General features: G+C 47.8%; 46 protein-coding genes and 1 tRNA gene (1 of these 47 cut by a window edge). 23 read left to right on the top strand and 24 right to left on the bottom strand.

Annotated elements, in window-relative coordinates:
• Positions 1 to 334 precede the first annotated feature (334 nt).
• On the top strand, positions 335 to 1,114 hold the full coding sequence (locus ACFQRK_RS17675; protein ID WP_379009083.1) for an acyl-CoA desaturase: 780 nt from the start codon (positions 335 to 337) through the stop codon (positions 1,112 to 1,114).
• Between the two features lie 363 nt (positions 1,115 to 1,477).
• Here ACFQRK_RS17675 and ACFQRK_RS17670 read toward each other — a convergent pair.
• A tRNA-Met gene (locus tag ACFQRK_RS17670) sits at positions 1,478 to 1,550 on the bottom strand.
• Positions 1,551 to 1,665: 115 nt separating this feature from the next.
• On the opposite strand from ACFQRK_RS17670, the gene era reads away from it, so the two are divergent.
• From era to metF, 4 genes are all read left to right on the top strand, one after another.
• Positions 1,666 to 2,541 (top strand): GTPase Era, encoded by an 876-nt coding sequence (gene era / locus ACFQRK_RS17665; protein ID WP_379009081.1) that lies wholly within the window; start codon positions 1,666 to 1,668, stop codon positions 2,539 to 2,541.
• Between the two features lie 74 nt (positions 2,542 to 2,615).
• Complete coding sequence (locus ACFQRK_RS17660; RefSeq protein WP_379009079.1) at positions 2,616 to 3,173, top strand: 30S ribosomal protein S16; 558 nt, start codon at positions 2,616 to 2,618, stop codon at positions 3,171 to 3,173.
• 95 nt (positions 3,174 to 3,268) lie between these two features.
• Positions 3,269 to 3,790 carry a ribosome maturation factor RimM gene (rimM, locus tag ACFQRK_RS17655; protein ID WP_379009075.1) on the top strand — a complete coding sequence of 174 codons (522 nt, stop codon included), beginning with the start codon at positions 3,269 to 3,271 and terminating at the stop codon, positions 3,788 to 3,790.
• A gap of 95 nt (positions 3,791 to 3,885) precedes the next feature.
• Positions 3,886 to 4,842: a methylenetetrahydrofolate reductase [NAD(P)H] gene (gene metF, locus ACFQRK_RS17650; protein WP_379009073.1), complete on the top strand. Its 957-nt coding sequence runs from the start codon at positions 3,886 to 3,888 to the stop codon at positions 4,840 to 4,842.
• A gap of 60 nt (positions 4,843 to 4,902) precedes the next feature.
• On the opposite strand, the gene ACFQRK_RS17645 is transcribed toward metF, so the two are convergent.
• Positions 4,903 to 6,573, bottom strand: a complete 1,671-nt coding sequence (locus ACFQRK_RS17645; protein ID WP_379009070.1) for a glutamine--tRNA ligase/YqeY domain fusion protein — start codon at positions 6,571 to 6,573, stop codon at positions 4,903 to 4,905.
• A 189-nt stretch (positions 6,574 to 6,762) separates the two neighbouring features.
• Between ACFQRK_RS17645 and ACFQRK_RS17640 the strand changes: the two genes are divergently transcribed.
• Positions 6,763 to 8,067, top strand: coding sequence for an FAD-dependent oxidoreductase (locus ACFQRK_RS17640; protein ID WP_379009068.1), 1,305 nt, complete (start codon positions 6,763 to 6,765; stop codon positions 8,065 to 8,067).
• A gap of 2 nt (positions 8,068 to 8,069) precedes the next feature.
• Here the strand turns inward: ACFQRK_RS17640 and ACFQRK_RS17635 are convergent, their stop codons facing one another.
• On the bottom strand, positions 8,070 to 8,543 hold the full coding sequence (locus ACFQRK_RS17635) for an Lrp/AsnC ligand binding domain-containing protein (protein WP_379009066.1): 474 nt from the start codon (positions 8,541 to 8,543) through the stop codon (positions 8,070 to 8,072).
• A 388-nt stretch (positions 8,544 to 8,931) separates the two neighbouring features.
• Between ACFQRK_RS17635 and ACFQRK_RS17630 the strand changes: the two genes are divergently transcribed.
• Positions 8,932 to 9,975, top strand: coding sequence for a hypothetical protein (locus ACFQRK_RS17630; RefSeq protein ID WP_379009089.1), 1,044 nt, complete (start codon positions 8,932 to 8,934; stop codon positions 9,973 to 9,975).
• 3 nt (positions 9,976 to 9,978) lie between these two features.
• Here ACFQRK_RS17630 and ruvC read toward each other — a convergent pair whose 3' ends face one another.
• Both ruvC and ACFQRK_RS17620 read right to left on the bottom strand, forming a co-directional pair.
• Positions 9,979 to 10,545, bottom strand: coding sequence for a crossover junction endodeoxyribonuclease RuvC (gene ruvC, locus ACFQRK_RS17625; protein ID WP_379009064.1), 567 nt, complete (start codon positions 10,543 to 10,545; stop codon positions 9,979 to 9,981).
• 86 nt (positions 10,546 to 10,631) lie between these two features.
• Positions 10,632 to 11,462: an energy transducer TonB gene (locus ACFQRK_RS17620; RefSeq protein ID WP_379009062.1), complete on the bottom strand. Its 831-nt coding sequence runs from the start codon at positions 11,460 to 11,462 to the stop codon at positions 10,632 to 10,634.
• Positions 11,463 to 11,638: 176 nt separating this feature from the next.
• On the opposite strand from ACFQRK_RS17620, the gene ACFQRK_RS17615 reads away from it, so the two are divergent.
• Together ACFQRK_RS17615 and ACFQRK_RS17610 are read left to right on the top strand one after the other, a co-directional pair.
• Positions 11,639 to 12,613, top strand: a complete 975-nt coding sequence (locus ACFQRK_RS17615; protein WP_379009060.1) for a lysylphosphatidylglycerol synthase domain-containing protein — start codon at positions 11,639 to 11,641, stop codon at positions 12,611 to 12,613.
• Entirely contained in the window at positions 12,594 to 13,730 is a 1,137-nt protein-coding gene (locus ACFQRK_RS17610) for a glycosyltransferase (protein ID WP_379009058.1), read from the top strand. Before ACFQRK_RS17615 ends, ACFQRK_RS17610 begins: the two co-directional genes overlap by 20 nt.
• Here the strand turns inward: ACFQRK_RS17610 and ACFQRK_RS17605 are convergent.
• The 5 genes from ACFQRK_RS17605 to ACFQRK_RS17585 all read right to left on the bottom strand — a co-directional run bounded on the left by ACFQRK_RS17605 (position 13,727) and on the right by ACFQRK_RS17585 (position 17,119).
• Complete coding sequence (locus ACFQRK_RS17605) at positions 13,727 to 14,458, bottom strand: lysophospholipid acyltransferase family protein (protein WP_379009055.1); 732 nt, start codon at positions 14,456 to 14,458, stop codon at positions 13,727 to 13,729. The genes ACFQRK_RS17610 and ACFQRK_RS17605 overlap by 4 nt on opposite strands.
• Before the next feature lie 93 nt (positions 14,459 to 14,551).
• A complete protein-coding gene (locus tag ACFQRK_RS17600; protein WP_379009052.1) occupies positions 14,552 to 15,067 on the bottom strand; it encodes a hypothetical protein in 516 nt (171 codons plus the stop codon).
• A gap of 26 nt (positions 15,068 to 15,093) precedes the next feature.
• Positions 15,094 to 15,798 (bottom strand): SDR family NAD(P)-dependent oxidoreductase, encoded by a 705-nt coding sequence (locus ACFQRK_RS17595; RefSeq protein ID WP_379009050.1) that lies wholly within the window; start codon positions 15,796 to 15,798, stop codon positions 15,094 to 15,096.
• 10 nt (positions 15,799 to 15,808) lie between these two features.
• Positions 15,809 to 16,732 (bottom strand): lysylphosphatidylglycerol synthase transmembrane domain-containing protein, encoded by a 924-nt coding sequence (locus ACFQRK_RS17590; RefSeq protein ID WP_379009047.1) that lies wholly within the window; start codon positions 16,730 to 16,732, stop codon positions 15,809 to 15,811.
• A gap of 51 nt (positions 16,733 to 16,783) precedes the next feature.
• Positions 16,784 to 17,119, bottom strand: coding sequence for a hypothetical protein (locus tag ACFQRK_RS17585; protein ID WP_379009045.1), 336 nt, complete (start codon positions 17,117 to 17,119; stop codon positions 16,784 to 16,786).
• An 83-nt stretch (positions 17,120 to 17,202) separates the two neighbouring features.
• Here ACFQRK_RS17585 and ACFQRK_RS17580 point away from each other — a divergent pair, with 83 nt between their 5' ends.
• The 5 genes from ACFQRK_RS17580 (at position 17,203) to ACFQRK_RS17560 (ending at position 21,746) form a co-directional block, all read left to right on the top strand.
• On the top strand, positions 17,203 to 17,727 hold the full coding sequence (locus ACFQRK_RS17580; protein WP_379009044.1) for a hypothetical protein: 525 nt from the start codon (positions 17,203 to 17,205) through the stop codon (positions 17,725 to 17,727).
• A gap of 27 nt (positions 17,728 to 17,754) precedes the next feature.
• Positions 17,755 to 18,276, top strand: a complete 522-nt coding sequence (locus tag ACFQRK_RS17575; protein WP_379009041.1) for a DUF2911 domain-containing protein — start codon at positions 17,755 to 17,757, stop codon at positions 18,274 to 18,276.
• A 250-nt stretch (positions 18,277 to 18,526) separates the two neighbouring features.
• Positions 18,527 to 19,405: a glucose-1-phosphate thymidylyltransferase RfbA gene (gene rfbA / locus ACFQRK_RS17570; RefSeq protein ID WP_379009039.1), complete on the top strand. Its 879-nt coding sequence runs from the start codon at positions 18,527 to 18,529 to the stop codon at positions 19,403 to 19,405.
• A gap of 165 nt (positions 19,406 to 19,570) precedes the next feature.
• The gene (gene gmd, locus ACFQRK_RS17565; RefSeq protein ID WP_379009037.1) at positions 19,571 to 20,710 is read left to right on the top strand and encodes a GDP-mannose 4,6-dehydratase; all 1,140 of its coding nucleotides are present in this window, start codon (positions 19,571 to 19,573) and stop codon (positions 20,708 to 20,710) included.
• Positions 20,711 to 20,807: 97 nt separating this feature from the next.
• The gene (locus ACFQRK_RS17560) at positions 20,808 to 21,746 is read left to right on the top strand and encodes a hypothetical protein (RefSeq protein ID WP_379009036.1); all 939 of its coding nucleotides are present in this window, start codon (positions 20,808 to 20,810) and stop codon (positions 21,744 to 21,746) included.
• Between the two features lie 36 nt (positions 21,747 to 21,782).
• Here the strand turns inward: ACFQRK_RS17560 and ACFQRK_RS17555 are convergent, their stop codons facing one another.
• The 5 genes from ACFQRK_RS17555 to ACFQRK_RS17535 form a co-directional block, all read right to left on the bottom strand.
• Positions 21,783 to 25,547 carry an ATP-binding protein gene (locus tag ACFQRK_RS17555; protein WP_379009034.1) on the bottom strand — a complete coding sequence of 1,255 codons (3,765 nt, stop codon included), beginning with the start codon at positions 25,545 to 25,547 and terminating at the stop codon, positions 21,783 to 21,785.
• Between the two features lie 58 nt (positions 25,548 to 25,605).
• Positions 25,606 to 26,376: a succinate dehydrogenase/fumarate reductase iron-sulfur subunit gene (locus ACFQRK_RS17550; protein ID WP_379009032.1), complete on the bottom strand. Its 771-nt coding sequence runs from the start codon at positions 26,374 to 26,376 to the stop codon at positions 25,606 to 25,608.
• A gap of 80 nt (positions 26,377 to 26,456) precedes the next feature.
• Positions 26,457 to 28,388 (bottom strand): fumarate reductase/succinate dehydrogenase flavoprotein subunit, encoded by a 1,932-nt coding sequence (locus tag ACFQRK_RS17545; RefSeq protein ID WP_379009031.1) that lies wholly within the window; start codon positions 28,386 to 28,388, stop codon positions 26,457 to 26,459.
• A gap of 12 nt (positions 28,389 to 28,400) precedes the next feature.
• Positions 28,401 to 29,174, bottom strand: a complete 774-nt coding sequence (locus ACFQRK_RS17540; RefSeq protein ID WP_379009029.1) for a succinate dehydrogenase cytochrome b subunit — start codon at positions 29,172 to 29,174, stop codon at positions 28,401 to 28,403.
• A 169-nt stretch (positions 29,175 to 29,343) separates the two neighbouring features.
• A complete protein-coding gene (locus ACFQRK_RS17535) occupies positions 29,344 to 29,940 on the bottom strand; it encodes a porin family protein (RefSeq protein WP_379009027.1) in 597 nt (198 codons plus the stop codon).
• Positions 29,941 to 30,115: 175 nt separating this feature from the next.
• On the opposite strand from ACFQRK_RS17535, the gene ACFQRK_RS17530 reads away from it, so the two are divergent.
• The 6 genes from ACFQRK_RS17530 (at position 30,116) to msrA (ending at position 33,859) form a co-directional block, all read left to right on the top strand.
• Positions 30,116 to 30,331 (top strand): hypothetical protein, encoded by a 216-nt coding sequence (locus ACFQRK_RS17530; protein ID WP_379009026.1) that lies wholly within the window; start codon positions 30,116 to 30,118, stop codon positions 30,329 to 30,331.
• Between the two features lie 12 nt (positions 30,332 to 30,343).
• Positions 30,344 to 30,682 (top strand): tRNA-binding protein, encoded by a 339-nt coding sequence (locus ACFQRK_RS17525; protein WP_379009023.1) that lies wholly within the window; start codon positions 30,344 to 30,346, stop codon positions 30,680 to 30,682.
• A gap of 33 nt (positions 30,683 to 30,715) precedes the next feature.
• The gene (locus ACFQRK_RS17520) at positions 30,716 to 31,192 is read left to right on the top strand and encodes a nucleoside deaminase (RefSeq protein ID WP_379009021.1); all 477 of its coding nucleotides are present in this window, start codon (positions 30,716 to 30,718) and stop codon (positions 31,190 to 31,192) included.
• Positions 31,193 to 31,361: 169 nt separating this feature from the next.
• Entirely contained in the window at positions 31,362 to 31,973 is a 612-nt protein-coding gene (locus ACFQRK_RS17515; protein ID WP_379009019.1) for a superoxide dismutase, read from the top strand.
• 133 nt (positions 31,974 to 32,106) lie between these two features.
• Positions 32,107 to 33,135: a zinc-binding dehydrogenase gene (locus tag ACFQRK_RS17510; protein WP_379009018.1), complete on the top strand. Its 1,029-nt coding sequence runs from the start codon at positions 32,107 to 32,109 to the stop codon at positions 33,133 to 33,135.
• 163 nt (positions 33,136 to 33,298) lie between these two features.
• On the top strand, positions 33,299 to 33,859 hold the full coding sequence (msrA, locus tag ACFQRK_RS17505) for a peptide-methionine (S)-S-oxide reductase MsrA (protein WP_379009017.1): 561 nt from the start codon (positions 33,299 to 33,301) through the stop codon (positions 33,857 to 33,859).
• Between the two features lie 12 nt (positions 33,860 to 33,871).
• Here msrA and ACFQRK_RS17500 read toward each other — a convergent pair whose 3' ends face one another.
• Together ACFQRK_RS17500 and ACFQRK_RS17495 are read right to left on the bottom strand one after the other, a co-directional pair.
• Entirely contained in the window at positions 33,872 to 34,330 is a 459-nt protein-coding gene (locus tag ACFQRK_RS17500; RefSeq protein WP_379009016.1) for a DinB family protein, read from the bottom strand.
• Positions 34,327 to 35,073 carry an SDR family oxidoreductase gene (locus tag ACFQRK_RS17495; protein WP_379009013.1) on the bottom strand — a complete coding sequence of 249 codons (747 nt, stop codon included), beginning with the start codon at positions 35,071 to 35,073 and terminating at the stop codon, positions 34,327 to 34,329. The genes ACFQRK_RS17500 and ACFQRK_RS17495 overlap by 4 nt, the downstream gene beginning before the upstream one ends.
• A gap of 169 nt (positions 35,074 to 35,242) precedes the next feature.
• Between ACFQRK_RS17495 and ACFQRK_RS17490 the strand changes: the two genes are divergently transcribed.
• On the top strand, positions 35,243 to 36,667 hold the full coding sequence (locus ACFQRK_RS17490; protein WP_379009011.1) for a PLP-dependent aminotransferase family protein: 1,425 nt from the start codon (positions 35,243 to 35,245) through the stop codon (positions 36,665 to 36,667).
• Between the two features lie 39 nt (positions 36,668 to 36,706).
• Here the strand turns inward: ACFQRK_RS17490 and ACFQRK_RS17485 are convergent, their stop codons facing one another.
• From ACFQRK_RS17485 to ACFQRK_RS17460, 6 genes are all read right to left on the bottom strand, one after another.
• The gene (locus tag ACFQRK_RS17485; protein WP_379009009.1) at positions 36,707 to 38,122 is read right to left on the bottom strand and encodes a glycoside hydrolase family 140 protein; all 1,416 of its coding nucleotides are present in this window, start codon (positions 38,120 to 38,122) and stop codon (positions 36,707 to 36,709) included.
• A 76-nt stretch (positions 38,123 to 38,198) separates the two neighbouring features.
• Positions 38,199 to 39,176, bottom strand: a complete 978-nt coding sequence (locus tag ACFQRK_RS17480) for an AAA family ATPase (RefSeq protein WP_379009007.1) — start codon at positions 39,174 to 39,176, stop codon at positions 38,199 to 38,201.
• Entirely contained in the window at positions 39,140 to 40,351 is a 1,212-nt protein-coding gene (locus ACFQRK_RS17475; RefSeq protein WP_379009005.1) for a DUF4350 domain-containing protein, read from the bottom strand. The genes ACFQRK_RS17480 and ACFQRK_RS17475 overlap by 37 nt, the downstream gene beginning before the upstream one ends.
• Entirely contained in the window at positions 40,348 to 41,037 is a 690-nt protein-coding gene (locus tag ACFQRK_RS17470; protein WP_379009003.1) for a DUF4129 domain-containing protein, read from the bottom strand. Before ACFQRK_RS17470 ends, ACFQRK_RS17475 begins: the two co-directional genes overlap by 4 nt.
• Before the next feature lie 3 nt (positions 41,038 to 41,040).
• Positions 41,041 to 41,934, bottom strand: coding sequence for a hypothetical protein (locus ACFQRK_RS17465; RefSeq protein WP_379009001.1), 894 nt, complete (start codon positions 41,932 to 41,934; stop codon positions 41,041 to 41,043).
• The gene (locus tag ACFQRK_RS17460; RefSeq protein ID WP_379008999.1) at positions 41,912 to 42,892 is read right to left on the bottom strand and encodes a stage II sporulation protein M; all 981 of its coding nucleotides are present in this window, start codon (positions 42,890 to 42,892) and stop codon (positions 41,912 to 41,914) included. The genes ACFQRK_RS17465 and ACFQRK_RS17460 overlap by 23 nt, the downstream gene beginning before the upstream one ends.
• A gap of 84 nt (positions 42,893 to 42,976) precedes the next feature.
• Between ACFQRK_RS17460 and ACFQRK_RS17455 the strand changes: the two genes are divergently transcribed.
• Together ACFQRK_RS17455 and pruA are read left to right on the top strand one after the other, a co-directional pair.
• On the top strand, positions 42,977 to 43,714 hold the full coding sequence (locus ACFQRK_RS17455) for an RDD family protein (protein ID WP_379008998.1): 738 nt from the start codon (positions 42,977 to 42,979) through the stop codon (positions 43,712 to 43,714).
• Between the two features lie 56 nt (positions 43,715 to 43,770).
• On the top strand, positions 43,771 to 45,405 hold the full coding sequence (pruA, locus tag ACFQRK_RS17450; protein ID WP_379008995.1) for an L-glutamate gamma-semialdehyde dehydrogenase: 1,635 nt from the start codon (positions 43,771 to 43,773) through the stop codon (positions 45,403 to 45,405).
• Between the two features lie 119 nt (positions 45,406 to 45,524).
• On the opposite strand, the gene ACFQRK_RS17445 is transcribed toward pruA, so the two are convergent.
• On the bottom strand, positions 45,525 to 45,649 hold the end of the coding sequence (locus tag ACFQRK_RS17445; RefSeq protein ID WP_379008992.1) for a carbonic anhydrase. It continues 538 nt past the right edge of the window; 125 of the gene's 663 nt are visible here — the last part of the coding sequence; the start codon falls outside the window, past its right edge; its stop codon occupies positions 45,525 to 45,527.

The raw sequence follows: 45,649 nt of genomic DNA, 5'->3' as shown, positions 1-45,649 counted from the left end.
ATTTCGATACCCACGGTTGCTGCGATGGGTTGCAACACGACGGCATAAACCGCAACCAGGGAGCGGAAAGCACCTTAGCCTATCTCATTTCGTACCTGGCGCTGCAACATACCTTTGAAAAGCCCTACGGCAGCATCGTATCATGACTGGGCGCGATCAGAAAATAAATACAGGCATTAGTTTGGTGTTTTTCCAACTAAATAACCTACCTTTATGAATAATTAATAAGATACAGATACGCGTCTCCGGGTTACCGCTTTCCTCTTACCGCAGCCAAAGTGGGCTTTACTATTCGATCTCTGCATCCATCGTTTACATTTTAAAGCCCATTATCATGGTCATTTTGTTTTTTTTCATAGGGATATGGTATCTCTCGTTGTTTTCGCAGACCTTTTTCCAGCATCGGTATGCAGCGCACGGCTCATTTACGATGAGCCGGTTCTGGGAACGTTTTTTCTTCGTGTTTTCATATATTACACAGGGCTCTTCCTACATGAGCCCACGGGCCTACGCCATCATGCACCGCATGCATCACGCGTATACCGATACCGAGCGTGATCCCCATTCGCCTAACTTCTCATCAAATATCTTTGCCATGATGTGGCGTACACGGAACATCTACCTCGACATTGACAGGAGGCGTATGCAGGTGGAGGAGCGATTTACCAAAAACCTGCCTAATTGGGAGCGGCTTGACCGGTGGGGCAATGCCCCGCTTTCGAGGGTGCTGTGGGTAGTCGCCTACATTGCCTTTTTTCTGCTGTTTGCCAGCAGCTTGTGGTGGTTCCTGCTGCTTCCCGTCGTCATTACCATGGGTGCCTTCCACGGGGCTGTGATCAATTGGTTTGCGCATAAATACGGTTACATCAATTTCAGGCTTAAAAACACTTCACGCAACCTGCTGGTGGTTGACGTACTGATGCTCGGCGAGTCTTATCACAACAACCATCATAAACACCCTTCTTCGGTTAACTTCGGTAGGCGCTGGCACGAAATCGATCCGGTATACCCTATTGTTCTGTTACTGAAGTGGCTGCGGATTATCAACTTCCCGAAAGCAAGCATGTCGGCCCTCGAAGTTCGTCAGGAAAAACCATCAAATCACGTTGAATAATAAAGAAAGGGTACCGTCATCCAGTCCTCGAATGAAATGCGGGATCCCCCTTGAAACCGCAACCGAGTGGCTCAGCCGATAGAAAAGATAAGCCGGCGTCATCTTGGATTTTCTCTATCTAGTAGCAAAGAATTACGGAAAGAGAGAGGCTGTACAAGAAACCTATATCCCAAAGGAGATGTCGAGCTCCCTAAAAACATCATCAGGTCATTGATAATATTATTTTTTAGACTGATAGGGATAAAAGTATAAGAAGCGTTGTAGTGATTGTCGAACTGGCTTTGGCCGACTTGTAATAGTTTGGGCAACAGGATTTTATTGGCATAAAAAAGGGAAACTACCATGGTATGGTGTTTCCCTATGTAGCGGGGACTGGACTCGAACCAGTGACCTTCGGGTTATGAGCCCGACGAGCTACCAACTGCTCCACCCCGCAATGTATCTTTTTATAAAGTATCCAGCACTCGCCGCTGGATTTTTTTAATTCCTTTTCCGAATTGGACTGCAAAGATATAATTTGTTTCTTTGCAAAACAAATCAAATTTAAAAAAATGTCTCATAAAGCCGGATTCGTTAGTATCATTGGAAAGCCCAATGCAGGTAAATCCACGTTAATGAATGCGTTGGTGGGGGAGAAGATGTCTATTGTTACCCCGAAAGCGCAAACCACGCGGCACCGCATTATCGGGATCGTAAATGAACCGGACTACCAAATTGTCTTTTCGGATACGCCCGGTGTGATTAAGCCGGCTTATACCTTACAGGAGTCAATGATGAGTTCTGTGCAGGGGTCACTGATCGATGCGGATGTCATTTTGTTGGTTACCGATATCAATGAAAAATACGATGAAAGCGATGTGATCGAAAAACTTCGGAAAACGGAGTCGCCGGTAGCCGTGCTTATCAATAAGATTGATAAGTCAACCGAAGAGGAAGTAAAAAGCAAGATCGCTCACTGGCAACAGACCCTTAACCCAAGTGCCATTTTTGCGATATCGGCGCTACATGGACATAACATCACCGCCGTGATGCAATTCATCCTGGAAAATCTTCCGGAGCACCCGCCCTACTACGAAAAAGATGCCCTTACAGACAGGAACGAGCGTTTTTTTGTTTCAGAAATTATTCGGGAAAAGGTATTTAAGTTGTATGAAAAGGAAATTCCTTATAGTACGGAAGTCATCGTTACAGCATTTAAGGAAGAAGCGACCATCACCCGGATCAGTGCGGAGATTATCGTTGAACGGGATTCACAAAAGAATATCCTTATTGGTAAAGCAGGGAGCATGATCAAAAAGGTGGGGACCTATGCGAGGGAGGATATTGAGGATTTTCTGCAAACAAAAGTGTTTTTGGAGCTGTTTGTCAAGGTCATACCGGATTGGCGAAAGAAAGATAGCTACCTGAAAAGATTTGGTTATGAATAATAGTTTTTCTACCTTTGCAGCCCCGCAGCAATTGCGCTCCGGGGTTATGTTGAATACATATTTAAAAAAACAGAATGGCAGTTAAAATCAGATTGCAAAGACACGGTAAAAAGGGAAAGCCTTTCTATCACGTAGTAGTAGCCGATTCACGTGCGCCGCGTGACGGTAAATTCATTGAGCGCATTGGCTCATATAACCCTAATACCAATCCGGCAACGATCGATTTGAATTTCGAGAAAGCCTTGGATTGGTTGAATAAAGGTGCGCAACCCACAGACACCACGCGTGCGATTTTATCGTACAAAGGAGTGCTTTACAAGAAGCACTTGCTGGGCGGCGTAAAGAAAGGTGCTTTTGATGAGGCTGCTGCCGACGCGAAATTTGAGGAATGGCTTGGCGCGAAAGAGGCTAAAATTCAGGGCAAAGTAGACGGGTTAACGCAATCCAAAGAGGAAGCAAGAAAGGCGGCTTTGGCTGCTGAAGCGAAGAAAAAGGCTGAAATAGCTGCGGCTATCGAAGCGAAAAATACGCCTCCTGCGGAAGAAGCAGCGGAAGAAGCTCCTGTGGATGAAGCAGCCGCAGAGGGATCTGAAACGCCTTCGGACAGCGAAGAAACCAAAACGGAAGAGTAAGTAATTACGCTTCAGGGAAATAAAAACCGCTCCAGGGTAGGTCCTTCGGAGCGGTTTTTCATTGGTTGATTAAACTACCATCATCGATCAAAGTAATGGAATTGACGGATAGCTTCTATATCGGTTATATCAGCAAAACCCGCGGACTTAAAGGGGAGGTGCAGTTATTTTTTGAGTTTGACGACTACGAAGCGTTGGAGTTGGATGTATTGTTTTTGGAGGTTGACCGTAAGTTGGTGCCTTTCTTTGTAGAAAGCCTGAAGTTGCAGCCTAATCGTACGGCTTATTTATTCCTAGAAGATATTGATCATATTGACAAGGCTCAGCCGCTCGTACGAAAAAAGGTGTTCTTGCCCATTGGTAAAATGCCCAAGCGTCAACCCGGCGATTTCCGGATCACCGATTTGAAAGGATTTGTGGTGCACGACCTGACCTACGGCCCGTTGGGCGAGATCTTCGAGATCCGCGAATATCCACAACAATATGTGGCCTCGGTAACGTATAAAGGAAGCGAGCTGTTATTCCCGTTGAATGACGAACTCATTGTATCCATTGATCCGGACAACCGTCGATTGGAGGTAGATTTGCCGGAAGGTTTGGTGGATGTTTATCAATGAACGCCGGTCTATGCTGTTTGACGAGCAGGTTGTAAATCCATGAACTATTTCAGATATTTGGCTGCCTTCTGAACAAGGAGGATTTCATTTTTGGCATGAAAGTAACGGAACACATCAAGAAAGCGCAGGGAAAAACCTTGTATTCATTTGAAATATTGCCTCCTGTAAAAGGGCAGAGCATCCAGTCTATCTTCGATGCGATCGATCCGCTGATGGAATTCAGTCCGCCTTTTATCGATGTAACCTACCTACGCGAAGATTATATTTACAAGCAACATCCTACCGGACTGCTGGAAAAGGTTGCTTACCGGAAGCGGCCCAGCACCGTGGCTACCTGTGCGGCCATCATTAACAAATATAAGGTGGATGCGGTGCCTCACCTAATTTGCGGAGGGTTTACCAAAGAGGAGACTGAAAATGCACTTATTGACCTTCAATTTCTGGGGATTGATAACGTGCTGGTGTTGCGTGGCGATGCCCGAAAAAGTGACAGTTCCTTTATCCCGACACCGGGAGGCCACGCTTATGCCTCAGAATTGCTCCAGCATGTCGTTAACATGAATAACGGCCGTTATCTGCATGAAGATATGGAAAATTCGGAAAAGACCGATTTTTGTATCGGAGTAGCCGGATATCCCGAAAAGCATTTTGAAGCACCAAACTTGAGTACCGATTTCAAATACCTGAAAATGAAGGTCGACTTGGGGGCGGATTTTATCGTGACGCAGATGTTTTTTGATAATTCCAAATACAAGGCGTTCGTGGATAAATGCCGGGAAAATGGCATTCACATTCCCATTATCCCCGGGCTGAAGCCGTTGACTAGCAGCAAGCAATTGGTTAGTCTGCCTAAGACTTTCCACCTGGATATTCCCCTGGAGCTTAGCGAAGCGGTCCAGGCATGTAAGTCAGAACAGGAGGTGCGCGAAGTGGGGATTGAATGGATGATCCAGCAATGCAAGGAATTGAAAGAAATGGGTGTGCCGGTGTTGCATTTTTATACCATGGGCAATCCCAAGCCTACAAAGCGGATTATCAAGGCTGTCTTTTAGGTAACGTTTTGGAGCTGGATAAACCGCTTCAAAACCGCTAATTTCTTAATCCTGTCAATTTTAATCTTTCTGTAGTTCTTTCGCCCACGTATCCCGGAGTGTTACCGTGCGATTGAATACCAGTTTGTCGGGAGTGGATTTCGTGTCCAGCGTAAAATAACCTTTGCGTATGAATTGATAGCCCTTGCCTGGTACGGCACCGAGCAAGTCGGGCTCGACATAGGCATTTTCGATGATTTGCAGGCTATCCGGATTGATGGTCGCTTTGAAATTTTCTTCAGCGGCAGGATTTTCTACATTGAACAGCCGGTCGTATAATCTTACTTCTACCGTTTTTGCGTGCGGAACGCTTACCCAATGGATGGTGCCTTTTACTTTAATTCCGCTGGTATCATCCCCGCTCCTGGATTCGGGTAAGTAAGTACAATGGATTTCTGTAACATTCCCCTCGGTGTCTTTCACTACATCCTCGCACTTGATAATATAGGCGTGCTTGAGCCGTACCATCAGGCCCGGAGCTAGTCTGAAGAATTTTTTCGGGGGATTTTCCATGAAATCCTCCCGCTCGATCCACAGTTCCCTGCTGAACGGTATGTCGCGTGCGCCTTCACCTCCCTCAACCTCCGGATTGTTTTCGCCTGTCAACGTCTCTGTCTTTTCGGCCGGATAATTGGTAATGACCAGTTTTACCGGGTCGAGCACCGCCATGCGTCGCCACGCGGTTTGGTTGAGGTCTTCCCGGATGCAAAACTCCAATAGTCCCACATCGATAATATTTTCGCGTTTGGCTACGCCAATACGCTCACAAAAATTACGGATACTGGCGGGAGTATATCCGCGCCGGCGCAGTCCGCTTAACGTGGGCATGCGCGGGTCATCCCAGCCATCCACATACTTTTCGTTAACCAATTGGAGCAATTTCCGCTTGCTCATCACGGTGTAATTGAGGTTGAGCCGTGCGAATTCGTATTGTTTAGACGGGAAAATTTCCAGTTGGTTGATCAACCAGTCGTATAACGGACGGTGCGGTACGAATTCCAATGTGCAGATCGAATGCGTAATTTTTTCGATCGAGTCGCTTTGTCCGTGTGCAAAGTCATACATCGGATAGATGCACCATTTGTTGCCGGTACGATGGTGATGTGCATGTTTGATGCGGTACAGCAGCGGATCGCGAAGGTGCATGTTGGGATTGCCCAGATCAATTTTGGCTCTGAGGACCTTTTCTCCATCGGCATACTTGCCGTCACGCATTTCTGCAAACAGGCGGAGGTTTTCCGCTATGCTGCGGTCGCGATAAGGAGTGGGTTTGCCGGGTTCCGTCGGTGTGCCCTTGGACGCAGCGATTTCTTCAGAAGAGCTATCGTCCACATAAGCAAGCCCCTTTTCAATAAGTTTAACGGCAAAATTATACAGGGTTTCGAAATAATCGGAGGTATATAATTCTTCAGTCCATTGGAAACCCAGCCATTTGATATCATTTTTGATGCTTTCCACGTATTCCGTCTCTTCGGTGACCGGATTGGTGTCATCAAATCGCAGGTTGGTCTGGCCCCGGTATTTTTGGGCTAACCCGAAGTTAAGCACGATGGATTTTGCATGTCCGATATGCAGGTATCCATTGGGTTCGGGCGGAAAGCGTGTGAGCACCCTTCCGCCGTGCTTTTCGTTGCGGATGTCTTCCTCGATGATTTCCTCGATAAAATTAAGTGATTTTTCGTCGTTTAACATGCTACAAAGGTAATTATTAGTTTTGATCAAAAAATAAACCTTACTGAAGCATTTATGTCTAATTTTACGTCTTCACAAATCGAAAGTGATGGAACCAGCGAAGGGAGAACTGGGGGTAGATGAAGCGTAAAGAGCGAAGTGCCGACGAAATGGCGTTACATTGGAGGCGTTAAGAATAAATGATTGCTAATGAATAAAAAATTACGGTTGCCTTTTTATCTGGTTCTGATCGTGCCGGTAATATGCCTTGCTCAGAGCAAACGCCCGCAAGTTTTGGTGTACGGGTACGGAGTGGATGCCTATGCAGCGGCATTACAATCCTCATGGTCGAATTTAAACACCGTCTGGGTGATTAACGGAGATAAAAGGGTCCCCGAACTGACATCGGAGATGATTTCCATTTCTTCCAATGCGGGACTGGACGCGGGAATTTGGGCCGGTCTTTTAGCCAGAACATTGCGTCAGGATAAGCCCAGCGATTCGCTCTCGGCCGCCGCCAAGCGGCGGATAAATCCAAGGATCGTGCAGAATGTGATAGACAGCATCGTGAAAGCTACACCGAACCTGACGGTGATTGAACAAGGGCAGGTCCGTTCGATTAAGAAATCTGGGAAAGATTGGCAGATCGAACTGGCCGACAAGAGCCGTTTAAAAGTAAAGGCCGTTGTAGATGCCTCGAAAGATGCGTATTTATATCAAATGGCGGGAGGAGCTATTGATAGCATCTCGACGCGAGAAAAGGTATCTGATGCCTATTTCCAATCGGTGTTTTCTGGTGAATTGTTCCGTACCGGGGTGGCGGTGGGCGACCGGAATGGCCGTGCATTTACGCTGCCGTTGCCCGGACTGATACCCGCTGATGATAGTAACCTGTTTTTGACGCAACGGACGCCGGTCGTCCAGCATTTGCTCGCGAACAATGAGGAGGATATCCCGTTGTTGATGCATGTAGGGCAAGCAGTGGGGGCTGCGGCGGCCTATGCCGCGTTTTTTAAAACAACGTCTGATAAGTTGGATGTGCGGGACGTGCAGGGCGAGCTGCTGAAATATGGCGCCCGTCTGATGCCGTTTAGCGATGTTGCGATAGAAGATCCCTCGTTTTCGGCCATTCAGCGGGTCGGAGCCACGGGCATACTGGTTGGCAGGACCGACGAGGTGGGGCGCGTGTATTTTGACAGTGATAAGGCCGTGACGGCAGCAGAGATCAAGCCGATACTGAATCAGCTTTTTTCAAGAAGCCAGATATGGTTTGTAGACCATGCGGATGTCGATACGCTAACGTTGTCCGACGTATTCAGTTATATTAAGTTTGTCGGCCAGCGGGGCAACGAACTGGAAGGCCATGTACAAAAGAACTGGAAGAGGCGCTTTCATTTTGAAGATGAATACGATGAAAAGCGCATCGCAACCCGGAAGTACGTAGCGGTGTTGTTGGATGCGTACTGTGGCCCCTTTTCGGTAAAAGTAGGACTGAATGGAACCATTCAGCGCTAAAGTCAGGTCAAACTAATCTGACGCTTGATGCTTTCTTCCAGTGAAATAATGGTTTCCGTTCGCTGTATACCTTTTACGGCTTGAATATCCTCGTTCAGGACTTTGCGCAAATGAGTGGTGTCCCGGCAGACGATTTTAGCAAACATGCTGTACGTGCCCGTACAATAATGTAATTCGACCACTTCCTTCACTTGTTTTAGCTGCTCGACCGCATTATTATATTGAGATCCTTTCTCTAAATAGATTCCGAGGAAGGCGGTAATGTCAAATCCGACTTTTTGGGGGTTAATTGTTAGGTTTGACCCCTTAATTATTCCGAGTTCTTCCATTTTTTTCATTCTTACATGGATTGTTCCTCCGGAAACGATTAACTTTTTTGCTATTTCTGTGTAAGGTACCGATGCATCGTTCATTAAAATGGATAAAATTTGTATATCCAAGTTGTCAAGATCTAAATTATCGAACTTTTTTTCCATAAAAAATGATATTTATTTCAATTTACCTCAAAAATAATTGTAAAAAACGTAAAAATTCAATTTTTTTCATAAAAAAACTTCAATGTTTCAATATTATTATTACTTTTGTATCAATCGATCAGCAAAAAATATGAAAAACTGATCAAAATAAGTTGCCCTCCCTCAATTTAATATAGGTTTATAATTGGTTAGCGTAGAAGCTCCTCTCCCAAAGGAGCTTCTTCCTTTTATGGCGTAGCCAATTATTGAACAACCCTCGCAAATCATCCGCTTTATTGAGAGTTTCTCAAAAATATGGACTAAAAACGGTTCATTTATGAAAATATTTCAATTTTTCGAGAGCGCAACGAAATACGTATCTTTACCTAAGAAAGAAATAGTGTACAGAATGGAAACGGATGACGTAAAGATTTCCCGAAAAAAGCCCATCTATCCGGTAACGCCAGCATTGCAAAAGTATCTTCGCGCATACCAGCGTGATGCGCGGATGCCTATCGGATATCGAAACCTGATGGATTTTTACGAAACGGTGCCGGTAATTGACAAAAACGGGAAAGATACATTGTGGGAGACGCCGCTGTATCCACCTCACGTACAAGAAAGCTTATACAACGGACTGAAGATTATTTACGCAGAACTCAAAGCATCGGGAAATATCCGGGTGGTGGAGCACAAATACATCGATCGGATAGAATATTGCCGATTCGGTAATACACATCCCTTTCGTGTACGCATTGTCAACCGGCTGAACGATGTATACGACTATTTTTATGTAAAGCAGGCCGATGCTTCGCGCATATACGGATTGGAATTGGAGCAAATTATTTCACCGAATCCGGTAAATTACTTAGTGGACGATCAGACACTTGTCGAAGAACACATTGTAGGCATTCCGGGTGATGTATTTGCTCAGTCGTTGATGTATAACCCCGATTATAACCCCAAGCGCATTGCTAAAGAGTTCGTCAAATTCAATGAGCGGTGCATCATTACGCTGCTGGGTGATATGCGGTCTTACAACTTTGTGATGCAGATTACACCGGATTTTGACGACTTTCAATTTCGGATACGGGCCATCGACTTTGATCAGCAATTCTATGAGGGAAACCCCAAGATATACATGCCGCAGTTTTTTAAGGATAACCTGCCTTATGTGCGGTTATGTATGGAACACCTGACTGATCGGACGGTATCGCAATATCAGCAGGAGGAGCGTTCATCCATTGTCCACCGCATACGGAGTGAGCGCCACCGGATCGCTGCGTTGCGCGACGTATCGAATACCGAAGAACTGTCAACCCCGGCCAACGTAAAACAGCTTAGGGAAGGATATACAGCCTATTACCGTAACGATCAATACCTGAAATGCCGTACCATGACGGATATTATCGAACTGAATGTCAAGAATGTAATCAGGCAGGTAAAATTATAAGGATTAGCCTAAGCGATCTGCGTGGTCCCTGATAAAATCTTTCCAGCCGGAGTAATTTCGCTTCGATCCTCCTTGGGCATGGTTTTGGAACGCATGGCACACCGCTACGGCCAGTCCGTCGGTAGCATCCAGAAATTGCGGGGTCTCGTGAAATTTAAGAAGCGTTTTTAGCATGGCTGCCACCTGCTCTTTGCCTGCATTGCCGTTGCCGGTTACGGATTGCTTGATTTTCCGTGGGGCGTATTCGAAAATAGGAATATCCCGGTTGAGCGCTGCAGCCATGGCGACACCTTGAGCCCGGCCTAACTTGAGCATTACCTGGATGTTTTTACCATAAAAAGGTGCTTCCAGGGCCATGCAATCGGGTTGATATTGTTCGATAAGTGCCGTTGTTTTTTGGAAAATGTGCTGTAGTTTAAGGCCGTGGTCGGACAGATGATCCAGTTTGACGATACCCAGACTAATCAAGGACAGTTGTTTGCCTACTTCCCTGACAATGCCATAACCTAATATAGCGGTGCCGGGATCAATTCCTAAAATAATCCGTTCCGGATCCGTGGACTTTCCCATGCTGCGAAATTAGGGTTTTCCGGGGACATTGCAGATCCGTGGAATCGCAAAGTTGTAATTCCACGGATCGTTTGTGCTGTTTTCTTTTATTGACGGATGTTCAGTCCGATCGGGAGTGTATAGGCAACGCGTACCGTACGCCCATTTTGAATGCCGGGGCTCCACTTCGGTGAAGCCCTAAGTAACCGCACAGCTTCGTCGCCGGTGCCGAATTTCAGGTCGCGCACAATTTTGATATCGGTAAGCGAGCCGTCGCGTTCAACGATGAAAGTTAAGATCACCTTCCCTTTTACGCCCTGTTCTATCGCTTGAGGCGGGTATCGGTAGTTTTTCTGTACATACATCAAAAAAGCTTCCATACCTCCGGGGAATGAAGGCGCTATCTCGACCTGTCGGAACGGTTTGTCGGCATCGGCACTTTCGGTAATGCCCGCATCGATCTGACCCAGCCCGGCCGGAACATCGATATGGATAACCGCATCCGGATTGCCCTCGATTGTTTCGGGGCCCGGGTTAACTAGTTTTAGCGCGGCTGCTGAAGGCGGCTCTTCGGTTACTTGATCTGCACTGACCACCTTGGGCGGCGGCATCCGTACCTGACTGACCCGTGGAACGGGGGGAGCCGGAGCAAGCGGTTTCGGGGCGGATTTATCGATTGGTGGAGGCGGCATCAATTCAACGATGCGTTCTTTTTCGAATGGGTTAACTGATTCCGGAAGAGGCTTCGGAAACCATCGGTTTTTAACGACGGGTGCAAGCAGTGAAATGACGAATACGCTCGAGGCGACAAATAGAGCCAGGGTAGCCTGCTTGGATGCGTTTTTGCGCAGCACATAGGCGCCGTATTGTTTATTGCGTCCTTCGAAAATGACATCCAGCCAATCTTGGCTGAAAATATCTGATTTTGGATAAAACATAACGATAAGAATTAGATAATGAACAAAAGTTGAACAAAACGGCCGTTATGCTTACCCATGGGAAAATCCGATCCCGGAGTTTCTATTAAGATGAATCTTAGGGGTCGATTCCATAAATGATCTTGTTAGGTTTGCCTTGTAAAAATTTGTAACATTGCACGGCTAAATCATCGGGTTTGAGCAATAAGACAAAGAAAATACTGGGTATCGTACTCAAAGTGGCTATTCTACTGTTGGTAGCGTGGGTACTATACCGTAAGCTCAACAACCATCAGAATTTGCTGGAATTTGAGCGCTTGATGCAAGGATTGGGTACGGATACGGTGGCGATTACCCTGTCGGTGGTTATTGTTCTGATGTTTGCCAATTGGTTTCTGGAAGCGATAAAATGGCGATACCTATGCCGTTATATCGAACGGATCAGCCTGTGGAAGGCGATTCAATCCGTGTTTTGCGGATTGACGTGGGCCGTGTTTACGCCCAACCGCATCGGCGAGTTTGGGGGACGGGTACTGTTTCTGCAGCCACGCAAACGTATTTTTGGTGTAGTGGCCATGGGAGTGGGGGCATTGGCGCAGTTGGTGTTAACAAGTGTAGCGGGATCACTTAGCATTGCTTGGTTTGTTAATCGGTTCTTTGATGTCGGTACCCTCGGAGGTGGTGCGGTGTGGCTATTATCGGTGGTCTATGCAGGTTTTTTCTTAGCGCTCTATTTCAATGTGAAGTGGATTGATAGTTGGATGCGGCGGATTGGATTTATGCGAAAGTTTCATCGTTTTTTCGAGATACTCACTCGCTATAGCCGCCGTGAGCTGTTGTTGATTTTTCTGAATTCGCTGGCAAGGTTTGTTATTTTTACTTCCCAGTATTGCATATTGATGTTGGTCCTGATTCCTGATATCGACTTTATGCCGATGCTGCTATTGATATTCATCCTATTTTTTGTTCAGGCGGCTTTACCCACACTTGATCTTTTTGACTTTGGCGTCCGAAGTGTTACGGCGAGTTATTTATACGGGCACATTACCGATCAGGACATCGCTGTAATGGCAATTGCATCCTGTATTTGGTTTATAAACCTTATATTGCCGGCCATTTTGGGTTCGGTGTTTGTCTTAAAAATTAATTTCTTTGGCGATTCAGTTGATTAGCATAACCGTGGTGATTTTCACCGGTGTTTATCTATTGCTTGTAGGGTATATGCGTGGCGGCTGGAAGGCCTTGCGTTACTTTTCAAAAGGAGGACAAACGCCCCGGACCAAGGTCAGTGTGCTGATCGCCGCACGTAATGAAGAAGCCAATATAGGCCGTACGCTTTCGGATATTTTGGCTCAGAACTATCCACAGGAACTTCTCGAAATCATTGTGGTTGATGATCATTCCACGGATCGCACGCCGGCAATTGTCCGGTCGTTCGTTGCGCGGGGTGTTAAACTTTTAACCCTCAATGAATCGGAACCCCTGAATTCCTATAAAAAGAAAGCGATCACCTTGGCAATTGCCGAGGCTACCGGTCAGCTGATTGTTACCACGGATGCCGACTGCCGGATGGAGAACGAATGGTTGGCCACGGTGGTCACATGCATGGAACGATACGATTATTTTCTGTTGTCCGCACCCGTGGTGTATTCGCAGCAGCGTAGTTTTTTCGAAGAGTTGCAGACACTGGAGTTCCTCTATCTGATCGGTTTGGGGGCTGCTGGCATCGGAAATCGGTATCCATCCACGTGCAATGGGGCCAACTTAGCGTATCGCCGGGACGTATTCTACGAGATGGGAGGGTTCAATGGTATCGATCACCTCGCCTCCGGCGACGATGAGTTGTTTCTTCATAAAGTGGCCGCTAAATACCCGGATAAAATCGGATTTTGCAAGTCGACCGATGCCATTGTCTATACGGATGCCAAAAGAGACCTGCGCGGTTTCATCAACCAGCGGAGACGCTGGGCGTCTAAAAGCACGCATTATAAAAACCGGGGGATCGTCGCACTAGGCGTTTCCATCTGGTTTTTTAACGTTCTACTCGTTGTGAGCGGAGTGGCTGCATTCACCGGTTATCCGGAACTTCAGCCCATATTCGCTGCGGCAATTTCATTGAAGTTCCTTATTGAATTTATTTTTCTGTATCCGCTTTGCGGGTTTGCCAAACGGAAAGATCTATTGGTTTATCTTCCCGTACTGACCGTGGTACACACCATTTATATGGTATACATCGGCATCGCAGGCAATATGGGGAAATATCAATGGAAAGGCCGACGGGTCAATTAATTGATTTTTTCCCGGATCCGGGCTTCCGCTTGAGCCACAACTTCGTCAGGGGTGAGTCCAGATGGTTCAATCGGGGGGAGGACTTCCCACGTCATTCTGGTAAAGGTATTCAGCGGAAAAAAGCCATAGCGAACCATCTGCCACGAATTGTTGATCGCAATGGGTACAATCAGTACGTTCGATACTTTTTTTAAGATGGTCGCTATTCCCCCCACATTAAATGGTTTTATTTTGCCATTCCTTGCACGCGTGCCCTCCGGAAAAATGAAGGCCGACCAGTTTTTGGATTTCATATGATTTGCGAGCCTGAGAATCTCGGCGATCGATTGCTTGGGGTCTTTGCGGTCGATATTGGCTGCACCGCCGTGGCGTAAATTAAACGAAATGCTCGGGATGCCTTTGGCGAGTTCAATTTTGGAGATAAACTTGCCGTGGTGCTTGCGCAAAAAAAAGATTAAGGGAGGAATGTCATACATACTTTGGTGGTTTGCCACAAACAAAATGGGCCGGTCGGTTGGCAAATCCTGTTTATTGATAAATCTGACCGTATTTCCCAGCGAATAATAGGTGCAGAGTAAAAACCAATTGAGCACATCCACACATCTTTTGTGACCTTTGTATCCCCCAAGTTTTAGACACAGCCATTGTATGGGGTGAAATACCGTGATAATGATTCCGAAAAGTAAGTAAAAAATTGGCGAAAGAATATAACCGAAAAGTTTCCTCATGTATCGTTGTCCACTAAACGTGTGCGTTGAAAAACTGCAAAGATATGATTAATAAACAGTTTAGCAAACGTCATTTCGGGTACGAAGCAGCGATCATTGGAGCCGTTGGTTAAAGCTGTCTCGCGTATAACTACCGGGTAGGGCGTGGTCTCCCTCTTCAAAGGTGAAATCCACGACCCGGATGCTGGGCAACTCGGTATAGGCATACGTGGCTTCCATGATGTACATCTGGGCTCCCGATGATCCCATCTGTTGGGTTAAATACCGGGCGTCGGCAATATGGAGATAGAGTGTATCATTTGAAATCCGATTGATTTCCGGTTTGATTTCAGGATAGTTGGCGACCAGTGCTTGGGTGAGGGCATCGACGTTTAATGCCGAGGAATCGAAATCTGCGTTTTTCTCCGCTTTTAACTGTTCGGTTTGCTCATCAAAAACCGCGAGATAGGGTAAGGTAGGAAGGGGAGCTCCTGAATCTTCAGCAATATGCTCGGCCGCATCACCCTGGATTTCCGGCTCTTTATTTTTTTCTGTTTCATTCCGGCACGAAATGGCGATGGTCAAGATGAGCAGAGACCGGACTATTGTTCGAAAGTGTGACGTGTTCATGGTTCTGTATGTGTTTGACTGATCCGCTATGGCGTCGTAACCGCAACGGGCAATATTTTTCCATTGAAGAACCGCTGACCCGTCAGGGCAAAATGGGCAATGTACTCACCCATTTCCGAAGCGGTTACCGGCGATGTGTAGCCAGGGAATGCTTTTTCCAGCATTTCGGTTTGCGCCGAACCCAAAGCTAAGCAATTTATTTTGATATTCCTATCTGTAAATTCCAATGCTAAGCATTCGGTAAGTGCATGCAACGCAGCCTTGCTGGCTGAATAGGCGGCTAACCCCGGAAACTTGACGCTGCCTTGGAAACCACCCATGCTTCCAATGTTGACAATATGGCCGCCGGTTGCCATGTACGGTAAAAGTTGTTGAATAATTTGCACGTGACCCACCAGGTTACTCTGCATCATGGCCAGAAAATCAGCTGCCGACGTTTCCGTGAACGGTTTGTTGATTAATGCCCCCGCATTATTGATAAGGGCATGTATCGGGCGGTGTTTTTCGTTGACTACAGGAATAAGTGCCTGATTGTAGTCTCCTTGTAGGATGTCAAAGGGAAGAATACGGATTCCATCCGCGTGCTTTGTGTTGGCTACGGCAGATCGGAGTTTAGCAAGCCCATCCTGAGATCGGGCAATCGCTAGCACGTTGTTCCCTTGCTTCGCTAGGGCCAAAGCCGCTTCAAAACCAATACCGGTACTTGCTCCTGTAATCACAATATTTGCCATGGCATCTTTTTTATTCATTTTCGTCGTCTTCCTCATTCAGCGTGGCTTCTGCAGTGGTGGGCAGCCGGTCTTCCCCTAGCCCTTGGGGATGGAAGATGAAATAAGAGCCGGTGATCGCGAGCGCCGCAGATATGAAGTAGAAAAGTAAGCTGATTAACACCGCCAAGTGTGGGTCCAGTTCAAAAAGCTGGGCGCCGTACATGTTCCCCACTTCGCGTAAACCCAGTCCGCCCGCCGAAAAAGGGATTACAGCCACCAGGGATGAAAGTAAAAACATGAGTAGGTAAGGTGAAAACTTGCCATCAAAGCGAAGCGCATAAAGAATCAGGATGGCAGCTACGACCTGCATGGATTGCACGCCCAGGGCTTTCAGGTGGGTTAGGAAAAAATGTTTGCTATAGGTGGGGAAATATCGTTTCAACACTGCATAATAGGCCACTGTGCCCAATGCAACAGCGACGATTGGAACTTCATTCGGTATCTGCAGTCGCGGGATAAAGATCACCAATGCCGCGGTAATAAGGCAGAGTGCCCACAGGCCGCTGAGCCGGTCGAAGAAAACAGCCGATAACAGTTGACGCCCCTTCACTTTGAACTTGCGCCGTAAAAAATAGATTTTATAGCCATCGCCACCAACCCCGCCTGGCAAAAAAAGATTATAACAGGATCCCAAAAGGTATAACTTCAAGTTATACCGTTCTGAAAGGACTAGTCCCATGCCTTTGAAAAAGCCATTTAAGCGCGAGGATGCGATCAAGATCGAACAGGCGTATGCCAGAAACGCCAATGCAAGAAATAGGGGATTGGAATCGATCAGCGCTTCTTTCAGATCGTCCGCGTTTACTTTGCGAAATACCCAATATAACGCGGCAGCTGTAAAGCAAAGTTTACCTACGGTTTTCAGGATATTCCACAGCCTCTTTTTTTTCATCATATCGGGTGACGTCCCAAAGGTATGAAAAACGCGAAGAGTATTCCAATTACCTCAACCGAAGATAAGGGGAAAAAGTTTGGCGTACAGCATAACCACATAGGCAATCAACAGGCCGGTATTCAACGATAGCATCCAATTCAAGTCGGTTTTTTGATATTTATGGCGAAGGGTAAGAATAAGTAGCGTCAGAAAGCTCAGGAACAGGATGCCAGGGAATACAAACGCCCACTTATTCTGAATATACACAAAGGTGGAGCTTAACGGCCGGGTGGTCTTATTTTCAAGGATCGCAGGAGCAAACGCAAATAACAGCAATAGCATGAAAAGTCTGACGAGCAGTTTCGCAACAAATTTACTGATGGTATGGTTTTTGGGAGAGATTGTCATATTGAATAGCAATTTTACAAAGGAAACCGTTATCTTTACAGTACAAAAATACAATTCCAATCATACAGATTTTTTTCGTAACTATGAATAGGTCATTATTTCTACTCACAGCGCTCTTGTCTTCGGTTCTGTTTTCGACTTCTTGTTCTTCACAGCAAGGGGCCGTTGAGGGAGGTCCCTCAGCAGCGTCATGGAAAAATGGGGTAAAAGGGCAATGGGTATTGCAGTCCGTCGACAAGGAAAACTTCCCCTCAGCATATTCAGTGAAATCGGTTTTCGAGGAAGCCCCTGCGGAATGTTTTGTTGGCAGCGTCTGGAACTTGCCGAATAATGGAAAGGGTACGATTACATTTGATGCGGAGGGAACCCTTTGTGCTCCGGGCGCTGTGCGCAATATCGTGTGGTCTATTTACAATCCGGGGAAGGGTAATGGGCAGCCGCAATTTCAATTTAAAAAAATATATCCGGGGGATAAACCGAGTAACGTAACTGCCGGCTATCGGCTGGACCTGTCCTATGCAGATGCCGAACAACTTGTGCTACGGATGCCGTTGGACTTGGACGGCGCTAAAGGCTACCTGGTCTTCAACTTTGAGCGACTTCAATGATAGATTGTAAACTTAATAATTAAAACGATGAAAGCAATTGCATTATCTTTCGTGTTTGTATTAGCCCTCTCGGCGCTGTCGTTCGGGCAGAAGGACAAAAGTAAGCGGGCAAGTCCTCCGGATCGCGCAACCGTGACGACAACAGACGGTGTCACCATAGACATCAACTACAGTAAGCCTTCGTTGAAGGGTCGCAAAATCGGCGTAGATATCGCGCCGTTCGGCAAAGTGTGGCGGACCGGAGCAAACGAAGCCACCACGTTTGAAATAGACAAGGATGTGTTGATTCAAGGGAAACCGCTTCCGGCGGGGAAATACAGTTTGTATTCTATTCCCAACGAGCAGAACACAACCATCATTTTTAACAAAGTGTGGGATCAATGGGGGACTCAGTACGACGAGGCCCAAGATGCACTTCGAGTGGTTGCGACAGCCAGTGAAAATGCGCAGTCTGTCGAGCAGTTTACTATCCGGGCAGATAAAGCCGGTACAGTCACCCTGCTCTGGGGGCCTTATTCGGTTCCTTTTACGGTGAAAGCCGCTAAATAATAAGAAGCTGTAAACTTTGTGGATGTCGCGGACGATAACTTGTCACAGGCATCCACGAAGTTTTTGATCAACTAAACCCCAACATGCCGATATTATTAATACTTTTGGCACGTTACAACCAACGTGCAATTGCGGCGAACGTGCTTGGTCAACGCTTGATGAAACGTCATGAAACTTTCGAAAGCTGAATGCACGCCGGTCGCGGAAGGAAGCACGCTGAAACAGACAATAGATCAATAATTATTTTCTAATGAAAGGTATTATTTTGGCCGGAGGCTCAGGTACACGTTTACACCCGTTAACACTGGCGGTAAGCAAACAATTGATGCCCGTGTATGACAAGCCCATGATTTATTACCCACTATCGACACTGATGTTGTCAGGAATTCGCGAAGTGTTGATCATATCAACTCCCCACGACCTGCCGGCTTTCCAGAAACTGCTGGGAGATGGTTCGCAACTGGGGTGTTCGTTTTCCTATGCAGTGCAGGAAGTCCCTAATGGATTGGCTCAGGCATTTGTAATCGGAGAGGGGTTCGTCGGCCACGACCCGGTGGCTTTGATACTGGGTGATAATATATTCCATGGCGAGGGGTTGTCGCGCTTATTACAGCAAAGTGCAAACCTATCCGATGGAGGCGGTGTCGTGTTTGCCTATCCGGTGTCTGACCCCGAGCGTTACGGTGTGGTCGAATTCGATGCGCAACGTAAGGTAGTTTCCATCGAGGAAAAGCCGACGGCTCCCAAATCCAATTATGCAGTGCCAGGATTGTACTTTTACGACAATTCGGTTGTTGAAATTGCCAAGGGTATACAACCTTCGGCTCGCGGTGAATACGAGATCACGGATGTGAATAGGGTGTATCTGGAACGGGGGCAGCTCAAAGTGGGTGTTTTTAGTCGCGGCACGGCTTGGCTGGACACGGGCACCTTTACTTCCTTGATGCAGGCCGGGCAATTTGTGCAGGTTATCGAAGAACGCCAAGGGTTGAAAATTGGGTGTATTGAAGAGGTTGCCTACCGCATGGGATTTATTGACAGCCAGCAACTGGAAACCATTGCGCAGCCGTTATTAAAAAGTGGCTACGGGCAGTATTTGTTGAAGTCGGTGTTGAAGAAACTTGCTTGATCGGCCACTCAAAAAGGCGCGAAACCGTTTATTCGGATGAACCTGCCCATGAAAATGTGGGTTCCCTGACACAATTGAAGAACATACTTAGCGAAGCGATCTCATGATACCGCTAAAAACAAATACGAGATCAATAATCATTTGAGGGAAAAATAGTCATAGAACATGTCAAAGACCGCGTTGATTACAGGCATAACCGGGCAGGACGGTGCATACCTGGCCGAGTTCCTACTAAAAAAAGGATATCGGGTACACGGCTTGAAACGGCGGAGCTCGCTGTTTAATACAGATCGTATCGACCACCTGTATCAAGACCCGCACGAGCCCAATCGCCATTTCACGTTGCATTATGGAGACCTTACCGATGCAACTAATCTGATCCGGATTATCCAGGAAATCCAACCGGATGAGATTTACAACCTTGCCGCACAGAGCCACGTAAAAGTAAGCTTTGACACACCTGAATATACGGCAAATGCCGATGGATTGGGTGCACTCCGGATACTGGAGGCCATCCGCTTACTGGGATTGGCCGACAGATGCCGCTTTTACCAAGCCGCAACATCTGAGCTTTACGGCCTTGTTCAGGAGGTGCCTCAACACGAAAGAACCCCCTTTTACCCACGAAGTCCGTATGCCGTGGCCAAACTGTATGCGTATTGGATTACCGTTAATTACCGGGAAGCATACAACCTCTTTGCTTGCAATGGCATATTGTTTAATCATGAAAGCCCAATCCGGGGGGAAACGTTTGTTACCCGGAAAATCACACGGGCCGTTGCGCGAATTGCACTCGGGCTGCAGGATAAATTGTATTTGGGCAATCTCTCGGCGCAGCGCGACTGGGGACACGCGAAGGATTACGTAGAAGCCATGTGGCTCATGTTACAGCAGGACACAGCGGAAGATTATGTCGTGGCAACGGGTGTGACCACGACGGTGCGCGATTTTGTAAAGATGGGATTTGCTGAGCTGGGTATCGATGTGGAATTCAGCGGGAAAGGGGACCTTGAAAAAGGGGTGATCATTGATGTGGACGAGCAGCGACTGATTGAATTGGCTATCAAACCCTCGGCTATTAAATTGGGACAGACGGTGGTCAAAGTAGATCCCGCTTATTACCGCCCGACCGAAGTGGATTTACTGATCGGCGATGCTACCAAGGCTCAGCAAAAATTGGGTTGGCGACCAAAATATACACTAAGTGCGTTGGTACAAGATATGATTCAATCTGACCTGCAGCTGATGCGCAAAGATGAATACCTGAAAGCAGGTGGCTTCGAAACACTGAATTATTTCGAATAATAGGTTGATTCTCTGATGTAAGTGGGGTCGGAAGGATGTTGGAACAATTTTTGCATGACGATGGATGTTGTAAGGAAAGGGGTCGCGTACGTAAACCATGCAAGAAACACATACCATGCAGGAAACAGGTTTCGAGTCCAAACCTGAGGAGATAAGAAAGGATTCAACCAAGATTTATTTCTTTATGGCAGCGATCGTCGCGTTGCTTGCTACCAATGTGTATTTTTATGTGAAGTATAAGAATACCGGCGATCAGGTTTATGAGCTGACGGGCGAGAAAGTCAATATGCGGGCTGAAATCGATCGTATCGAAGCCGAGATGAATCGATTGACCAAGGTAAACGTGGAACTTAATGCCACGCTAAAGGAGGCTCAGGATAGTGTACGGACCGTTATCGCATCTCTCCGGCATCAGCTGGAGCAAAATAACCTTACCCGGGAGGAATTGGCGGAGGCACGGCGAGAGATTAATCAGCTGAAGCTGCAAGTATCCCAATATGAAGGAGAAGTTGAACAGCTACGAAATCAAAACGACCGCCTTAGGTCAGAAAGAGATGAGTTAAAACGGGAAGTTTCGTCTTCCTCCGACCGGGTTGTGGCCCTGGAGGAACTAAATACCGACTTAACGGATAAAGTGAAGCTCGCATCGGCATTGAAACTCTCTGATATCGTCGTGAACGGCGTGCGGGAACGTAATGACGATAAAGAGAGTATAGAAACACGCGCAAGAAGAGCCGATAGGTTAAAAATTACCTTTACCATAGCTGATAATCCGTTAGCAGAAAAGGGGGTTCACGACGTGTATCTCCGTGTCATTGACCCAAATGGGAATTTGCGCACTGCAGATTATGGATTGTTTGAGGTGAATGGAAACCCGATTCAGTACACCTACAAAACAGCGATTGAATTTGTAAACGATGGGGCGTCCTACACCATCGACTGGAAGGATACCCGGGCCTTCCAAAAGGGTACCTATACCATCCTGCTGTACGCAGATAATGCCATGATGGGGCAGGGGAGTATCGTGTTGAAATAGAATAAACACGTAGGATAAATGCCCTAGTTGCCTTAATCAGACCAACAGCTGCTTGACGCGAACGGAAGGGATTCGAATAAAGAACGTGGTGCCCTTTCCAACATGGGTTTCATAGCGGATGCTTCCCCCCATTCCTTCAACCGCTTGCTTGACAAACGCCAATCCGAGGCCGGTTCCTGAACTCTTCGTGGTGAAATTGGGTTGGAAAAGCTTTTCCCGGGCCTCCACACTAATGCCATGGCCATTGTCTTGGATGGCGATCGACACATAGTGGTCGAGATCGTAATTGACGTGGATATCGATCACGCATTTCCGTTTGGTAATTGTCGCCTCGATGGAATTTTTGATTAAGTTATTGAACGTCCTTAGTAGCTGATCACGGTCCCCCTGAATTCGAATTTCAGAATCTCCACACCGGTTATGGATACGTATTTTGACGCCAATGTTGTTGTTGAAAACCTCCACGGCTTTATTCATGATGTCAAGGACGTCAACTTCCTTGAGTTGAGTATCCGGCATTCTGGCAAACTCCGAGAACTCCGACGCAATCAGAGAAAGGCTATCAATCTGTTCAATGAACGATTCACTGAATCTCGCAAATCGCTCATCGAACCGTGGATCCTTCTCTTTCCAGGAACGTTCAAGCTGTTGGATGCCGAGTTTCAACGGGGTAAGTGGGTTTTTAATTTCATGGGCTACTTGCTTTGCCATTTCCCGCCATGCTGATTCCCGTTCCGATCGCATGATCGTGTTGGCGCTTTGTTCCAATGCAGCAATCATGAGGTTGTACTCCTTGATCAAGCTTCCGATTTCATCATGGCGCTTCCAAAAGATCGGTTCATTTTGCTTGCCGATACTGGTTTTTGCCAGGCTGCGTTGCACCAGTGCGAGGGGAGCGGTAATTTTATTGGCCACGAATACGGCAAATAATCCCAATACGAGAATTACCAGCGCATAAATATTGACCAACGTATTGAGAAGCAGTCCAACATTTTGTTCAAACTCTTTCTGGTAACTATAGTGTGGCAAGCTTAGGAAAGCCACGGGCTCGTACGCGTCATTTCGAATAGGGGCGTACGCGGCAATAAAGTTCAGGCTGCCGATCTGTTCGTGCTGAATGAACTCCGACCGTTGCTGTCGGGCTAAGTGGAGCCAGGCCTTTGGGTTCACGTACCGGGAGGTCAGGCGAAGGTCGTAGATGCGCGGCTGGGTCGAATACGTCAGTTGTCCGTCAATCCCATACAGGTTGAGATCCGAGGCCACGGACTCTGCGATGGTGTTAAATTGCTCATCGGAGGATATCCCCCGGTTGATATTTGCTTCCTTCAGTATTTTAGATTCCAATCGGCTGGCGATGTCTACCACGTATTTCAATACGCCATTTTCCTGTTGTTTTCGAAACTGGCTGCTTATACTGAAAAACGTGATGATTCCGGTTACGATCAGCGTAAATACTACCGCTACGACCATAAAGGTTTGGATGCGCGTACTGTACAACACCCGGTTAGTAAGAATCAAGAAGCTCCATCGCAGGTTTCGCAAACTAAAGTCATTGCTGTTTAACGTCAGCACCAACCACCGCGAAATGAAGGCGAGTATAGCGAAGAACAGGAAGACCAGAAAAATAAAGGAGAGTGCCGCCAACTGCTTCCAGCTGCTTTGCTGTGGTTGGCTGATGACAATCAGTGTCCGGTTGTTAGGTCGATACATCATGTGATCGAACCCATCTTCGCTACCAAGAGGTATGTGTTTCCGTAAGTCGGGCGGATAGGCTTCAGATGAAAGCGGGTAGACGTAATCCCCATATTGGCTCACCAAGGTGCCGTCCCGATAGAATGCGAACGCATATTGGGTAGCTAACTCCGTTTGGCGCTGATCGATTCGATTATCGATAAGAATGTCGGGATAGGCGGCAAGCTGGTTGAACGACCGGTTTTGCAATTCAATAAGGAGAATACCCAAAAGGTTCCCGTTTTTCTCAACCGGCAACTGCGCGAAGTATTCAAAATTGCCGAACCGGCTGTTTCCCCGATAGAAATTTTCAGACACCTTAATGGCTCCCGATATTACCTTTTTGCGGTAAGCTTCCAGCTTGCTAACTGAACTTTCGCCGATGGGAATCCAATTGGTGTCATATTCATTGGCCGCAAATTCGTATTTTGAAAGATAGCCACTCAGGTAGGTTCTTTTCAGGTGTTCATTCAGCAAATCCCGATTCTCGTCCTTCGGCTGCTCAAAATATTCGATCAGGACGGGATCTTTTACAATCTCTTTTTCCAGATCGTGAAACAAGGCGAGCGCATTGGCATCATCTACCGCCTCCATTTTGAAAATGGCTTGTTTTTGTGCTTCTGCCCTTTTTTTTCGCTGGAATTGGTCGTGTTTAATGGCCGTAATCGCAGCAAGCGTTAACAGGGTCGATATAAAGATGGCTAAATCAAATTGACCTTTCCATTTTTTCAAGTACCAGCCTCGTAATCCGATCAGCACAAAAAGCAATATAAATGTAAGCGGAAAGTGGTCGAGGGAAAACTCGGCAAAGAAGACACTGCGTATTATGCCAGCGCATACAATAAAGGAAACACCAATAAAAAGGAGCCGTTTGGCATCGGGAACAAGCGTGTGCGCAAGAGCCACAAGCAAATCAATCAACAGAAGCAATGACATAATGCTAAGGCACAGGGCCACAATGCCAATCCAACTGTATACAGTAAGATTCAATATATTGGTGACGTCAAAGTTGATGTCTGAATTGGTAACCAACCCGGCAAAGACGTCGGTTATACCCAGGCTCACTACGTAGATGAGTAATCCAAATAGCAGAAGAAGAATAAAGCTACCCGTTTTGGTGTATCCGAAAGCGGGGATTTTTAGCTGGTCACGGAAAGTAAAAAGGTATCCGGTAAACCAAGTGAAGGCAATGACATTAAGTAATAGACCGCCCAGGTGCGGAAATAGAAAGCTGGAAGCGAAATTTCTCGGATCGAAAATTCCGGTGTAGAAATGAGAAGCTAACCATCCGTAATGAAGCTCCAGGTAGCGGATGCCTGCAAGACCACCCGCAAGCAGTAGAACCGAATACCACACCCATCCCCGTTTGGCGATCCATATGCAAATGATGTTGAGTAATGTCACAACGCAAAAGCCCGCCAGCAACCACATGGCAAGTTCCAGTTTCGAGAAGAAGGTGTCGTGCTGCCCATCGCGTAGTTTGACCGAAAACAGATACTCGCCGGTTACACTTCGGATATTGTGAATCAATTGATCGTCGTATCCGGCAATTTCAAGGTTATTGGTCTCGATGAGGTTTTTCGAGAATACGTTCTGTAGATAATCGTTGTTTTTTTGGAACTCTGATTTTATTGGAATGAGGAACAATACGGTAAAGTTACCCGTACTCTTTTTGATGGATTCGTACCATCCATTGTCCGTTTGTATAATGCCAACTCCGTTGGGTATGCCTGCATCGGTCTTGGGGACGAACTTATCCGTTCCCCAGAAGGTCAATTCGTTGTTTACGTACGTGAATGGAAATATATCATTTTGGTCAACGAAATAGTCAAGGATATCTTCGGTGAGTTTGACATCGGTGTCCAATGCCTTCAGCGCATTAAAGCGGCTGGTATCGTTTAGGAAGTCGAAAACGATTTGTTCCTTCTTATGCAGATTGTGTTGGACTGTACCTGCGTCCAGGAGAAGGATTTCTTCATCATTGAATGTAAGGTTAATGGAAATGGCAGTGCCGATGAAACACAACGTTAGCACCAGCAAAAGCAACCTTATTTTGACGACCGTACTCAACTTTTAGACGGGTTAATCACGTAAAAATAGCAAATCCCCCGCTAAATGCCAATTTGGATCAATGTGCTTCCTCTTCCTTCAGGATTTTGGCACCGAGGTATTCGCGGTTCATCCGCGCAATATTTGTGAGTTTAATTCCAACAGGACATTCCGCTTCACAGGCACCGGTGTTGGTGCAGCTGCCAAAACCTTCTGCATCCATTTGCGCCACCATGGCTTGTGCGCGGCTGTAGCGCTCGGTTTGTCCTTGAGGCAATAACGCATATTGTGAAATTTTTGCCGAGACGAACAACATGGCCGACGCATTTTTACAGGCCGCTACGCAGGCCCCGCAGGCGATGCATGTCGCCGATTCAAAAGCCTCGTCTGCTACAATTTTCGGAATAGGGATGCTATTCGCATCCGGTACCCCACCGGTATTTACATTGATATATCCGCCGGCTTGTTGAATGCGGTCAAAAGCCGAACGATCAACGGCCAGGTCTTTGATTACGGGAAAAGCGGCCGCTCGCCAAGGCTCAATAACGATGGTCTGCCCATCATGGAAGCTGCGCATGTGCAGTTGGCAGGTAGTCGTCCCTTGTTTCGGACCGTGTGGACGTCCATTAATATGTAAGGAACACATCCCACAAATGCCCTCGCGGCAATCATGGTCAAAGTGGATGGGGTCTTCCCCTTTCCGTACCAGGCCTTCGTTGACAACGTCCAGCATTTCCAAAAAAGACATATCCGGCGAAATTCCGTTGGCTTGGTAGGTTATGAATTTACCCCTTGTTTTGTCATTTTTTTGACGCCACACTTTGAGCGTCAGGTTCATGTTTCCACTCATTGCTTCTTTATTTACGGATTTAGATTACGACGGCAGATTTCCCCTGAATTTACCTACAATCTAAAATCCACAATCTAAAATCATTTATAGCTTCGCTGTGTCAGCTTAACATTTTCAAATTCCAGCGATTCCTTGTGAAGTACCTCTGGCTGATTTTCACCCATGTATTCCCAAGCGGACACATATCGGAAGTTTTCGTCGTCACGTTTCGCCTCTCCTTCTTCGGTTTGACTCTCTTCACGGAAATGCCCGCCACAGGATTCACGGCGGTTCAGCGCATCGTCAACCATCAGTTCTCCCAATTCGATAAAATCCGCTACACGGCCGGCTTTTTCCAGCGACTGATTCATTTCTTCGTTTTCGCCTATGACCGTTACATCAGACCAGAATTCCCTTCGCAGTTCCTGAATAAGTCCCTTAGCTTTCGTCAAGCCCGTTTCGTTACGCGCCATCCCGCAATATTCCCACATAATGTGCCCCAGCTTTTTATGGATGTCGTCCACCGTTTTGCTTCCCTTTAGCGAAAGCAATTTGTGTACATTTTCTTCCACTTCTTTACGGGTTTTTTCGAAATTCGGATGGTTTTTGTCGACGGGATCGAAGCCAAGTCCGGCTAAATAGTCGCCTACCGTATAGGGAATGACAAAGTAGCCATCGGCAAGCCCTTGCATAAGTGCCGAAGCACCAAGCCGGTTTGCGCCGTGATCGGAAAAGTTGCATTCGCCCAACGCATATAAGCCCGGAACCGAAGTCATCAGGTTGTAATCTACCCAGAGACCGCCCATGGTGTAGTGTACCGCGGGGTAAATCCGCATAGGCTGTTTGTATGGGTTTTCATCGGTAATTTGGTAGTACATGTCAAACAAGTTGCCATATTTAGCCCGTACCGTATCTTCACCCAAACGCTTGATCGCGTCTTCAAAATCCAGGAAAACGGCAATGCCTGATGCACCCACACCCCGGCCCTCGTCCACCACTTCCTTCGCATTGCGGGAAGCTACGTCCCGGGGAACCAAGTTTCCGAAAGAAGGATATTTACGTTCCAGGTAATAATCGCGGTCTTCTTCTTTGATATCCGAGATCTTAATTTCGCCTTTCCGTAATTTTTGCGCCAATTCAACGGTTTTAGGTACCCATACCCGTCCGTCATTGCGAAGTGATTCGGACATCAACGTCAATTTGGACTGATGGTCGCCCGTTACCGGAATACAGGTAGGGTGAATCTGCGTATAGCAAGGGTTTGCGAAGAACGCACCCCGTTTATGTGCGCGCCATGCGGCGGTAACATTACAACCCATGGCGTTTGTTGACAGGAAAAAAACGTTGCCATACCCACCCGTGCATAATAACACGGCATGGCCTGCATGGGATTCGATGGCGCCGGTTACCATATTACGGGTAATAATACCGCGTGCATGGCCATCAATGGTCACCAGGTCCAGCATTTCATGCCGGTTGTACATTTCTACCTTTCCTTTATTAATCTGGCGGTTCAGTGCCGAATAGGCACCAAGTAGAAGCTGCTGCCCCGTTTGTCCGCGGGCATAGAAGGTACGTGATACCTGGGCGCCGCCGAATGAGCGGTTATCCAGTAATCCCCCGTATTCACGGGCGAATGGTACACCCTGAGCCACACATTGATCGATGATGTTCACGGATACTTCCGCTAATCGGTATACGTTGGCTTCACGTGCGCGGTAGTCGCCCCCCTTGATGGTGTCATAAAACAGCCGATATACGCTGTCTCCATCGTTCTGATAGTTCTTTGCGGCGTTGATTCCCCCTTGTGCCGCAATGGAGTGTGCTCGTCTCGGGCTGTCCTGATAGCAGAAGGCCTTCACGTTATAGCCGAGCTCTGCCAGGGATGCAGCGGCAGACGATCCGGCCAATCCGGTGCCTACAACAAGGATGGTATATTTCCGTTTGTTCGCCGGATTGACCAGTTTCAGATTGAACTTATGTTTCGACCATTTTTCGGCCAAGGGCCCTGCTGGTACTTTTGAATCTAACATGTCACGAATCGCTTAGCTGGAAAAATAAAAATACAATGGCATGGCCGCAAACGCCAGGGGGATGATGATCCCAAAAAGCCAGATCCCTAGGAAGCGGATGACCGGTGCGTACTTTTTGTGGTCAAATCCCAGGGTTTGAAAAGCGCTTTTAAAACCATGGATCAGGTGAAATGAGAGGGCCGCCATGGCGATTACATAAAATGCAACCAGAAGCCAGTTTTTAAATGTAAATTGAACCTGCTTGTATAAATCTTTTGCCTTAAGTACCTCAACATCGTTGTCAATGTACTTAATGTAGTCTGTGTATTCATCCCCAATCAATTCGGTAACCGTGGTTTCCTGGGTGGCCAGATCCGTACGGTATTCGACATAAGGTACGCCATCATTGTGGTATTTCCACCAGAAATTGCTCATGTGCGTCACGATGAAAACCAACAGTACGGTACCCAATATTCCCATGTTGCGTGAACTCCAGGCACTGTTTTCAGATCCGCGGTACACAGCATAGCGGACGGGTCTTGCCTTCCGGTTTTGTATGGTCAAAACCAGCGCATAAATTGCGTGTATCACAATGGATGCATACAACAGGTAAGAGACGATCCGGATGGGGGTGAAGTGGGTCATGAAATGGGCATAGTCATTAAATGACTTGCCTTGGTCATCGTAAAACAACTGTAGGTTGCCAATAAGGTGGACGATTAGGAATGTACATAAAAACAGACCTGTTAAACTCATTATCAACTTCTTCCCCAGTGATGAAGAAAGCAGATGTTGTGATTTGCTCATTCTCCTCGATTATTTGCTTTTGGTAAGCAAATCTACCAATTGATTTAATATCGGTAAAAACAAACAAGCAAAATAGTTAATTTAGAACTGTTCTAAGTTTTGTGTGCGTGCATAAGAAAAGCCACGCCGGAGTGGCGTGGCTCTTCACCTAATTTCCGTCTGGAGCGTACTAAAATAATCGGTATCCGACTCCGACCGTCCAAAGATTCAACTTTTGGGGAGCACTCTCATTTTTACTCAATTCGCTAAGTCCATGTTCGTACCGCAAATCAACGCGAAAATTGCTGATATCAAGACCAAGTCCGCCGGTCACTGCCCATGCCTGGTTTTTGTATTCGCTAAATTCGGTCACCTGACGCAAAGACTCTCCGATGTTCTTATCTACAACAAACGATACAACCGGTCCGGCAACGATGCGCAACCCCGCTGGGCCAAGGCCGATGCGCGTACCCAACAACAGCGGTAAATCCAGCGACGTAAACGATACTTTTCCTTCCTCGTTTTCTTCTACCAATTTTGCTTCAGAACTTTTCCCTGTCAAGTAAAGCTCGGGTTGAAAATGAACCCCCGCACCGCCGATCCGGGCCCAAACACCGGCTTGATAACCGGTTCGTGTACTGGCGTCCAGCCAACCTCCTTCTTCCGATTTTAAACTGGAGAAGTTTAACCCAGCTTTTACGCCGAATTGCAAACTCGGCAATAATTGGGCATTTGCTCCCAAAATCGTCGACGTCACCAGGAAAGCGATCATAAAGTACTTTTTCATAGCAATAATTCGTTTAATTTTTAAGTAAAATACGGTTTTATAAACTGTTCTCGGGATGAACCGCAAAATTCAAGCCGAAAATCCGGAATCCACTCAAAGAAGCGGTACGAACGTGACCGAGATACAGCTTGGATATAAATGACAAGTTGAGTAAGTTTGTAGGCAAATCAGAAATATGGCAGCAATTCGCATCACTCCCGAGGAATGGGAAATCGTAAAAACGAAATTCAGACGGAAATACAATCATTTATCTGACGAAGACCTAGCGTTCGAACCGGGCAAAGAAGACGAATTGGTCGGCCGCTTAGCCAACCGCGTAAAGCGTACCCGCGATTACGTACTATTTACGCTGAAAAAGGGGTTGGCCGATTTGGAAGGAAATCGACTTTAAGGAACAGATCCCATGCAGGAAATTTCATGGCAGGACTTTGAAAAAGTGGAACTGCGCGTCGGCACGATCATAAGCGTTTCCGATTTTCCAAAGGCCAAGAAACCAGCCTATAAACTTCAGGTCGATTTCGGAGAAGATATCGGGGTTCTTCAAAGCAGCGCACAGATCACCCGGCATTACCAGAAGGATGACCTGATGGGAAAGCAAGTGATCGGTGTGGTGAATTTTCCGAAAAAGCAGATCGCAAACTTTATGTCCGAGTGCTTGATTACAGGTTTTGCCGATGAAAACGGTGATATTGTATTGAGCTCGGTGGAACGTCCGGTACCGAACGGAGCCAAACTAATCTAAAGGCAGGTTCCATAAGCCCTAATAAAATTGTTTATGAAATATATCAACTTTGAAGAGACCGGCGATACGGTTTCCGACGAAGTATACATGAAGGAGGCGTTGAAGGAAGCCCATAGAGCGCTGGAGCAGGGGGAGGTGCCGATCGGTGCAGTCATCGTATCCAATGGCCGGATTATCGGGCGTGGCCATAACCTGACCGAACGGCTGAATGACGTGACAGCGCATGCAGAAATGCAGGCATTTACCGCGGCAGCCAATTATATCGGTGGAAAATATTTACACCACTGTACCCTATATGTGACCATCGAGCCGTGTTTGATGTGCGCAGGGGCGGCATATTGGACGCAAATCACCCGCATTGTATTCGGAGCACGTGATGAAAAGCGTGGTTTTTCCAACCTGGGCAGCACGCATGTGCTGCATCCCAAAACAACTGTAATGAGCGGCGTATTGGAATCCGAGTGTGCGGGACTCATCACGTCATTTTTCCGTAATAAACGGATTAAATAATCGTTAAAAATTAATTTCACAAACAAAATCACGTCAATAATCGTTAGTTATGCTGGCAGGACCGTTTTTAACGGCAGGCATGCCCGGCAATGGAGTTGCTTTTGTGGGCAACTTTAGCTAAGTTTGTCCAACACTAATAACTAATTTTTAATTTAAAATAATACGTATTATGGCTTTTGAACTACCGGCGTTACCTTACGCCTCAGATGCATTAGAACCCCATATTGACAAAGAGACCATGGAAATCCACCACGGTAAGCATCACCAGGCTTATGTGGATAATCTTAACAAGGCCATTGCCGGTACAGATGCGGAAAATTTGACCATCGAGGAAATTTGCAAAAACATTTCAAAATACCCGGCGGCGGTACGTAACAATGGCGGAGGGCATTACAACCACTCGTTATTCTGGACGATTCTTTCTTCAAACGGTGGAGGCACACCGTCTGGCGACCTTGCTTCGGCCATTGACGAAACATTCGGCTCGTTTGATGAATTAAAAAAGAAATTGCAGGAAGCCGGAGCTACCCGCTTTGGTTCCGGATGGGCATGGCTGGTTGTAGATGGCTCGGGTAAATTGCAAGTGACATCTACCCCCAACCAGGATAACCCGCTGTTTGATATCGCAGAGGTAAAGGGCACGCCCATTCTTGGTATCGACGTGTGGGAGCATGCTTATTATTTAAAGTATCAAAACAAACGTCCGGGCTATCTGGAAGCGATTTTTAATGTAATTGATTGGAATGCGGTAGGTCAGCGCTACGCGGAGGCAAAGAAGTAAAAAGTAAGAAGTAAACTAAAAAAGCGGCCTTACATGCTTGTATGAGCCGCTTTTTTTGGCTGTATAGCGCCCGAAATCCGAAGGACGGTAAGTTGAGGAGCGAGATTTGATAACTAAACGGCCTTTCTGGAAAATGAAAGCAATTATTCTAAGCGGAGTCAAAGAACCCTTGGTGTTGAAAGACGTGCCTTTGCCGCAATTAAGTGATTCCGAGGCGTTGGTGCGTGTCAAGGCTGCCGCATTTAATCGGCGCGATTGGTGGATACAGCAAGGCCAATATGCGGGCCTGAAATTTCCGATCATTCTGGGGTCGGATGGCGCCGGCATCGTTGAAGCGGTAGGTAGTGATGCCGATCAGCATTGGATTGGCAAAGAAGTGATCATCAACCCATCAATCGCATGGGGAACCCATGAAGCTTTTCAACAGAAGGCTTCGTCCATTTTGGGGCTGCCGCAAGATGGAACTTTTGCGGAGTACGTGCGTGTGCCCGTAGAAAATTTACACGAGAAACCGCAGCATTTGTCCTTTGAGGAAGCAGCGGCGTTACCCCTTGGGGGACTCACTGCATACCGTGCGCTTTTCAGCCGGGCCGGGTTGGTTGCCGGCGAAAAAGTGCTGGTCGTCGGTATTGGCGGTGGTGTAGCTTCCTTCGCTTTGCAGTTTGCCATACATGTGGGGGCTGAAGCATACGTTACCTCCGGGAGTTCGGCAAAAATTGAGCAGGCTATTGCTTTGGGCGCGGCGGGCGGAATATTATATACCGACGACAATTGGGCGCAGCAATTGAGGGAAGAGGCGGGCGGATTCGATGTGATCATAGACAGTTCATTGGGAGAAGCGTTCGTGCACCATCTCGACTTGATGAACCCCGGCGGCCGAATCGTGTTTTTTGGGGGGACCGCCGGAAATATCCCCCCACTTAACGCACGCAAAATATTCTGGAAACAACTTTCCCTGCTCGGAAGCACAATGGGATCTCCCCGCGACTTTGCCCACATGCTTGCGTTCGTTACCGATCATCACATAAAGCCCGTTGTGGACAGTGTGTATCCGTTAGGGAATGCCGAAGCGGCAATTCGGAATATGGACGATTCGTCTCAGTTTGGAAAGATTGTATTAAGCTTGGATGGCCGATACCCTATAGGCGAAGCGAATACCTAATATGGTGTATTTTTGAGATAGTTTACTAAAGACGAGTGCAGACCTTGTAAATTTGTCTGGAAAGCGCGATGATATGGTAAAAATGACAATATTTCTCGGGTGCGTGCTATTATCTGCTTCATGTCAGCGATTGGCTGGATCAAATGTTCCCCAGCCTCAAAACTTGCCTGATCATGCAAGCACACAGGGAGGGGTAGATACCGCGACATTTGCCGGCGGATGTTTTTGGTGCACCGAGGTTCAGTTTCAGCAATTGGAAGGCGTTGATACGGTCATATCCGGCTACACCGGTGGTGATATACGGAATCCGACTTACAAGCAGGTAACTACGGGAAAGACTGGCCATGCCGAGGCTATTCATGTGATTTATCGACCGGATGTGATCACCTATGACGAATTGCTGGAAGCGTTCTTTGTAGCACACGATCCGACGCAGCTTAACCGGCAGGGAAATGATATCGGCCCTCAGTACCGATCAGCTATTTTCTATCACGACGCGCAGGATAAGGAAAAGGCAACGTATTACATTCGGCGCCTGACGGAAGAGAAGGTTTACAACCGCCCCATCGTAACCACTTTAGAGCCTTATACCGAATTTTTCGTTGCAGAAGATTACCACCAGAACTATTTCAACCTCAATCCCGAGCAGGCATATTGCCAATACGTGATTGTCCCTAAATTGGATAAGTTCAAAAGCGTATTCAAAGAACGGTTGAAGAAATAAGCGAGTTTTGACCTATCGCTGGGGAATTGCCCGCTTATAAAAAATATAATCCGTAGCCAACGGCTCCATCCCATTTTGCCTGAACAGCAATGCCAGTTGTCCACGGTGATAGGTGGAATGATTGATGACGTGAAAGAGGATGTTACCAACCGTATTCGTAAAGGGCTGGCCATTACTGGTGGTATATGCGATTTCGTCAGTTAGCCCGGACCGGCCTAGTAGCGCGATCGTTTGGTCGTAATTGTGTCGGTCTGAGGCCAGGAATGTGTTACTTGGCCGGCTGTCCCATACCCCACAGCCGGTCGGTTGGCCCAAAATGCGATTATTCCAGATCTGATGGGCATTCAGTATGTGGCTGAACAACGCCATGGATTTTTCGTCGATTTTTTCCGGATTTGCGCTCATTAAAGCCGCTAACTGTTGATTGCAGTGATGGTTATAAGCAAATAGGTCTTCAAAAAAAGTGTTCATTTTCCTCCGCTTAATTCAATGAATGTACCGGTAACATACGAAGATTTTTCAGATACGAGCCACAGGATGGCCTCCGCCACCTCTTCTGCCGAGCCACCCCGTTGCATGGGAATGCTGTCTTTGAGTCGTTCAATGCGGTTAGGCTCGCCACCGGCTGCGTGAATATCCGTGTAGATAAAGGCTGGCCTTACGGCATTCACGCGAATTCCCTCGTTAGCTACTTCCTTGGACAATCCGAGGGTAAACGTATCCAAGGCGCCCTTTGACGCGGCGTAATCCAAGTACTCATTAGGCGCGCCGGTACGGGCCGCGAGTGACGAGACGTTAACAATGCAGCCACCGTTTCCTCCGAGCCTTGTTGACATACGTTTAACCGCTTCCTGTGCACACAGAAACTGTCCGATAACATTTGCCCCGAAAATCCGTTTAAGTCGCCCAGCATCCATATCAACCAGGCGCATCTGCTTTTCGAGAATCCCGGCGTTGTTTACCAGCGCGTCGAGCCGCCCAAGCAGACGGTCCGTTTCCGAAAACAGCCGGGCGACCTCGACGGGTTGGGAAATATCGGCTTGTATGGCAACTGCCGCACCGCCCGCTTCCTCGATTCGGGAAACGATCGCTTTGGCGGCAGTCTCGTTTGAGTGATAATTTACGGCTACCGCATAACCTTCCTTGGCTGCGAGAAGCGCAGTGGCTGCCCCGATACCACGGCTCGCTCCGGTAATGAGGATGTTTTTTTTCATGTCAAACCGTTATGTCGCTCCATGCCGAAGCGGGAATCAACTGTTCTGCCAATCCCGCGCGTCCAAGGTACCTCACCAGCATTCGGCTTTTACAAAAATGCATAAAATGAGGTTACCTATACAGATACAATTTAATTAATTTTGACCGTAGCAGTTTTGATCAACATATATGTCTAAAAACGGTTTACTCTACCAACGTATTGCCCATAACATCGAACACCAGATTAAGCATGACGTACTGAGAGTTGGTGATAAATTGCCATCCATCCGCATGATCTGCAGGGAACATGGCGTGAGCATGAGCACGGCATTGCAGGCATATTATGATTTGGAGAGCAAAGGATTGATCGAGTCCCGCCCCCAATCGGGGTATTACGTCACCTATTCGCACAAGCATTTTCCAGCGATGCCGGAAACCAGCAATCCGGTGTATCACCCGGATGCCAGCGGAACGGATGGGTTGGTGGCCCGGGTATATGCGGAACTGGGGAGGGAGACGAACCTAACGTTTTCGTTGGGGGCTCCCGCTGCGGAGCTGCTTCCCGTTGCCAAACTTAACAAGGCGGTTATCAACGCCATGCGTTCGCTACCGGCGGGAGGCACTTCGTATGAGCAGGTCCAGGGGAGCAGCAAGCTTCGGCAGCAGATTGCCCGGTGGTCATTTAGCTGGGGAGGTCACCTCCGGGAAAGCGATCTATTAACCACGGCGGGATGCATGAATGCCCTGACATATTCCCTGATGGCGCTAACCGAGCGGGGTGATACAATCGTCGTAGAAAGCCCGGTGTATTTCGGCGTGCTGCAATTGGCAAGGAGCCTGGGGTTGCAGGTGCTTGAGCTGCCCACCCATGCCGTAACAGGAATCGACCTCGATACGCTTAAAAAAACACTGCAAACAAAAAAAATAAAAGCTTGCCTGCTTGTGAGCAATTTCAGCAATCCCTTAGGAAGTTGTATGCCCGATGCACATAAAAAAGAAGTAGTGCGACTTATGGAGGTACATGGCGTTCCGTTGATTGAAGACGACCTCTACGGTGATGTGTACTTCGGCCAGCATCGTCCTAAGTCGTGCAAAACCTATGACGAAAGCGGTATCGTACTTTGGTGCGGATCGGTATCGAAAACGCTATCCCCAGGCTATAGGGTGGGGTGGGTAGCGCCGGGAAGATTCAAGGAGAAGGTCATCCGTACCAAACTTTACCATTCGATTTCGTCCACCACGCTGACCCAGGAAGCCATTGCGGGCTTTTTAGAAACCGGCCGCTATGAAAGCCATCTGCGCAAACTCAGGCACACCCTGCATACCAATTCGTTGCAATATCTCCGGGCCATTGGTGAGTATTTTCCTGAAAACACCAAGGTGAGCCGGCCGGAAGGCGGATTCTTGCTTTGGCTGGAGCTGCCTAAACAAGTCGATACGGTAAAGCTCTACGAAACGGCACTGAAATTCAAAATAAGCATCGCCCCTGGCAGAATGTTCACGCTTCAGGACCAGTATAACCATTGTGTCCGGCTCAGTTACGGATTGCTGTGGAATGAACGAGTAGATCAAGCGTTGAAGCTTCTGGGCAAATTGGCAAAACGAATGTGCTAGCAGCAGCCAACTAGCTCGATCCGCTTGATCACTGCTTATTCACCGCTTGAAATCCGGGATCGCATATCTGGCGGCTGCATCGACTACCAGTACCCAATCGTGGCCGAAGCCCTGTGTAGGTGTAGTCAGTTGTAGCGTTTGGGTGCGACTTACCCTGCCCAGATCCAAGGTTTCCGTAGTGGCTGGATTGAACCACCAGCCTCGTAAAGTGCCGGCTTTGAGTATTGAAGTATTAATCGTTACCGGCTGCCCTTGAGGGATATAAACCATTAGGTAGCTTTTCTTGCGATCCCTGAATGCGCGTATATGCCGTTCTTTTTCGCCCTGTCCACCAGCCACGATGGTTTGGTCGGGAATGCGGTCAATAAACGGGCGCGACTCGATGAGCTGACGGAGGTAACCTACCTGGAAAGCCCCCGGCCGATCGAGCGCTTCTGTCCAGTAGCGGTCAGCGTGGTTAATCTTTTCTTCCCGTTCGCTCCAGAACTGCCAAATACTATGGTGGCCATACGTTACGCCGCAGGCTCCGGCAAAAACCGAACGATAGGTTTGTTTGCGAACATCGTAGTCGTTGAAATATCCACTCTTGGGGTCCCACGTTGGCCAGGGATTTACCGGATGATCTTCATAATTAGGCTCCGAATCCAGGGTAGGCTTGGTTGGAGCTAAGGCTCGGTCCCGTGTTATCCATTCCCATACCGGGACATCGTGTCCCGACCCATGCCCTGACTGCATCATGTTCACATGCAGCCAGGGTTCCTTATGGATCTGCTGCGAGGTCGAATGTGCCCCGCCCGAAATGTGATAGGAAAGAAGCGCTTTTCCTTCGGTAGCTTCCTGTATACCTTTGGCCATGGCCCGCCATATTGGGCGGGTGTCTACGGCGTCATGGATGGCCGGCCGATCCCCCCCTAAAATCCAAATGATATTTTTTCGGTCTTTGTAACGGTCGCCGAGCCAACGGCCATAACGGTAGGCGTTTTCGACGGTAAAAATCTCCGGCCCCACACCCCACATGCGGGTTACCTTGTCGCCCCATGTCGGTAGCAATCCGATGAACAGTTGCCTATCATATGCCGCGTTGATCACTTCGTCCACTAGTTGAAAATACGATTCATTCGGTTTCTCCGGGTCTTGGTCGATCAGTGGAACATCCCCGTAACGATTCGGCCGGCGTAAACCGTCCATCTCAGCCAACACCACCGCCTGGATGACGTTGAATCCTTTGGCTTTCCGGTTGTCGAGATATTGTATGATCTCTTCTTTCGTCAACCGGTGAAACAGTTCCCAGGCCGTATCGCCCAGCCAGAAAAACGGGGTCCCATCCGCATATTGCAGGTAATGGCCGTCGGGCGTAACCTGCAGATCACCGTGCGGCCATTTTGGTTGGGCATAGGCCGAAACGGCAATTGTAAACGCAGCAAAAGCTGCAGAAAATGAATATAGTAGGGGCATAATTAACTTAATTTCTTTCCAAAACAAAATGCTGTTTTCAATGCCGATGCATACAACGTTTATAACGCGGCAATCCTCATCGTGGTACCGCTATTTCTTTGATAATCTGGGATACGATATCGTCCGTAGTAAGCCCCTCCATTTCCCGCTCGGGCGTGAGGATGAGCCGATGGCGCAATACTGCGGGAGCTACACGGATCACGTCGTCCGGCGTGATGAAATCACGGTCGTCCATTACCGCGATTGCCTTGGCCGTGTTGGCTATGGCCAGCGAGGCACGAGGTGAGGCCCCCAGATAAATGGATTTGTGGTTACGCGTTTCGTGTACGATGCGGGCGATAAATTCCAGTAAGTTATCTTCGATATGCAAGCTCTTCACCGTTTTGCGGTGCGCACGGATATCTGCAGTACTAAGTATGGGTTTAATGGAAGCAACTCGTTCATCCAGTTTTTGCGTATGATGATTGGCCAATATCTGTGTTTCTTCCTCCAACGTGGGGTATCCGACTTCTATTTTAACTAAGAAGCGGTCCAGTTGGGCTTCCGGCAACCGGTACGTGCCCTCCTGCTCAATGGGATTCTGTGTAGCCAGTACCACAAACGGTTCATCCATAAGATACGTGTGACCGTCAAGGGTAACCTGCCGTTCCTCCATGACCTCAAACAAGGCCGCTTGGGTTTTTGCAGGTGCGCGGTTGATCTCATCGACCAGGATAACGTGACCGAAAATAGGGCCGGGCTTAAAGCTGAACTCATTTTCTTTCGGATTGAAAACGGAGGTGCCGAGAACGTCCGAAGGCATGAGATCAGGCGTAAATTGAATGCGGGAAAACTTCGCGTCAATGCACTGTGCAATGAGTTTTGCAGTGAGTGTTTTCGCAACGCCCGGTACGCCCTCTATCAGAATGTGCCCGTCGGCTAGAATGCCGGCAATAAGCAGGTCAACCATCTGCCGTTGTCCGACAATAACGGTAGCCAAAAGGTCCTTTATCTGTTGAATGGCTCCCGTTAGGCCAGTCAGGTCAATGCGTTGTTCGAAGTGTTGTTCTTCCATAAAGTCTGTTGATAAAAAAGTTCAAGATGTCGGTGGTACGATACCAATGCCCGGTCGTCGATGGCCCCGCCGCGCTGCAGATCGTTCATGCCCCCGAGGATGTCTAACAAAACGGACACGTCTACACCCGATCGCTGGCTCAGGTACTGCATGAAGTTTTCGTCAACTTCCTGGGTGTTTAACCGATACGCTGTGCGTACATGTTCCAGGAAGTAACGATATTGCTTGGCAAGTATGTCGCGGTTATCGCGCCGTTGGAAATATACCGAGCTAACTACCTGCGCAAATTCGATGCTCGTGTTTTTGAGCGGCTCCAGAACCGGAATCGCCCGTTGGCGGCGCTTGATCCCATAGCCCACAAATGCGACGAGGCTGAACAAGGCAATCAGGTAAGCCGGGCGCAAGTGCTCATCCGTGAGGAATACGTGCATGGGGGATTGTTGTATCCGGTCTCCCATTGCCTGAAAATCGTCCCAGATCACCTCTTGCTGCGGGTTCAGGTAGGACAGTGCTTTGCTTGCAAAGGCGGCGCCATCCGGCGATAAGAGCGCATAGTTGGTGAAATAGTCTGGCGAAGCCATCGCATATAGGCGGCCGTCGCCGATCGGGTACCGGAGAAAGATAGCTTCGCCATTGCCGTTAGTTGCCAATACGGTAGTTCGCGACGTGTCAAATCCGGAAAAATGGCCGCCCGTGATGCGTTTGTCAAACCGGTAACCCGTCTCGGAATGAAGTTTGGGATTTGCAAAGTTCGCTGTGCTAACGCTGTCTCCCCACGAAAGGTGTCCCTGGATTCTCAGCTTCAAGCTGTCGCCCAAAAGGGAGCCGAATGTATGGGCGGCAATAAACAGGTCGTTTCCGCTTTTGACATAGGCCAGCAATTTCTGGTAATCCGTCTCATCGATGTCCAGTTCCGGAGCGATGGCAACGTAAGCGTCCGCCTCGCTACCCAGTTCTTCGAGGGTATTGTACATGCGTTTCCGGTACGGACGGATCGCTACCCCGTCAAAAAGTGTTGAAAATTCATGATACAGAATGTGTGTTCCATACGGGATCTTATCCGTTCTGGCATAGGTCTGCGTCCAGTTCACGGGAGCCGGCTTTCGGTACTGTAGATACAGGAAAGCACCCAGTGCCAGCAAGGCGACGATGATATAGACTTTCAGATCTTTCATGTCAGCTCCTTATCAAACCGTTGGAATGCGGCATGCAATTGCATGAACTGTTGGTGGTTGACGCCGAAATCGCCATACCAGATGTATTCGAATTGCCGGGTGAGTTGTTTAAATTCTGCTTGAACGGGGGCGTCGCCCAGTTCACGCACATAGGTGGCATTCGTCTTAGCTGGCTGCCAATGGATGAGGCCCGAATCGCTGAGTTTTTTCAAGCAATCCAGGTATAACAACCGTACGGCTAATCGGTAGTTGCCCGACTGGACGGCTTTCTCGAGTTCAGCAGCAAAATCAATTTCATGGATGTTTTCGGTACGTTCCGTTAAACCCAGGTCGGTCGTTTTTGGCTTCCGCGAAAAAATACTTGCTGCATCCATTCCCAGTAGTCGCATGACCATGTATAGCAATGCCACGATGCCAGCTACGATGAGCATATTTTTTAGCAATGTCTGGGAACCTTCCCGACTCATCAGTTCCGCGATTTTATAACTTATCCATTGTTTAATGCGTTGCCACCACGATAAGCTGACAGGCTGTTCACTATACTGAAATTCTGCGCGCTCTTTATAGCTGTCAAGTGAAGCCCGATCAAACTGCCGGAGATGCACTGAAGACGTGTCGGCATAGACAGGTCCGCTCAGCCAGCAAAAGCAGCAGAGCAACCCAAGGATATGTCGGACCTTCCGCATGGTTTAGTATTCTTCATCCGGCAGATCCCTGCCCGTTTCGGTGTTGGTGCCCAGATTTTGAATGCGTTCCATCAGTCCGGTGCCTTCTTTTTCTTCACTGAGGCTGAAATAGGAAAGAGCCATTGTAATCGTAGGAAGGGAATAGACCAGCATTCCGAAGGATTGAATCACTACGTTCAGTATGGCTCCGGTGAGCGACAAAGAAGAGGACTCGCCGAACAAAAAACTGCTCATTGTCATCAACGTGCCCGGCAGGGCAACTAATCCGACGCTGAAGTAGGCAATTAACCAAACGATAAAAAGGGCTCCGAACGTTTTCCACCAATGGTCTTTTATTAAGGTAAACGCCCGGGTAAATGCCTGATCAAAAGACGCATCGTCCATGATAACAATCACATATACCAGACTGGCAATGGGAAACAAATAAACGCCCGGAAGGACACAAAATAGGGTGGCAATCATGACGATGATGAACAGGAGGAGCGATGCGAGGGTAAATCGCCAAAAATGCGCTTTGCAGGCCTGCCAAACTTCTTCTTTTGTCGGAACGGTATTGCCATTTTTCTTGTATAGATCAATGAAACACAAGGTGACCAGCTGTACGACCGTATAAGAAAGGAAATAAAAAAGGAAATACAACGCGTAATTAATCCCAAATCCGGGAACAAATGTGGCATTGCTAAACACCCCCAGCGTACCCGCTCTTTCAGCACCCAGGAGTTCGATGGTCTTAATCTGGATAAGAATTCCGGTAGCTATGGAGGCCAGGATAAAAATAAGGTTGATGTAAAGCAGCGGTGTGAACAGTGCTTTGAAATTTTGCTTGATAAAATTGATGCTGTCGTTAATGATTTCGCCAAAATCACGGGTACGGCTAAATTCGACTTTCGGTTCCATGGTGCAAATTAGTTAGTTGGGAGGATTGATGTAAGCGGTTCGGATAGATGACCACATACCAAACGATAAAAGCAAGCGAACTCGCCAATATGGAGCAGCTCAGCCACAAGGGCATGTCGGTATGACGGGTTACAAAGCCTTCGAGGAAAGCCGCCGTAAGAAAAACAGGGATCAAACCGATGATCATTTTCAATCCGTCCTTGGCCCCCTGCTTGAAAGCAACCATCCGTTTGTACGTCTTTGGAAACAAGAAACTGTTGCCCATGACAAGACCCGCGGCGCCCGCTATGACAATGGCTGAAATCTCCAGCGTGCCATGGATCCAGATGACCAATACCGAATCCCAGCCCAGCCCCTTGCTGAAGAAATAATATTGAAACGATCCCAGCATGATGCCGTTGCGGATCAATACGTAAAGTGTACCTACCGAAAAGATGATTCCCATGGCAAAGGCAAGAAACGATACCCAGATATTATTGATGGCGATGAAAAAAAACATCTCAAACGAATCCGCTTGTTTGTAAACCCCGAAGGGATCTCCGTTTTTAATATTCTCATTGGTCATGTTTACGTATTGGTCGCCCAAGATGAGCCGCACGAAGGTATCGTCGTAACGGGCAGACAATGCCCCCATCAGGCAGAAAGTCAGGAAGAACAGAAACGCATACAGCAGCTGCTTTTCATGATGTTTGAAAAGTAACGGCAGCTCATATTTCCAAAAGGAAAGAAACCGTCCGCCTTTTTCCCGTTTATTCCGATAGATTGACTGATGCAATTTGGCAGCAAGCCCATTGAGATAAGCCGTTGTGCGCGATTTGGGATAGAAAGTTTTGGCATATGCAAGGTCATCCGTAATTGAAATAAAACGGTCCGCCAGTTCATCCGGTGAAGTCGACTGCAGATTTTCAAAATGCTCCCACTTCGCCGCATTCTGCTTTACAAATAACGCTTCGCGCATATTTCAATCCCTTATCGTCAATGGTTGGCAATAAAAATAGCAAACATCGGTCAATGTTGTATCACATCCGTTATATTTGTTCAAATGAACACAATCAAGGTCGGCACTACACAAAATATCGATATCGAGTACGATGTTGCGGGGCTTGGCGAACGCATTGCCGCTCGGCTCATTGATATGGGGATATTTATTCTGCTTTATTTTTTAGGACTCATTTTCGCGGGCATGCTGGCGGGAGCGGGTGTGGGTGAGGTCGGTTTTATCGTGCTCTTGGTTATTTATGGAGCGCTGTACGTATTCTACGACTTGGTCTGTGAACTCTTTTTCAATGGGCAAAGTGTCGGCAAGCGAGCCATGAAAATCAAGGTCATCAGCTTGGACGGCGCCCAGCCCAGCCTGGGCCAATACCTCCTGAGGTGGACCTTTCGGATTGTTGATTTCTTACTTACCAGCGGCCTCGGTGCACTGATATCGGTGGCGGTAACCGCTAATAAGCAGCGTATCGGCGATATTGTCGCCAATACGACCCTCATTAAAACTACGCCACGGACGGGATTGTCCGCAGTCGCATTCAAACCGTCAGCCGAAAATTATCAACCTCAGTTTCAAAACGTCGATTTGTTAAGCGACCGGGACATTGCCTTGGTGCATGAAGTGTTGCTTAACTATGCGAAATCAGGGAACAGCCTCCTGATTTACCAATTGGCAGATAAGCTTAAAAACCTGCTGAATGTGGCAATTCCCGAGGGGATGGATGAACTAAAATTCCTTCATACCATCGTCAAAGATTACAATGCCGTCACAGCTAGGGAGACAAATTAATTGCACAGTCTAGCCGGTTTTGGTAGCTTTGTTGCGTCACACAAATGAATGATAACATGTTAAAAGGATTTTTTAAAGTGCCGGATCCGGTAAACGAGCCGGTACTCTCGTATGCCGTGGGGAGCAGGGAACGCAAGCTATTGCAACAAGCCCTGCGGACAGCCCTAGCTGAACAAGTGGATATTCCGATGTATATCGGAGGCAAAGAAGTCCGCACCGAGCGGAAGATGGCGATTCATCCACCACACGCACATAAACAGTTATTGGGGCATTACCATTACGGCGATAAAAGCCATGTGCAGGCCGCGATCGATGCTGCACTTCGTGCAAAGTCCGCCTGGGAAGGACTGGCCTGGGAGGAACGGGCAGCAATCTTTCTGAGAGCGGCCGACCTGATTGCAGGTCCGTATCGTTATAAGTTGAATGCGGCAACTATGCTCGGCCAGTCAAAAAATGCGTTTCAGGCAGAGATTGATTCGGCTTGTGAGATCGTGGATTTTCTCCGGTTCAACGTCAGGTACATGAGTGAAATCTACGCACAGCAGCCACCGGTTTCGCCGCGGGGCAGCTGGAACCGGGTAGAGCAGCGCCCGCTGGAAGGGTTCGTGTTTGCCCTGACGCCGTTCAATTTTACAGCGATCGCTGGCAACTTGCCCACTTCGGCGGCATTGATGGGAAACGTGGTAGTATGGAAACCGGCCGATACACAGGTGTATTCCGCCCATGTGCTGATGGAAGTATTCCGCGAGGCAGGTATTCCCGACGGGGTGATTAACCTGATTTATGTTGATGGACCGGAGGCTGGCGAAGTGATTTTCAAACACCGCGATTTTGCGGGAATTCACTTTACCGGATCGACGGCCGTGTTCCAGCAGATATGGAAAACCATTGGAGAAAACATCCACCGCTACCGGAGTTACCCGCGGATTGTCGGAGAAACGGGGGGCAAGGACTTCATCGTGGTGCACCGTTCGGCGGATGTGAAAGTGGCAGCCACTGCCATCGTTCGGGGTGCCTTCGAATACCAGGGGCAGAAATGCTCTGCAGCGTCCCGGGTTTATATTCCGGAATCGTTGTGGCCGGAATTGAAAGGACTGATTGTGAAGGATGTCGCATCGTTCAAAATCGGTCCCGTAGATGATTTCAGCAATTTCATTAATGCGGTCATCGACGAGAAGTCGTTCGATAAGCTCGCAAAATATATCGATGCAGCAAAACAGGATCCCGATGCGGAGATCCTCGTAGGGGGGACCTACGATAAAAGCGAAGGTTATTATATCCATCCGACGGTGATCCGTGCGCAACGGCCTGACTATGTGACGATGTGTGAGGAACTGTTTGGGCCGGTGCTTACCGTATACGTTTATGAAGACGAAAAATGGGAAGAAATCCTGCAGGTTATTGATAGCACTTCCATCTATGCATTAACCGGCGCGGTAATAGCCCGCGACCGCTATGCAATCAGTGAGGCAACGCATGTCCTGCGTCATTCCGCGGGTAACTTCTACGTCAACGATAAGTGTACCGGTGCCGTTGTTGGACAGCAGCCTTTTGGCGGTGCGAGAGGTTCGGGTACGAACGATAAAGCCGGATCGATGATCAACCTGCTAAGGTGGGTGTCGCCACGGACCATCAAGGAGACGTTCGATCCGCCAACGGATTATCGGTATCCTTTTATGGAGCAGGAATAGGTTTATTCGGAACGACTTCGTTATGCGACAAACAAACGTGTTGGTCTGCGAAGAAAAAAGAGTATGCAAAAAAAAGACGGGGTTGATGGCCCCGTCTTTTTTATGATTGATCTTTCCCGTTATTTATACGCAAACACTTTGCCCAAGCCTACGCTGTCCGTAAACGTGATATCCAGGTCGATCAATTTGCCGGTGGCAATATCAATAACCATCCCATGCACCGCCAGGTCATCTCGTTCCTTCC

The sequence above is a fragment of the Parapedobacter sp. GCM10030251 genome, assembly GCF_042666505.1.
In the GTDB taxonomy this organism is placed as follows: domain Bacteria; phylum Bacteroidota; class Bacteroidia; order Sphingobacteriales; family Sphingobacteriaceae; genus Parapedobacter.
Note: the sequence above shows the minus strand (reverse complement) of the source record. Positions and strands in the feature narration are given on the sequence as shown.

What these genes read in the sequence shown, in the direction of transcription:
- ACFQRK_RS17635 (WP_379009066.1), bottom strand. Translation starts at nt 8,543, where the DNA reads ATGGAAAAAAAGTTCGATAATTTAGATCTTGACAACTTGGATATACAA.
- ACFQRK_RS17580 (WP_379009044.1), top strand. Translation starts at nt 17,203, where the DNA reads ATGAATAGGTCATTATTTCTACTCACAGCGCTCTTGTCTTCGGTTCTG.
- ACFQRK_RS17510 (WP_379009018.1), top strand. Translation starts at nt 32,107, where the DNA reads ATGAAAGCAATTATTCTAAGCGGAGTCAAAGAACCCTTGGTGTTGAAA.
- ACFQRK_RS17645 (WP_379009070.1), bottom strand. Translation starts at nt 6,573, where the DNA reads ATGTTAAACGACGAAAAATCACTTAATTTTATCGAGGAAATCATCGAG.
- metF (WP_379009073.1), top strand. Translation starts at nt 3,886, where the DNA reads ATGAAAGTAACGGAACACATCAAGAAAGCGCAGGGAAAAACCTTGTAT.
- ACFQRK_RS17470 (WP_379009003.1), bottom strand. Translation starts at nt 41,037, where the DNA reads ATGCGGAAGGTCCGACATATCCTTGGGTTGCTCTGCTGCTTTTGCTGG.
- ACFQRK_RS17605 (WP_379009055.1), bottom strand. Translation starts at nt 14,458, where the DNA reads ATGAGGAAACTTTTCGGTTATATTCTTTCGCCAATTTTTTACTTACTT.
- ACFQRK_RS17620 (WP_379009062.1), bottom strand. Translation starts at nt 11,462, where the DNA reads ATGTTTTATCCAAAATCAGATATTTTCAGCCAAGATTGGCTGGATGTC.
- ACFQRK_RS17480 (WP_379009007.1), bottom strand. Translation starts at nt 39,176, where the DNA reads ATGGAAGAACAACACTTCGAACAACGCATTGACCTGACTGGCCTAACG.
- ACFQRK_RS17540 (WP_379009029.1), bottom strand. Translation starts at nt 29,174, where the DNA reads ATGAGCAAATCACAACATCTGCTTTCTTCATCACTGGGGAAGAAGTTG.
- gmd (WP_379009037.1), top strand. Translation starts at nt 19,571, where the DNA reads ATGTCAAAGACCGCGTTGATTACAGGCATAACCGGGCAGGACGGTGCA.
- ACFQRK_RS17495 (WP_379009013.1), bottom strand. Translation starts at nt 35,073, where the DNA reads ATGAAAAAAAACATCCTCATTACCGGAGCGAGCCGTGGTATCGGGGCA.
- ACFQRK_RS17455 (WP_379008998.1), top strand. Translation starts at nt 42,977, where the DNA reads ATGAACACAATCAAGGTCGGCACTACACAAAATATCGATATCGAGTAC.
- ACFQRK_RS17640 (WP_379009068.1), top strand. Translation starts at nt 6,763, where the DNA reads ATGAATAAAAAATTACGGTTGCCTTTTTATCTGGTTCTGATCGTGCCG.
- pruA (WP_379008995.1), top strand. Translation starts at nt 43,771, where the DNA reads ATGTTAAAAGGATTTTTTAAAGTGCCGGATCCGGTAAACGAGCCGGTA.
- ACFQRK_RS17575 (WP_379009041.1), top strand. Translation starts at nt 17,755, where the DNA reads ATGAAAGCAATTGCATTATCTTTCGTGTTTGTATTAGCCCTCTCGGCG.
- ACFQRK_RS17535 (WP_379009027.1), bottom strand. Translation starts at nt 29,940, where the DNA reads ATGAAAAAGTACTTTATGATCGCTTTCCTGGTGACGTCGACGATTTTG.
- ACFQRK_RS17525 (WP_379009023.1), top strand. Translation starts at nt 30,344, where the DNA reads ATGCAGGAAATTTCATGGCAGGACTTTGAAAAAGTGGAACTGCGCGTC.
- ACFQRK_RS17595 (WP_379009050.1), bottom strand. Translation starts at nt 15,798, where the DNA reads ATGGCAAATATTGTGATTACAGGAGCAAGTACCGGTATTGGTTTTGAA.
- ACFQRK_RS17460 (WP_379008999.1), bottom strand. Translation starts at nt 42,892, where the DNA reads ATGCGCGAAGCGTTATTTGTAAAGCAGAATGCGGCGAAGTGGGAGCAT.
- ACFQRK_RS17630 (WP_379009089.1), top strand. Translation starts at nt 8,932, where the DNA reads ATGGAAACGGATGACGTAAAGATTTCCCGAAAAAAGCCCATCTATCCG.
- ACFQRK_RS17560 (WP_379009036.1), top strand. Translation starts at nt 20,808, where the DNA reads ATGCAAGAAACACATACCATGCAGGAAACAGGTTTCGAGTCCAAACCT.
- ruvC (WP_379009064.1), bottom strand. Translation starts at nt 10,545, where the DNA reads ATGGGAAAGTCCACGGATCCGGAACGGATTATTTTAGGAATTGATCCC.
- ACFQRK_RS17475 (WP_379009005.1), bottom strand. Translation starts at nt 40,351, where the DNA reads ATGAAAGATCTGAAAGTCTATATCATCGTCGCCTTGCTGGCACTGGGT.
- ACFQRK_RS17585 (WP_379009045.1), bottom strand. Translation starts at nt 17,119, where the DNA reads ATGACAATCTCTCCCAAAAACCATACCATCAGTAAATTTGTTGCGAAA.
- ACFQRK_RS17490 (WP_379009011.1), top strand. Translation starts at nt 35,243, where the DNA reads ATGTCTAAAAACGGTTTACTCTACCAACGTATTGCCCATAACATCGAA.
- ACFQRK_RS17550 (WP_379009032.1), bottom strand. Translation starts at nt 26,376, where the DNA reads ATGAGTGGAAACATGAACCTGACGCTCAAAGTGTGGCGTCAAAAAAAT.
- ACFQRK_RS17515 (WP_379009019.1), top strand. Translation starts at nt 31,362, where the DNA reads ATGGCTTTTGAACTACCGGCGTTACCTTACGCCTCAGATGCATTAGAA.
- ACFQRK_RS17500 (WP_379009016.1), bottom strand. Translation starts at nt 34,330, where the DNA reads ATGAACACTTTTTTTGAAGACCTATTTGCTTATAACCATCACTGCAAT.
- ACFQRK_RS17675 (WP_379009083.1), top strand. Translation starts at nt 335, where the DNA reads ATGGTCATTTTGTTTTTTTTCATAGGGATATGGTATCTCTCGTTGTTT.
- ACFQRK_RS17600 (WP_379009052.1), bottom strand. Translation starts at nt 15,067, where the DNA reads ATGAACACGTCACACTTTCGAACAATAGTCCGGTCTCTGCTCATCTTG.
- ACFQRK_RS17485 (WP_379009009.1), bottom strand. Translation starts at nt 38,122, where the DNA reads ATGCCCCTACTATATTCATTTTCTGCAGCTTTTGCTGCGTTTACAATT.
- ACFQRK_RS17465 (WP_379009001.1), bottom strand. Translation starts at nt 41,934, where the DNA reads ATGGAACCGAAAGTCGAATTTAGCCGTACCCGTGATTTTGGCGAAATC.
- ACFQRK_RS17545 (WP_379009031.1), bottom strand. Translation starts at nt 28,388, where the DNA reads ATGTTAGATTCAAAAGTACCAGCAGGGCCCTTGGCCGAAAAATGGTCG.
- rimM (WP_379009075.1), top strand. Translation starts at nt 3,269, where the DNA reads ATGGAATTGACGGATAGCTTCTATATCGGTTATATCAGCAAAACCCGC.
- rfbA (WP_379009039.1), top strand. Translation starts at nt 18,527, where the DNA reads ATGAAAGGTATTATTTTGGCCGGAGGCTCAGGTACACGTTTACACCCG.
- era (WP_379009081.1), top strand. Translation starts at nt 1,666, where the DNA reads ATGTCTCATAAAGCCGGATTCGTTAGTATCATTGGAAAGCCCAATGCA.
- ACFQRK_RS17590 (WP_379009047.1), bottom strand. Translation starts at nt 16,732, where the DNA reads ATGATGAAAAAAAAGAGGCTGTGGAATATCCTGAAAACCGTAGGTAAA.
- ACFQRK_RS17520 (WP_379009021.1), top strand. Translation starts at nt 30,716, where the DNA reads ATGAAATATATCAACTTTGAAGAGACCGGCGATACGGTTTCCGACGAA.
- ACFQRK_RS17660 (WP_379009079.1), top strand. Translation starts at nt 2,616, where the DNA reads ATGGCAGTTAAAATCAGATTGCAAAGACACGGTAAAAAGGGAAAGCCT.
- ACFQRK_RS17530 (WP_379009026.1), top strand. Translation starts at nt 30,116, where the DNA reads ATGGCAGCAATTCGCATCACTCCCGAGGAATGGGAAATCGTAAAAACG.